Origin of the sequence: Microvirga sp. KLBC 81 (assembly GCF_003075415.1) — a bacterium.
Lineage (GTDB): Bacteria > Pseudomonadota > Alphaproteobacteria > Rhizobiales > Beijerinckiaceae > Microvirga.
The window spans coordinates 1-44,404 of record NZ_QDAH01000048.1; the positions used below are offsets into that span (position 1 = coordinate 1).

Below are 44,404 nucleotides of genomic sequence, written 5' to 3' on the forward strand. Positions count from 1 at the left end.
CTGGAACCGCGACCTCCCGCAAGAATGTAAGCCATGGCATGGCGGGCAAGAGGCGCGGAAGCAACGCTCGGGCTTGGCAAGGTAAGGTCCTCATATCAAGGGCGGTGGTGTGCCCTGTTTGTAGACTCTGAACCCGGCCGGAAGTTCTCTTTGCCTGTTCCGGATCGCAGATGGAGTTCCTGCCCCCCGCAACCTTCGCATCCCTATGGGCGAAGGCAACGCTTCTTGCGTTATATCGTCGATTTTGTGGAGCGCCTCCGTTTCGGAGCAGCGACTGTCTCGCCGACAGCCTCATTGACCTCAGCAACGGTCTCTGCTGCTTCAGCAGCGGTGCTCTTCCGCCTCCGCGTCTTGGGAGCGGCAGGACTACTCAGAACCTCGTCCAGGGTCTCGCTCGTCATCCCGAGGGGAGCCGGGTTCGTTTCGACAGGAGCTTCTTCGTCGCTGCCGATGACAGGAAACGAGATACTGCCGACTTCGTCGCCTTGCTCTCCGAGGATCTCGCGTTCTGCCTCATACCAATATTCGTCAGCGCGGCCGGGCTGGCTCCCGTGCTGCATCCACAATTCGTACGCCCGTTCCCGGATTCTTTGTTCAAGTTCCTTGTCCATGATCACCCTTTTGTCCTCACGCCTGATCTCGCCTGGAAACAGTGAGCCGGATGGCGACTCATCAAGTTATAACGCCCGCAACCTGCATAAGTTATTAGGCAGCGTTCGCGAATGACAACGGCTCAGGCTGAGCAAGCTTGAGGTTTTAAGCCTCATACAGGGATTAATTTTTTAGGCGTGGTGAAAAGGGCCCAGTGCGCCCCTGGTTACAATATTCCGAAACCTGGAACCTTGGCCTCTTACCTGAGTTGCCGATGCAGTCCCATGACTATGAGCAACGTGCATTTCTTTGATGAGACAAGTGGGCTGACCGGAAGGGCCGCTGGCTTCGAGCTGGCGCGCGCGATGTCGTGCCCGATCCTCCAGCCTGGCCGTAATTGCTGGCGTGTCGTGTGTGCGAACCGCGCCTCGGTCCTCATTGACGGGGCAGAATATTTCACCCATCTCGAAGCCGCCCTGCGCAAGGCGCAACGCTCGATCATGATCGTCGGTTGGGACTTCGACGGCAGCATTCGCCTGCGTCCCGATGTCGATCCGCAGAGCTCACCCCCGCTCGGCCCTCTCCTGCGCTCGCTTGTGGAGGAGAAGCCTGAACTTGAGATTCGCATCCTCGTCTGGAGCGTTGCCGTCTTCCATGCTCCAGGCGCACCGGGTCCGCTGATCTTCGGCGCCGAATGGCAGAATCACCCTCGCCTGAAGCTGCGCCTTGACAAGCACCATCCGCTTTATGCCGCGCATCACCAGAAGATCGTCAGCATCGATGACAGTCTTGCCTTCGCGGGCGGCATGGATTTGACCGTGAGGCGCTGGGACACGAAAGACCACACCTGCGACAACCCTCACCGTCTCAGAGACGATGGCACGATTTACGATCCGGTTCATGACATCCAGATGGTCGTGACCGGGCCTGCCGCCTATTCCCTCGCAGAACTGGCCTATGCGCGCTGGAAGATTGCGACAGGTGAGGAGGTTACACCTCTGCCCCAGCCTGCACTGGATCCTTGGCCGTCAGATCTTCCACCTCATTTCACCAACACGCCTGTTGCCATCGCCCGAACCTTTCCGGCGTGGGGCGTGCATTCCGCCGTGCAGGAGACGGCAGCTCTCAACCTGGACGCTCTCTCCGCGGCAAGACAATCCATCTACATCGAAGCGCAGTACATGACGGCGCCTTATATCGGCGACGTTCTTGAGCAGCATCTTGCCAACCCTGACGGTCCGGAGATCGTCGTTATCCAGACCCATGAATCCCATGGCTGGGCCGAGAAGAAGGTGATGGGCACCAACCGCGACCGGCTCATTCGGCGACTGCGCAAGGCGGATCGGTATGATCGCCTGCGCGCCTACTACCCAGTCGTATCGGCGGAAAACGGCTTCTGCCAAGTGCTGATCCATTCGAAGCTCATCATCGTGGACGATACGTTCCTGCGCATCGGGTCGTCGAACCTGAACAACCGCTCGATCGGTCTCGACACAGAATGCGACCTCGCCATCGAGGCGACCAATGACGAGATGCGCCAGATGATCGTGAGCCTCCGAGATCGGCTGTTGGCCGAGCACCTGGGCACTGACCCGGACGTCTTCTCCAATACGGTTTCGGAAGAACGTGGCTCGCTGATTGCCGCCATCGAGCGCCTGAACGTGAACGAACGCCGTCTTCACGCCTTCGATGCGATGTTCGATGAAGGCCCTGCAGATCCTGCCATAGGCACGAGCCTTCTCGATCCGCTGGAGCCCTTCGAGCCGCTCTGGTTCCTGAAACGGCTGAAAGGCTAAGGCTCACGCCCTCGCCGGGGCCTCGCTCCTGCTCGCGTGCGCCTGGTGTCTCCGGCGATAGAGTAGTTCCGTCAGCCCGAACACAACGATGCCAATGCAGAGCGGGATGAGGAAATAGACGAACCGGAAGACCAGAAGCGGCCCGATGAGATCCTGCCCTGGCAGAAGATACATGACCACGCTTTCAATGACGCCGAGGCCACCGGGTACATGGCTGATGAGGGCTGTGGTGTTGGCAATCACATAAACGGACGCCACGCCCATATAGGCAACATCCGTGACAGCCGCGAGCGCCTGATGAAGACATGCGGCTACGCAGGCAAAGTTGACGGGACCGATGATGATTTGTCCAACGGCAAGGCGCAGGGGCGGCATCTCCAGCGCCCAGCGGCGTATCCTGAGAGGTCTCCGCACGAAGGCGGAGAGCACCAAGTAGAGCGCCGGTATGGCCAGGCAGGCAAGCCCAAGCGCGATCACGAGAGGCTTTGAAAGGCCAGTGATCTCAACCGCGAGGCTCGAGCGCAGCAGAAGCGCTGCGCCCCCTAGGACCATCAGGCCGAGCCCGACCGTGATGCCGCAGAAGAGGATGACCTTTGCTACCTGCTCGGCACTCAGGCCCCAGCGGCTGTAGAAGCGATACCGCACTGCGCCGCTGCTCAGGAAAGCGAGGCCGATATTGTGGCCGAGCGAGAGGCTCGTGAAGGAGGCCCAGGCCGCCCTGTAGTAAGGTTGAGGGCGACCGACATAGCGTAAGGCAAGATAATCGAAACCGCTCAGACACAGGTAGCTGGCCGCTGCGAACGCGCCTGCGGCCCCCAATCGCGCCACTGGGATGGCAAGGACTGCCTCCAGCAACTGGTCCATGCTGTAGCGGCTGAGCGTCCGGTAGAGCAGGAAAGCTGCAAGGCCGATGGCGACAACCGCGATCAAAGGCTTCCAGATCTTCCCCATCTATTCTCCCGGTCTTTCTGGCTGATTTCTGGACAAGCGATCCTTGAGCGGACTGGTTCCACCTCTACTCGCGAACGTGTTCCACTCCGGCCTTGTGAACCCTGACCGGCATCACCTGAAACTCGATCATCAAGGGCAGATGATCCGATGCGACACGTGCCATGGCCGAACGGATGGATTCGACCCGGACCACGTGGATCGAGTGGCTGATGAAGGCATGGTCGATCCGCAGCATGGGCAACCGGGACGGAAAAGTCGGCTTCGTACGATGGTGAGGCACTGCTTTTTGCGCATCACGCAGGCGCGAGGCCAAGCGCTGATAGGCCCGCGAACGGGGAGACGCATTGAAGTCACCGATCAGGATCACGGGCTCGCGGCAGGCCTTATGCCCCAGCCAATGTGGCCCGAGAAGGCAATCCACCTGGGCCAGCCGCTCGTTTCGCCGCAGTCCCAGGTGGGTCGTGATCACCTGCACAGTTGTTCCACCGAGATTGACCGAGGCCCAGAGCGCTCCTCGGGGTTCCGGCGCCAAAGGGCCGTTTCTACCCGGGAGGGGCCCCGCTTTGATCAATTGCGAGGGGCGATGGGTGAGAATGGCGTTGCCATATTCCTCTTCCATCACGCGCAAGCTGGCATGAAAATGCATCTGCATGCCAAGGGCCTGTGCGATGGCATGGGCCTGATCGATGCCGCCGGTGCGTGCGCGCCTCACATCGAGCTCTTGAAGGGCTACGACATCCGGCTCATAGGATGCAATGACATCGGCGATGCGCCCTGGTGAGAGCCGCCCGTCCGTTCCGAGGCAGCGGCGCACATTATAGGTCAGGATCCGTGGCACCTCGCCCCCTTTCGTGGAAATCGTTGCATGTGCAGAGGAGCCTGCGGAACGGCAGCCTCAGCAGCACTAACCCACGAACGGCACAGAATTTCCCTGCTGCCTCCAGAATCAGAAACGTTATTCCAGGAGCGAGGGTGCGGAGCGCTCAACCGCTCAGGCCGAGCAGAGCGGATTCCTCGTCGGAGAAAAGGCGGGAGCGCGTGAGAAAGCGGACATCGCGACCGTTCTCGAGAGAGAACATCCCTCCCCGGCCCGGCACCACGTCGATGATGAGCTGAGTGTGCTTCCAGTATTCGTACTGTGAGGGGCTCATGTAGAACGGCGCGCCCCCAATGGTGCCGAGGAGAACATCGGCATCGCCGACGATATAGTCTCCCTGCGGATAGCACATGGGGGATGACCCATCGCAGCATCCGCCGGATTGGTGAAACAGGACGGGTCCATATTCGGCTTGTAACGTCGCTATCAGATCGAGCGCCGCAGGTGTTGCAGTCACACGTGGAATGCCAGCTTCCATTCGTTCTCTCTCCCTTGCGATGATGAGGCCGGGGCGCAGTGCACCCCGGCCTTTGTTGGAGCCCGATCCTTTTTCAGACGACTGCCCCTTCGTCCGCGTCGAGCTCCGAAGGTATCAGAAGAAGCCGAGAGCCTTGTCGCTGTAACTGACCAGCAGGTTCTTGGTCTGCTGGTAGTGATCGAGCATCATCTTGTGCGTCTCGCGACCGATGCCCGACTGCTTGTAGCCGCCGAAGGCCGCATGAGCCGGATAGGCGTGGTAGCAGTTGGTCCATACGCGGCCCGCATGGATGGCGCGACCGAAGCGATAGGCGCGATTGCCATTGCGCGTCCACACGCCGGCGCCAAGGCCGTAGAGGGTGTCGTTGGCGATATGCAGCGCCTCATCCTCATCCTTGAAGGTGGTGACGGAGACGACCGGCCCGAAGATTTCCTCCTGGAACACGCGCATTCGGTTGTGGCCACGGAACACGGTGGGTTTCACATAGTACCCGCCGGCGAGATCGCCCGACATCACGTTGCGTTCGCCGCCGGTCAGCACCTGAGCGCCCTCTTGCTTGCCGATATCGATGTAGCTGAGGATCTTCTCGAGCTGCTCGCTGGAGGCCTGAGCGCCGATCATCGTGGTGGGATCGAGAGGGCTTCCCTGCTTGATCGCCTCGACGCGCTTGAGCGCTCGTTCCATGAACCGGTCGTAGATGGATTCCTGGACCAGCGCACGGCTCGGGCAGGTGCAGACCTCGCCCTGGTTGAGAGCGAACATCACGAAGCCTTCGATAGCCTTGTCGAAGAAGGCATCATCTTCCGCGAGCACATCGGAGAAGAAGATATTCGGCGACTTGCCCCCGAGTTCCAGCGTGACCGGAATGAGGTTTTGGCTCGCATATTGCATGATGAGCCGGCCGGTCGTCGTCTCGCCCGTAAAGGCGATTTTGGCAATCCGCGAACTCGATGCCAGCGGCTTGCCGGCTTCGAGACCAAAGCCGTTCACGATGTTGAGCACACCTGCCGGCAGCAGATCGGCAACGAGTTCTGCCCAGACCAGTATTGAAGCAGGAGTCTGCTCGGCAGGTTTGAGAACCACACAGTTACCGGCGGCAAGAGCAGGTGCGAGTTTCCAGGCTGCCATGAGGATTGGGAAGTTCCAGGGAATGATCTGTCCAACCACGCCGAGCGGCTCATGGAAGTGATAAGCTACCGTGTCGTGATCGATCTCGGCCGCTGAGCCTTCCTGCGCTCTGATACAGCTCGCAAAATAGCGGAAATGGTCGATGGCGAGCGGAATGTCGGCAGCTGTCGTCTCACGGATCGGCTTGCCGTTGTCCCAAGTCTCGGCCGATGCGAGAAGATCGAGGTTTTCCTCCATCCGGTCGGCAATCTCATTGAGAATGCGCGCACGCTCGGCAGGTGCGGCCTTGCCCCAGGCGTCCTTCGCCGCATGCGCCGCATCGAGAGCTTTTTCGATATCGTCCTTGTCAGAGCGTGCCACTTCGCAGATCACCTTGCCATTCACAGGCGAAGTATTCTCGAAGTACTTTCCGGTGACAGGCTCCCTCCACTCACCACCGATATAATTGCCGTAACGGGCCTTGAAGGGTGCTTTTGCGGTCGAGAGAAATTCTGGCTTGTTCATTTGGTTTCCTCCCTGGATGAACATCGCCAGAATAGCAATTTCCGTGCCAAATCACTGTTTTGCAAAGCAGCAATCGTCGCCGCGGCGCGGTAAGTCACTGTCTGCATTCATGAGATCGGCAATACTTGACCATGTGCACTTTTGACCGCTTCGCTTTACCGGAAGTTCAGCTATGATGCTTTGCGTCACGTAAAGAAACGCATCTGCGACAGCTGTTGCAATTTGCGACACCGGGACAGGAGGAAGCCGTGTCGTCAGATAAGATCCAGCATGCGCGTCAATCGTTCTTTTCCAAGGGCAGCGTTCCCGGCGGGTTGATCTCGCAGCCCATTCTTCGCTCCTGGACCCGTTGTGCGGCTTTGGGTCTCAAGGGGCGTGCCAATTCCCTGCCCGAGCCCCTTACCTCCCACGAATTCGCCATCTCGGCGGAAGAAGCGGAGGCGTTCAGGCGTCTCTGCCGACCCGAGATCGAGGCGCTTTATGCGGATGCGGAAGCCACAGACAGCATCGTCATTCTCACCAACGCGCACGGGCTCGTGCTCGATACCATCGGCAGCCTCGACTTCGCGCAGCGCGCAGCACGCGTCGCGCTCATGCCTGGCGTGCCATGGAGCGAACAGACGGTTGGAACGAATGCGATTGGAACTACGCTTGCGGAAGGGTGTCCCATCGAGGTTCGGGGTGCTGAACACTATCTCGAATGCAACCGGATCCTGAGTTGCTCCGCCGCTCCCATCATCGGACCTCATGGAGAGGTGCTGGGAGTCCTCGATCTCTCAGGTCCGGCTGAAGTGCATCACGCCCATGCGCTTGGTCTCGTGCGGCTTGCTGCCGAGCAGATCGAGCATCGCCTGTTCGATCGTGGTTTCGAGCATACGGATATCGTGCGTCTCCACACGGATCCAGCCATGCTGGGAACGCCTCGTGAGGGCATTCTCATTTTCGAAGATGGTCGCCTCAAAGCCGCCAACCGGCATGGCCTGAAGCTCATCGGCCGTAACTTCGATGCGCTTGGGACAGTCACATGGGCAGACCTGTTCCAGAACGGTGTCATGGCCCTTGCCGATACGGGCAGCCTGAAGCGCACTGATGGTGCCGCCCTTCGGGGACGGCTGGAACATCGCAAACCCATTGTCTCGTCAGCGCTGCGGCGGACGCAGGCGCTCCAGCCCACAAATATCGGTCCCATCTTCAATATCGAAACACAAAAGGCGCTGGACCGCGCCGTTCGATTGCTCAATGCGGATGTTCCGGTTCTGGTGTGGGGCGAGACGGGAACGGGCAAGGAAGTCTTCGCCCGCGCCGTTCACGGCAGGAGCGCGCGTGCGGGCAAGCCATTCGTGGCCGTCAACTGTGCTGCCCTTCCCGAGACGCTGATGGAAGCGGAGCTGTTCGGCTACCAGGCGGGAGCGTTCACCGGTGCGCGCCCCGGCGGATCAAAAGGCCACTTACGTGAGGCGGATGGCGGCGTATTGTTTCTCGATGAGATCGGCGACATGCCCCTCCCCCTCCAGACCAAGCTGCTGCGCGTACTCCAGGAACGGGAAGTCGTGCCTCTCGGCGGCAGCCGCGCGGTCCCGGTTGATTTCACCCTCATCTGCGCCACGAACCGAAATCTCTCGGAGCTCGTCCAGACCGGCGGGTTCCGCTCCGACCTCTACTTCCGGATCGCGCAATACACCATCGAGCTGCAGCCTCTAAGGCTACGCTCCGACCGAGTGCAACTGATCGATGCCATCTGGGACTCCCTTGGCGCAGCCTCTCGAGGGATCGTTTTGGACCAGGAATGCCGCGAGCGTCTCTCGCTCTATGAATGGCCGGGCAATTTCCGCCAGCTGGTTGGCTGCCTAAGGGCCATGCTGGCGCTGTGCGAGCCAGGCGACCGGCTGGGGACCGATGCCCTCCCCCTGGATGTGAGGAATGCATCACCGGTGCAGAGCCCTGCCCCGGCAGAGTCTGAGCCTCTCCCGACGACGCTCGATTCAATGACCATCGCGGCTATACGTGAGGCCCTTGAGGCGACCAAAGGGAATGTTTCCCTTGCCGCCCGCAGACTCGGGGTCAGCCGCAGCACTCTCTATCGGCGCCTGCAGGGCAACGCCTGAAGCAGGGGTTTTCTGCACAAAAAGAACGGGAGCCGTGCGTACCTCCGGCACTGGCTCCCGCCCTTCTGACCGGCCGCCCGAGCGACTGGATTAGCTCAAGATACGTCCAAAGCGCACCGATGGCGGTGACGCATAGGAGGTATGAAAATGCCTCCTTCGAGGGCCCACCCTCTTGCGAAAGCCCGCCAGCCTGGGGCACTGACCGTGCCTGTCAGTCAGAACTGCCTTGGGTGAGACGGCAAAAGGGATTTTCCTGGCCGATCCAACAGGCTATGGGCATGCTGCGACAGGTGAATGGAGCCGATATGAGCGAGCAGTTCTCTCTTCAGAAAGACAAGATCCGGGTGCTTCTGCTCGAAGGCGTGAACGAGAGTGCCGTCGAGCTGATCCGATCGGCGGGCTACACGAACCTGACCTACCTGAAGACAGCTCTCGATGAGAAGGAGCTGATCGAGGCTTTGCAGGGAGTCCATATTCTCGGCATCCGCTCCCGAACCCAACTGACGCCTGAGGTCTTCGCGGCGGCCAACCGCCTCATCGCTGTCGGCTGCTTCAGCGTGGGGACGAACCAGGTCGACCTCGAAGCCGCCCGCCATGCTGGCATTCCTGTCTTCAACGCCCCCTTCTCGAATACCCGCAGCGTCGCTGAACTCGTGATCGGCGAGATCGTCATGCTGTTGCGGCGTATCTTCCCGAAATCGACCGCGGCTCATGCCGGTGCCTGGGACAAATCGGCCATCGACAGCCACGAGGTTCGAGGCAAGACACTCGGCATCGTAGGCTACGGCAATATCGGCTCGCAGCTCTCGTATCTGGCCGAGTCCATGGGCATGCGCGTAATCTTCTACGATCAGACCGACAAGCTGCGCCACGGCAATACGGAGCCGGTGGAAAATCTGCACGATCTGCTCAGCCAAAGCGACGTCGTAAGTCTGCATGTTCCCGAAACGCCGGCGACGCATGGCATGATTGGGGCTGCCGAGATCGCAGCCATGAAGAAAGGCGCTTATCTCATCAATAACAGCCGCGGCACCGTGGTGGATCTGGACGCACTGGCCGAGGCGCTGAAGAGCGGACATCTGCGCGGCGCCGCCATCGACGTGTTTCCCGTCGAGCCCGCTTCCAACAAGGAGCGTTTCGTGACACCGCTCCAGGGCCTCGACAACGTGATCCTTACGCCGCATATCGGCGGCTCAACCGAAGAAGCGCAGGAGCGCATCGGTGCCGAAGTTGCCAAGAAACTGATCGACTACTCGGATGTGGGCTCGACCATCGGCGCCGTGAATTTCCCGCAGGTGCAATTGTCGTCACGCGCTACGGGCACGCGCTACATCCATGTGCATCGCAACGTGCCCGGCATGCTGGGACGTCTCAACCAGGCTTTCTCCAAGCGTGGTCTTAACATTACAGCGCAGCACCTGCAGACCGATGGCGAAATCGGTTATGTGGTGATCGAGGTTGAGGGGCAGCCTGAACAGAGCCGGGAGACACTCCGGGAGATCCGCGCGCTGGAAGGCACGATCCGGGCCCGCCTGCTCTATGCCCTCGGCTGATCGAGCATCGCACAATCCTGCATTGGCACTTTCCTAAAGCGTGAAGCCATGCTTGGATCGCCCCATGATCGGCCGAGTTCAGGAAAGAATCCGCAGCCTTCTCCAGCAAACAGCGTCACGCCTTGCTGAAGTTGCGCGTCTGCCGGTCGGCATTGAGGACACCGAAGTGACCCGCGGTGCCGATCAGCCTTCGAATCCGCAAGCACAACATCGCCCGGGCAAACCATCCTCTCCGCCCTACATCAGTTCCAAAGAGCCGGAATCTGCAACAGACATGAGCGCCTCCGTCGACACACTCGCCGAACAGATGCTGACTCTAGTGGATATTGTTTCCGCTCAGGAGAAGGATATCAAAGCTCTCAAAGAGCAGTGCCGGAAACTCGAAGAGCACAACCAGGCCATCATGGTGGCTTTCTCAGCATTCTTCCATGTGCTCTCGGTTGGGCGGGTGGCGAAAGCGACCGACATAGCCGCTTTGCTGCAGAACATTAGCAAGATCGCCGAACAGGAAGGACGCCCCAAGGAATCCGTGGCCTTTCTCCAAGATCTCGCCAGGATGGTTCCTGGACATGCGGATAGCGAAACCGGCACATAGGGAAACTTTCCTCATCCCTGCCGATAATAGGCCTTCTTTGAGCATTCGTTAACCCTGGCCATTCATTCTCGAGATTGCTGTCGGCTGACGTGGACAGCCGTCAGGCGTGAGCACCCTGAATCTTTGCTCTACTGAGATGCGACCATTGACGGCACCTTGAGGGAAGGAAGCAGTTCATGCCAGCGGAAAGGGCTCACGTCGCGGTCGAGAACCTCATTGCAGATCATGTTGCCGCTTCCTTCAGCAAGGATCAGATCAGCAAACCAATGAACACGGCGGTACAAATCCGCAGCCGCATCACGGATCGGTTTCAGCATGCGAAGAACGCTGCCCTGCGACCCTGGCTCTGTGCAAGCGGCTGATCAAAGCCTTCGCGCCTGCTCAAACCTCTCTTTCGTCTCAGATCCGTGCCGAGCGGCTCGCTCTTCTCCAGGACACTCTTAAAGAGCTTCGCAGCCAAGCAGCGAGCGCCTCAACGCAAAGCCGCGTGGAGCCTATGCATGTAGACTTGTGGCTTGAACGGCAGCAGCTTGTTCTGAAGAACGAGGTCACCGAAGGATTCGGACGCGTTGAGATATGGATTATCTCCATTGCGGCTCTGGCGCTCGTTCTGCTCAGAGCCATTGACTTCTTATGGGCCCTGCCCATTCTCGCTCTCGGCATCGGCCGGTCTTGTTATCTCGATCAGCAATGCAAGAAGCGGCTTGCCAGGATTGCGGAGATCGACGCGATGATCGAACCCGCTGCGCAGAAATCTCACATCTGGGGCGGCAGGAGCGCATCCCGCAAAGCCTGCCAGCTGTCCTTGTCCGGCGCGCTGATCAGACCGCCTCCACGATTGACGGGCTTATAGGGAGAACCGTCGAAATGTGCCGTATAACCGCCGGCCTCGCGATGGATCAGCCAGCCTGCTGCATGATCCCAAGGCATCACGCTCGACGAGAAGGCGAAGTGGAGATAGCCGCCGGCGATCTGGCGGTAGGTGTGCGCTGCACATCGTAAATCCGCCGCCATGGCGACGCGTGGAAGATTGCCGGTCACGACAGGACGGAGTTCTTGTGGCAGATAGCGCCACGACACGTTGCCCGCCATCTGTGCGAGCGGGACGGGTGAAGCCACGTTCAAGGGAGTTGTGCTGCCGTCAGGCCGCTGCAGCCATGCTCCCTCTCCGCGCACAGCCATGGCCCAATCGTCTGAAATCGGGTCGAGGATAACCCCGCAAACCACCTCTCCCTTCATGACGGCTGATGCCATGACACCGAACAGCGGAACACCTGATGCAAAGTTCAAGGTGCCATCCACAGGATCGAGGATGAAAGCAAGATCGGAATCGCCCATTCCATCGAGAAGCCTGGGATTGCGGCTGACGCCTTCTTCACCGATCACGAGCGCATTCGGAAAGGCGCTCAGCAGATCGGCTTCGATCTTGCGCTCCGCCGCCTCGTCCGCATCCGTCACAAGATCGAGCTGCGATGTCTTCGTGCGGATTGCACCGGCGGACAGGTTCTTGAAGCGAGGCAGGATTTCCGTCTGCGCGGCGTTCCTGAGGATCTCTGCAACTTTAAGGGCCTCGGTTTTGGAAAAGATCATTGTGCTCACGTTGTGCTGAAGAAAGACTATCAGATCATCTCGAGCGGACGCTTGCGCTTAGGCGGTGGAAACTCTGCATCGATGGCATTCAACTCTTCAGGGCTCAACTGGATTTCGAGAGCACGCTGATTATCCCGCACATGAGCGGGGCTCGACGCCTTGGGAATAGCGATGATGCCTGGCTTCTGCAGAAGCCAGGCCAAAGCGATCTGATAGGGACTTGCCCCATGATGTCGCCCGATGATTGGCAGGATGCCAGCTTTCGGAAGGCGCCCCTGCTCTATGGGGCTGTAGGCCATGAGTGGCATGCGGCGCTCAATCATCCAGGGGATCAGATCGTATTCAGGCCCGCGCCGCGTCACATTGTAGAGCACCTGATTGGTGGCGCAGTTTGTGCCGCCCTCGACATCGAACAGCTCTTCCATATCGTCCGTGTCGAAATTGCTGACGCCCCAATGGCGGATCTTGCCGGAGCGGCGCAGCTCCTCGAAACCTGCCACCGTCTCTTCCAACGGCACGCTGCCGCGCCAATGCAGCAAATACAGATCGAGATGATCCGCCTTGAGCCTCTTCAGGCTTCGCTCGCATGCTTCAACGACACCCCTGCGGCTAGCATTATGCGGATAGACCTTGCTGACGAGGAACAGACGGTCGCGCTCTGGACCAAGAGCCTCAGCGATGAGTTCTTCGGAAGCGCCTTCACCATACATCTCTGCGGTATCGATCAGCGTCATGCCCAACTCGACGCCCAAGCGCAGCGCTTCGATCTCCTGAGCGCGCTTACCATGCACCTCGGCCATTTGCCAGGTTCCCTGCCCCAACGCGGGAACAGCTTCGCCTGTTGGCAACGTGACGTGTCGGCTCATAAGTGCACCTTGAAAAGAAAAGAATGGCGGAGGCTGCGCCTCTCGAGGATCGGCTCGAATCTTTTGCTGCAAGCTATTGCAGGCGTGGCGTTTTCATGAAGCGTCCTCGGTCGGCGGATCGGATCGTCACGTCGAAGGTATCGCCCTCACGTTCCAGTGTCAGCGGGACATCCACGCCCGCAGGCCCCAGAGCCCAGATGGCGCGATAGAATTCGGCAAGCGATGTGACGGCCTGGCCTGCGACGGCATGAACATTGTCTCCGGGACGCAACCCGGCACGCTGTGCCGGAGCGTCGCCAGCAAGGCCGATGATCGAGATCTGATCCTCTTCCGTTTCCGAGGCATAGAAGCCGAGCCACGGCTTCGGCGGCCGGCCGACGCAGCCCAGGGTCAGCAGATCGTCGAGGATCGGCTTCAGCAGATCGATGGGCACGCTCATGTTCAAGGGCACGATGGCACCGCCCTGAGCCTGATGCTGGAGCTGAAGCGAGCCGATGCCGACGAGATCCCCGCGCGAGCCGATCAGGGCCGTGCCGCCCCAATTGGGATGGGCCGGAACCGTGAAGATGGCATTGTCGATGAGGTATTCCCAATAGCCTGCGAATTCCTGGCAGGCGACCACCTGGGCCGCGAGCGAATGGGTGCGCCCGCCGCTGCCGCCCATGACCACCTGATCCCCCGGAGAGAGGCGCCTGGAATCGCCCAGCGCCATCACCGGCACCCCGAGCGGCGCGAGAGCCTGAACCAAGCCGAAGCCGCTGTCATAATCATAGGCGATCACGTGCGCCTCGACCGTGCGGCCCTTGTTGGTGGTGAGCCAAACCTCCTCGGCTTCCGCGATCAGGTATCCAATGGTTACCACCAAGCCATCTGACCGGATGACGACGCCTTGCCCGGCCCGTTCGGTCCCGAGGGTTTCAGCCGTGAAGGCGTCCTCAGGCACCCGGGCCCCAAGCGAGACGACGGAGTTCAGGGCCTCTGGGAGATCATATGCGAGTGCATCCTGATCAGGCTGGAACTCGGGCGGGATCTGCCATTCGTCCGGTGACTGCATCGGAACACTCCTTAACCCCGCCTGTCCCGACCTGAGAAGCCAGGCCCAGAGGAAGACGATTCCATACAATCAAGATGGCGGAAAAAACCGGACCTTCAACCCATGCGCCCCGCATGCCAAGAAAGGGAGCGCACACAAGGGCTTGACCTAAATCAAGGCTGCTTGCCTCGGAACAAAGCAAAGAGCTGGCATGACACCAGAACTCATTGCCCGCTACGATCAGCGCGTCCCACGCTATACGAGCTACCCCACCGCTCCACATTTCAAGCCGGATGTGGATTCCGCAACCTATGCGAAGTGGCTCTCGGAACTCTCACCCCAGACCGCGCTCTCGCTCTATCTGCACGTCCCATTCTGCGCCGAGCTGTGTCTCTATTGCGGCTGCCACACCACAGTTGCCCGTACCTACAGCCCGGTTGCGTCTTATGTGGAGCTTTTGGAACGCGAGATAGAACTCGTGGCCCAGCATCTGCCGAGCCGTATGGGTGTCACCCATATCCATTGGGGCGGCGGCACGCCGACGATCCTGTCTGGCGACGATCTCAGGCGCATCATGGGCCTCCTGGAGCGTTCCTTCGGCATCCGCCCGACAGCCGAGATCGCAGTCGAAATCGATCCGCGTACCCTCACCCTGGAGGGTGTGGAGGCGCTCGCCGCCTCGGGTCTGAACCGGGCGAGCTTGGGCGTCCAGGACTTTGATCCCAAGGTTCAGAAGACCATCAATCGTATCCAATCCTTCGAACAGACGGCCAAGGTGGCAACTTGGCTGCGTCATGCCGGAGTGACAGGCCTGAACCTCGACCTGATGTATGGTCTGCCCTACCAGACCACCGATAGCGTGCTCCGCACCATTCAACAGGCCCTGCGGCTCGACCCGGACCGCATCGCCCTCTTCGGTTATGCCCATGTGCCGTGGATGAAGCGCCATCAGGCGCTCCTGCCGGAGGAGGCCATGCCGGACGCCATCCAACGCGTCGAGCAGAACACTGCTGCGGCTGCAGCCCTCATTGAGGCGGGTTACGTCCAGATCGGCCTCGACCACTTCGCTAAGCCATCTGATCCCATGGTCGTGCGCCAGCGCGAAGGACGTCTGCACCGGAACTTTCAGGGCTACACGACCGATGAAGCAAGCGCCCTCATCGGCTTTGGAACCTCGGCCATCGGCTCCCTGCCGCAGGGCTACATTCAGAACGCATCGAGCACCGTCGCCTATCGCGAGGCCATCACCAAGGGGCGGCTCGCCACTGCGCGTGGCGTGGCACTGACGGACGATGACCGCCTTCGCCGGAGCATCATCGAGCGCCTGATGTGCGATTTCGCAGTCGATCTCGACCGAATCGCTTCCGATCGCAGGAAACCCGACTTCACGGCCGAGCTTGCGGTCATCGACGAGCTGGCTCGCGACGGTCTTGTAAAGCGCGATGGCCTGTCCATCGAGATCCCCGAGGACAGCCGCCTCCTGGTTCGGAACATCTGCGCGGCGTTCGACCGCTATCTCGAAAGCGGCGCCGCGCGGCATTCCCGCGCCGTCTAAGCCTTTCGTGGGGCATTGGTCGGGGCGAAGGCCCCCGTTTGATTTGCATCAATGCCCCTTCCCCACCCCACCCCTAGTGAGGAAAACTGATGGCGAAGCTCAGGGCCTCGCCAAACTTTAGAACGGTCGAGACCTATGGCTCAAACGGCAACATCTCCTAAAGGAATGACCATTGGCGAAGCAGGTTCCGCTCTTGCTTTCGCAGCTCTGGCTCTCCTGAGCATTATCATCGCGGCGAAGGCCTATACGCCTGAATACGCCTTCCACGCTTATCTCTTCGCGGCCGCGAGCGTCGCGGCTGTGTTTGCGATCGTCAATCACTACTACGAGCGGCCTGCCACTCTGCCGGCGCAGACGATCAACGGCAAGCCCAACTACAACATGGGCCCCGTGAGGTTTGCGACCATCGCCTCTGTCTTCTGGGGCATCGCGGGTTTCACCATCGGTCTTTTGATCGCGACTCAGCTGGCCTTCCCGGCACTGAACTTCGACACCTCCTGGCTGTCGTTCGGGCGCATGCGGCCTTTGCACACCTCCGCGGTGATCTTCGCCTTCGGCGGCAACGTGCTGATCGCATCCTCGCTGTACGTGGTCCAGCGCACCTGCCGCGCACGGCTTGTCGGCGAAATCGCGCCCTGGTTTGTGGTTCTCGGCTACAACTTCTTCATCGTGATCGCAGGCACGGGTTACCTGCTCGGCATCACGCAGGGCAAGGAATACGCTGAGCCGGAGTGGTATGCCGACCTGTGGCTCACCGTGGTCTGGGTTGCCTACTTCCTGGTCTTCCTCGGCACGGTGATGCGCCGCAAGGAGCCCCACATCTATGTGGCGAACTGGTTCTATCTCGCCTTCATTCTGACCATCGCCGTTCTGCACCTCGGCAACAACGCGACGGTTCCCGTCTCGATCTTCTCGCCAAAGAGCTACATCGTGTGGTCGGGCGTGCAGGATGCTCTCGTTCAGTGGTGGTATGGCCACAACGCTGTGGGCTTCTTCCTGACCGCAGGCTTCCTAGCCATCATGTACTACTTCATCCCGAAGCGGGCTGAGCGGCCGGTCTATTCCTATCGCCTCTCCATCATCCACTTCTGGGCCCTGATCTTCATGTACATCTGGGCTGGCCCGCACCACCTCCACTACACCGCTCTGCCCGACTGGGCACAAACGCTGGGCATGGTCTTCTCGGTCATGCTGTGGATGCCCTCCTGGGGCGGCATGATCAACGGTCTCATGACCCTCTCGGGTGCCTGGGACAAGCTCCGCACGGATCCCGTGCTGCGCCTGATGGTCGTGTCGGTCGCCTTCTACGGCATGTCGACCTTCGAAGGCCCACTCATGTCGGTGAAGGCCGTGAACTCCCTCTCGCACTACACTGACTGGACCATTGGCCACGTTCACTCCGGCGCTCTCGGCTGGGTGGCCTACGTATCCTTCGGCGCGATCTACTGCCTCGTTCCGTGGTTGTGGAACAAGAAAGAGCTCTACTCCATGAAGGCCGTCTCCTGGCACTTCTGGATCTCCACCTTGGGCATCGTGCTGTACATCTCGTCGATGTGGGTTGCGGGCATCCTGCAGGGCCTCATGTGGCGCGCCTACACCGGCCTCGGCTTCCTTGAGTACTCGTTCATCGAGACCGTCGAAGCGATGCATCCCTTCTACATCATCCGTGCACTCGGCGGCGCTCTCTTCGTGGCCGGCAGCGTGATCATGGCGTGGAACGTCTGGAAGACGATCACCACGGCTGAAGCTGTCGAGGAAGAAGCCCTTCCGGCCCAGCCCGCGCTCGTCGCCGCGGAGTAAAGGAAAAGATCATGTCACTCTGGTCCCGTCATAAGATCTTCGAGACCAACTCGATCATCCTCATCATCGGTGTGCTGATCGTCATCTCCATCGGTGGTCTCGTGGAAATCGTGCCGCTCTTCTACCTGAAGAGCACCATCGAGAAGGTGGAGGGCATTCGGCCCTACACCCCGCTCGAACTCGCCGGCCGCAACATCTATGTGCGTGAAGGCTGCTACAACTGCCACAGCCAGATGGTGCGTCCGCTGCGCGACGAGGTGGAACGCTACGGCCACTACTCTCTCGCTGCAGAAAGCATGTACGATCGTCCCTTCCAGTGGGGCTCCAAGCGCACCGGTCCGGACCTCGCCCGCGTCGGCAACAAGTACTCCGACGACTGGCACCGCGACCACCTGAAGGATCCCCGCGCCGTCGTGCCCGGTTCGATCATGCCGAGCTATCCCTGGCTTGAGAAGAACGAGCTCGATATGGCGGCCATTGCCGAGGACATGAAAGTCCAGGCTCTGCTTGGCGTGCCCTATGACGAGGAGATGCTGAAGAAGGCCGAAAGCGACGTTCGTATCCAGGCTAATGCCGACGATCCGAATGCTGTCGATCTCGCCAAGCGCTACCCGAACGCTCAGTCGCGCAATTTCGACGGCAACCCGCAGAAAGTCACTGAAGCGGATGCCCTGATTGCCTATCTGCAGATGCTCGGCACGCAGGTCGACTTCAAGCTCTACGACAACAAGGCCAACGTGCGCTGAGGACGAACGATCATGCCAGCCGCATACAAGTTCTTCGCAGAATTCGCCCAGACCTGGGGGTTGTTATACTTCGTCGCCGTCTTCTTGGTGGTGCTGGTCTACGCCCTCGCTCCCTCGCGGAAGGATCGCTTCGACGCGGCCGCCCGCATGCCTCTCCAGGAGGATTGATCCTATGGCCCATGAAACTCACAAACAGGTCGATGCCATCACCGGCGTGACCACAACCGGGCATAGCTGGGACAACATCCAGGAGCTCAACAATCCGCTGCCGCGCTGGTGGTTGTGGACCTTCTACTTCACCATTGTGTGGGCGATTGCTTACTGCATCGCCTATCCGGCCTGGCCGATGGTCTCATCCTACACCAAGGGCATGCTCGGCTGGCAGTCCCGCGATGCTGTCGAGGTCGAGCTCGCAGCCCTCAAGGATCAGCGTTCGGGCATGACGGCGAAGCTCGCGACTGCCTCGCTCGAGGACATCAAGAAGACGCCTGAGTTGTTCGCATTCGCTCGCGCTCAGGGCAAGGCGTCATTCGGCGACAACTGCGCACCCTGCCATGGTGCAGGCGGCGGCGGCGCCAAGGGCTACCCGAACCTGAACGACGACGATTGGCTGTGGGGTGGATCGCTGGAGCAGATCCAGCAGACGATCCTGCACGGCGCTCGCTCCACCAGCGACCAGGGTCATACCGGCAGCATGCCTGCCTTCGGCCGTGACGGCCTGCTCAAGCGCGAGGAAGTCTCGCAGGTGGCGGATTATGTGCGCTCCCTGTCGGGACTGCCTGTGGAGAAGGGCGTCGACATCGCAGCCGGAGCCAAGATCTTCGCCGACAACTGCGCATCCTGCCATGGCGACAAGGGTCAAGGCATGCAGGAGATGGGTGCCCCGAACCTCACGGATAAGATCTGGCTGTTCGGCTCCGACAAGGTCACCATTATGGAAGGCCTCAACAACGGCCGCGGCGGCGTGATGCCGACTTGGCACGGCCGCCTCGATGACACGACCATCAAGGCTCTGACCCTCTACGTCCACTCTCTTGGGGGCGATCAGAACCGTTAAGCTGCTTCAATGCGCCTCAGCTCAAGCGTAACACGGTGGCCGGGGGCCTCTCCCCGGCCGCCGGCTTGACTCAAATCAAGGCGGCTTCCCGCCTCGCAGCCTATCCCAGAGCCACTCCTGATCGAGAACCCGCGACGGATTCGATGGCTGACGCTCCTGTTTCCCCTTCCCTTGCGACCGCAGCGGCCGACGACGCCCCGCTTTATGCGCCGCGCAAGCAGATCTATCCGCAGACCGTGAAAGGCCGCTTCCGCACGATCAAATGGGTCGTGCTGCTTGTCACGCTGGGCATCTATTATCTCGTTCCCTTCATCCGCTGGGACCGCGGCCCCAACGCGCCCGATCAAGCCGTTCTGGTCGATCTCGCGAATGGCCGCTTCTATTTCTTTTTTATCGAGATCTGGCCACAGGAATTCTATTACATCACAGGCCTCCTGGTTTTGGCGGCCCTGACCCTCTTCCTCATGAACGCCGTCGCTGGCCGCGTCTGGTGCGGCTATCTCTGCCCGCAGACGGTCTGGACCGACCTGTTCTATGCCGTCGAGCGCTGGATCGAAGGCGACCGCCGCGAGCGGATGCGCAAGGACAAGGAAAAGCTCGCTCTGAAAGTGGCGGCTCAGAAGGGCCTGAAGCACTTCATCTGGTTGATGATCGCTTGGTGGACCGGCGGCGCCTGGGTGCTCTACTTCGCCGATGCGCCGACTCTCGTCTATGAGCTGGCCACGTTCCAGGCCCCGATGATCGCCTATGTCTGGATCGGCATTCTCACCTTCACCACCTACACGCTCGCTGGCTTCATGCGTGAGCAGGTCTGCACCTATATGTGCCCCTGGCCTCGCATCCAAGCCGCTCTCACCGATGAATATGCACTGAACGTCACCTATCGCTACGATCGTGGTGAGCCGCGCGGCTCGATGAAGAAGAACGAGGCCCTGAAGCTTCAAGGTCTGCCGGCAGGCGACTGCATCGACTGCAACCAGTGCGTCAATGTCTGCCCCACTGGCGTCGACATTCGCAAAGGCTTGCAGCTCGACTGCATTCAGTGCGGCCTGTGCATCGATGCTTGCAATTCCGTGATGGAGAAGATCAACCGTCCGCTGAATCTGATCACCTATGATACCGACATGAACGTGAAGGCCCGCATGGAGGGCCGTCCGGAAGTGCGTCGCATCGTGCGTCCGCGCACGCTCTTCTATGCCGGCATCATCGCTGTCGTCGGCGCGACCATGATCGGCTCGCTCGCGATGCGCCAGAGCATCTATCTGAGCGTCATGCACGACCGCAACCCGCTCTTCGTGCGCCTGTCCGACGGCTCGATCCGCAACGGCTTTACCGTCCGCGTGGCCAACAAGAACCTGGATGAGCGTACCTACGCTCTCACGGTGGATGGCTTGCTGAATGCGAAGCTCGATATCATCGGCGGCGAGATCGACCAGCAGGGCCGCGCGATCGTCAAGGTCGGCCCAGACCAGACGTTGGAAACACGCGCTCTTGTCAGCTCGCAAGGTTCGGACGTTCCCTCGTCAACCGACATTCACTTCACTCTCACCGATCTCGCGACCGGCGACACAAGCCGGATGAAAGATCACTTCAAGGCGCCTTAAGAGGATACCTCTATGTCCACAACAACAGCTGGCCGCCCTCCCCGCGTCATTACCGGACGCACGGTTCTGATCTACTTCATCACGTTCTTCGGCATCGTGTTTGCCATGAACTTCGTAATGATCCGCTTCGCCGTCTCCAGCTTCAGCGGCGTTGAGACGGAAAGCTCCTACAAGGCCGGTCTCACCTTCAAGAACGACGTGGCGGCGGCTCACTCCCAGGATGCTCTCCATTGGGCGGTGGATGCGAGCATCCAGCGCGGCGACGCGAGCCGCATCCTCATCACGGCACGAGATGCGAAGGCGCAAGCCCTCTCCGGCCTCACGGCCGAGGTGCGTCTCGCGCATCCGACAGACAAGCGTCGCGATGTTGTGATCGAATTCGTGGAAACCACCGCCGGCCAGTTCCAGAGCCTCACTTCGCTTCCAGAGGGTAGCTGGGATCTGGTGATTGGCTTGAAGCGTTCCGGCGAAACCGTCTTCCGCTCCAAGAGCCGCATTTCGCTCTAAAGGAAAAGAATAAGATCATGGCGGAAATCCTCGATCTCTCAGTCTTCGTCAAGCGTCAGGATGATGGAACGGCGCATCTCGATCTTGCCATCGAGGGCATCGATTGCGCTGCCTGCATCGACGAGATTGAGGGTGGCCTGTGCCGCCTCGACGGCATCTTGGACGCGCGCCTCAACTACACTACACACCGTCTTGCGGTGCAGTGGCAGGAGGGAGCCATTGCGCCCTCCACAGTTGTCGAAGAGCTGCAGCGCCTCGGTTATCGGGCTCATCCTTATCGATCGCATCTCGTCGAGGAAGAGGAAACGCGCCGCTCCCAATGGCTCCTGAAATGCTTGGCGGTGGCGGGCTTCGCCTCCATGAACATCATGCTGCTTGCGGTCTCCGTCTGGTCGGGCAACGTGACCGACATCACTCCGGAAACCCGCGACTTCTTCCACTGGCTTGCCGCCTTCATCGCGCTTCCTGCCGTGGCCTATGCAGGCCAGCCCTTCTTCCGCAGCGCCATGGGCGCTCTGAGGGCGAAGCGCACCAACATGGACGTCCCGATCACCATCGGCATTCTGCTGGCGCTCACCATGTCGGTGGTTGAGACGATCAATCACGCCGAGCACACCTATTTTGACTCGGTCGTGATGCTGCTCTTTTTCTTGCTCTGCGGCCGCTACCTCGATCAAGCCATGCGCCGCCGCACCCGCTCGGTGGCAGGCAATCTCGCCGCCCTCAAGGCAGAGGTCGCGCACCGCCTCGACGACAAGGGCGAGACTGTTCTCGTGCCTACGGCCGCCCTCAATCCTGGCGATCGCGTCATCATACGGCCCGGTGAACGTATCGCCGTCGACGGCGTCGTTGTTGCAGGCTGTTCTGAACTCGATGAGAGCCTCGTGACTGGTGAAACCGTGCGGCGTTCCGCTATAATCGGCGACACGGTTTATGCCGGCAGCATGAACTATGACGGCGCGCTCACCCTTCGTGTTACAGCTGCAGGCAAAGGCACACTTCTCGATGAGGTGGAGCGGCTTCTCGAAACCGCTGCCGCAGCCAAGTCCCGCTATGTGCAACTGGCGGACAAAGTGGCGCGCGCCTACGCTCCGGTGGTGCATCTGACGGCAGCCCTGACAGCTATCGTTTGGATCGCCCTCGGCGCCGCCGTACATGATGCCGTCATCACTGCCGTTGCAGTGTTGATCATCACCTGCCCCTGCGCATTGGCGCTCGCTGTGCCTGTCGTGCAGGTCGTCGCCTCGGGCGCCCTGTTCCGCTCGAACGTCTTCCTCAACTCCGGCGATGCGCTGGAGCGTCTGGCCTCCGCCGATACCATCGTGTTCGACAAGACCGGCACGCTGACCCTGCCTGAGATGCGCGTTGCCAATGCCTCTTTGATCCGCCCGGATCTTCTTGAGGAGGCGGCACGACTTGCTCTCTCGAGCCATCACCCACTCGCTGCCGCTGTCGCGCAGGAGGCGAAGGAGCGCCGTCCTTACGAGGAGGCAACGGAAGAAGCTGGCCAGGGCGTGAAGGCCATTGTGCATGGCGTGGAGCTTCGACTCGGAAGCCCCGCTTTCTGCGGTGCCGCCGATCTTGTGCCCGAGGCAGTGGGTAAAGAGGCGGATGTCTCGATGATTGCCTTCGCCCGAGGCTATGAACGCGCCATCCTGCTGGTACGTCAGGCCTTGCGTCCTGATGCCGTGACGACGGTGAAGGCTCTGCGTGATCTCGGCATCGGTTGCCGCATCCTCTCCGGTGATCGCCCAGAAGCCGTGGCTCCCATTGCAGCCGCTCTCGGCATCCGTGAATGGCGCGGCGGTGCGAAGCCCGCGGAGAAGATCGCGGCCATCGAAGCACTCAAGGCTGAAGGCCGCAGAGTGCTTATGGTCGGCGATGGCCTCAACGATGCACCTGCCCTTGCCACGGCGGACGTCTCAATCTCGCCGATCACGGCTGCCGATATCACCCAGGCCCATGCAGATGCGGTCTTCCTCGGCGACAAGCTCACGCCTGTTCTGGATGCTCTCAGCATCGCTCGCCGCGCACGCACGCTGATGCGCCAGAACCTACTGATCGCGCTCGCCTATAACGTGATCGCGGTTCCGCTGGCCTTCATGGGTTATGTGACGCCACTCATTGCCGCACTCGCCATGTCCGGCTCGTCAAGCCTCGTGACCCTGAACGCTTTGCGTGCGCGAGGCGCAAAGGCCAAGGCTTTGTCCGAGGAACTCTCGCCCGACAATTCTGCACCGGCCGCTCCGGTCCTACAGGGAGCCTGATCCATGGAAGTCCTCATCTATCTCGTGCCAACGGCGCTACTATTAGGTCTTTCAGGTCTCGCCGCCTTTCTGTGGTCGCTCAAGAACGGCCAGTATGACGATGTCGAAGGCGCGGCCATTCGCGTGCTGAAGGACGACGACATCGCACCATGAGCACATCACCTGCCATGCCGCGGGCGGGGCGGCTCGACTGCCTCTGCGAACCGATCGAAGCTGCCGACGGCACGCCCGATTACGGCGGAACGGCGCTGCTTGCGGTCGCGTTCGCACTATCCGTGCTCTCGCAGGTGCTCACCCTCACCATCCTTCCGCTCGCAGGCTTGTCGCTTGCTCCGAACGCAGCCTGGGCCACCCTGCCCTATGCCGCCTTCTATGCTGGCGCGGCGTTCGCCAGCCTGCCGGCCTCCCTTCTCCTCGATGCCTTTGGTCGTCGCGCCGCTTTTTCCCTTGGTGCCGGTCTCGGTATCGCCGGAGGCTTGCTAACGGCGTGGTCCCTGTTGCAGTGGCAGTTCACGGGCTTGGCGTTAGGCGCCTTCTGGCTTGGCATCGCCAGCGGCTTCAGCCTGTTCTATCGCCATGCGGCAGCCCCGCTCGGAGCGAAGGGAACTGGCGCCATCCTCCTGGTCTTTGGAGCAGCCACCCTTGCGGGCCTCTTTGCGCCGATGGTCGCGACCTTCGCTGAAAGCCTGGCTGTTCCGCATGCTCTCGTAGGTATGGCAGGGGCTGCAGCACTCGCTCATGTTGGATCACTTCTTGCAACGGCAGCACTGCCCTACCGTCGGGTTCGCCGAATGCACGCCGAAGCCGCCCCCCTGCAGGGATGGCAACGCATTCTGTGGCCAAGCATCGTTGGCGCGCTTGGCTGGTTCGCCATGACAGCTCTGATGGCGGCCACCCCCGTCGCGATGGTGGGTTGCGGTCTCGGCGAAGCTGTGTCTGGAGCTCTCGCCTCGCACGTCATCGCCATGTATGCTCCGTCTCTGGCTCTGGCTGGACTGCCCAAGTCGGTCCGGCCTGTCCTGATCGCCCTTGTGGGTTGCATCCTGATTACCGTGGCAGCCATGGCTTTCCTGGTCTCCGGCACGACGATGGCCTTCAACGTCACAGCCGCACTTCTCGGGATTGGCTGGTCCCTCGTGACGATGGGCACCACCCTTTGGATCCATCAAGAAGGCGAGCCGTCCCGCTGGCTCCTCGGTCTCCATGATGGGGCCCTTCTCGGGTCGGCGCTGCTCGGTGCCTTGGCAGCCGGTCTCGTGAATTAGGCGCTCTGCCGCTATTCGATCGCGACATTATACGCCTGTAGGAAGCCATCTATGCCTGTGCTAGGAACGCCATAGGAACGGTGACCGTTTTCCACCGATTGACCAGGGTCAATCGGTGGAGAGCCATCCCGACTGGAGTTTTCTGTGACTGCCTCGGCTTCTGCTCCCTCTACTCTGTCGCAACAGGATATCAGCTTTCAACTGCTGGTCGACGCCGTAACCGACTATGCGATCTGCATGCTCGACACCGAGGGGCGGATCATCAGCTGGAACACGGGCGCCGAGCACATAGGAGGATGGAGCAAGGACGACATCCTGGGGCGTCACTTCTCGATTTTTCACACGCCTGATGACCTCAAGAACGGCAAGGCTAACAGAGCACTCGAAATTGCCCGCGAAACGGGTCGGTTCGAGGAACAGGGCGTGCGCATCCGTAAGGACGGCTCGAGCTTCATCGCCCATGTCAGCCTCACAACTTTGAAGAACGAGGCCGGCGAGCTTCTTGGGTTCGCCAAGGTGACCCGCGACATCACCGAGCGCGTGGCAGCCGAAGAGGCCTTGAGAACCCGTGAGGCGCATCTGCGCTCGATTCTGGAAACGGTGCCAGACGCCATGATCGTCATCGACGAACAGGCGCGCATCCAGTTCTTCAGCGCGGCCGCCGAACGCCTGTTCGGTTACAAGGACCAGGAGATCATCGGCGAGAACATCAAGATCCTCATGCCGGAGCCCTATCGCGAACAGCATGACGGCTACATGCATCGCTATCTCACCACGGGCGAGCGGCGGATCATTGGCATTGGCCGCGTCGTGGTGGGGCAGAGCAAGGACGGCTCCACCTTCCCTATCGAGCTGGCGGTCGGCGAGATGCGCTCGGGCGGCCAGCGCTATTTCACTGGCTTCATCCGCGACCTCACCGAGCGGCAGAAGACCGAAGCTCGTCTGCAGGAGCTGCAGTCGGAGCTCGTGCACATGTCGCGCTTCACCGCGCTCGGCGAAATGGCTTCGACCCTGGCGCACGAAATCAATCAGCCCCTCACGGCCATTGCAAACTATCTCAAGGGCTGCCGCCGCATCCTCCAGCGCATGGAAGGCCAGGACGTGCCGATGCTCGAGGGAGCTGTGAACCAGGCTGCCGAGCAAGCGTTGCGTGCAGGCCAAGTTATCCGCCACCTGCGTGAGTTCGTGGCGCGCGGCGAGAGCGAACGTCACCTCGAAAGCCTTCCCAAGCTGGTCCAAGAGGCCAGCGCCCTCGCCCTTGTCGGCGCCAGGGAAAAGGGCGTGCGTGTCACATACCGCTTCGACCCTGGGGCCCCCATGGTGCTGGCAGACCGCATTCAGATCCAGCAGGTGCTTTTGAACCTCATCCGCAACGCTATAGAGGCCATGGAAGATTCTCCCCGCCGGGAACTTGTGATCGCCACCCAATCCATGCCGAAGGAGGAGTTGGTCGAGGTCAGCGTTGCCGATACGGGCACCGGCATCGAGTCCGAGGTTTTGGAGCGTCTCTTCCAGCCGTTCGTGACGACGAAGAAACATGGTATGGGCGTGGGCCTGTCGATCTGCCGAACCATCGTCGAATCCCATGGCGGGAAGATCTGGATCGAATCGGAAGTTGGTCGGGGAACCACGTTCAGGTTTACGTTGCGTGCTGTCAGTCAGGAGGAGTTAGCGAATGCCGAGTGAAGCGATCGTGCATGTGGTGGACGACGATCTGGCGGTGCGCCAGTCCCTGTCCTTCCTGCTCGCCTCGGACGGTTTGCCGGTGCGCCTCCATGAATCGGCCTCCGCCTTTCTGGACAGCGTGAAAACCGCCCCCGATGGCTGCATCGTCACGGACGTGCGAATGCCCGGCATTGACGGCATCGAGTTCCTGCGCCGTCTGAAAAGCCGAGGCTTCACGCTGCCGGTTATCGTGATGACAGGCCATGCGGATGTGCCGCTTGCGGTCCAAGCCATGAAGGAAGGCGCCCTCGATTTCATTGAGAAACCCTTCGACGACGACCTCTTCCTGGCCGCCGTCCGTGCAGCGCTGAAGCACCATGAAAAGCATGCACATCACGATGCGCAGACTGCCGAAGTAAAGGCGCGGGTTCAGGCGCTGTCGGAACGGGAGAGCCAGGTTCTCGAAGGGCTCGTCGCCGGCAAGGCTAACAAGGTGATCGCGTACGATCTCGGCATCAGCCCCCGCACAGTCGAAATCTACCGGGCCAACGTGATGACGAAGATGCAGGCCTCCAGCCTCTCAGAGCTCGTACGCATGGCCCTTCTCGTCGGTATTCGTCCGGGAGGAAGCGGAGAGACCCCTTAAGGGATATTCCTGAAGTGTCAGAAGGCAGGGGCTTGACCCATATCAAGCCCTCAGTCCCTTAGTTGGATTAGGTTCCCGTGTGACCCTAGAGCCAGGGACCTATTAGGACCTCATCATGTCCATGACACCAGGGCCGGTCATCGTCGTGGATGATGATGCCGCCGTTCGACAATCATTGAAGTTCGCCCTCGAACTCGAGGGGATGAACGTGCGCGTCTACGAAAGTGGCGCCGAACTGCTTGCGGAGCCGGAGCTGCCGGCCAATGGCTGCCTGATTGTCGATTACTACATGCCGTTCATGAATGGGGTCGAGCTGATGGACAAGCTCCGCCGGCGCTCGGTGAAGCTCCCCGCCATCTTGATCACCGCCCGGGCAACGGACGATATGCGCAGGCGCGCAGCCTATTCCGGATTCCGTCAAGTTATTGAAAAGCCACTGGAAGACAGCACTTTTCTCGACAGCATTCGCGGGGCACTGAGCACTCCAGCCTGACCATTTCAGGCCACCTCCGGGATATTCCTTAGGAGAGCATCTGAATTTCACCCTCCGCTGCGTCAGGTTAACCCTGAGCTCAAGTCAGACATTTACCAACGACGAGAGCCCCGATGCAGACCGCGCACGCTTCACTCAGCACCCAGACTGCCCCGAATGTTGCGCTCCTGCGCAACACCCCGGCACCCCGCACCACTCCTGAACTCGGCACCGCGCGCACGGTGACTAAGGACGAAGAGATCTTCGTGGAGGGCGACCGGGCCGCTTACTTCTACAAGGTAGTCTCCGGCGCCGTGCGCACCTTCAAACTCCTGAGCGATGGCCGCCGCCAGATCGATGCCTTCCATCTTCCCGGCGATATCTTCGGCCTGGAACCGGGCGATGAGCATCGCTTCAGCGCCGAAGCTCTCGGCGACGCCACCATCATCGCTTATCGACGCTGCAGCCTGGACGTTCTGGCCTCACGTGATCAGGCCTTCGCCAATCAGGTGATCGCCTCCATGATGCGCTCCCTGGAGCGGGCTCAGGATCATATGCTGCTGCTCGGCCGCAAGCATGCCCTGGAAAAGATCGCCACCTTCCTGCTCGTTCTCTCCGAGCGCCTCACGGAAAACAGCCATGTCGATCTTCCCATGTCGCGCATCGACATCGCCGATCATCTGGGCCTTACCATCGAAACCGTCTCGCGCTCGCTCACGCAGCTCGAGCGCCAGGGCATTATCGAGCTGCCGGCCCACCGTCGCTCCATCGTCCTGCGCAACAAGGCCGCTCTCGAGCGCCTCGAAGCCTGATCGACCTCATATCAATTTATCAGCGAGCCTCAGGCCTTCTGCTTGAGGCTTTTCGCGCATTCTTCAGCGCGTCTTTGCACATCACGCCACACGCGTAATTCTCGCTTGGCGTCTGCGAGAGCACGGTGAGCAGGCTCACCTTCCGCTTCGTCTTTCTGACGTGCTTGTACAAGTATTTCCTTCGCAAGCCTCGCCAGCTCGCTCTCCGGCACACTCGCTTCCTGCAAGATCCGAGTGATCGCTCTCTCATGTGCGACATCGGTATCCTGCAACCGCAAGGCATGCCGTGGCAGCCCAGCGCCTCTCAGCAGCCTGCTGAGCCATTGCCCATCCCAGGAGGGAGCCGTGGCATAAAGCGCATGGCCTGAAAGAACGTCCAGCATGCGCCTGGCCACTTGATCGTGTGGCGTTCCCTCAGTGATCAATTGCTCTCGTGTGAGATGGTGCGTCGCCTCTGATGCAGGGTCCCAATCCGTCCATGAGGGAGCTGGCTTGATCAGATGGCTCTCCTCCGCTCCGGACACGAATACCCAAGCGACTTCGATCGGGTATCCTTCCTTCCCCAGCGAGGACGCTTCAAAATCCAGGAAAACGATATCTGCGGTGTCACTCATCGCACGCCTTCTCGCGCCGATCCTTTCACAGATCCTGCACGGCTGGGGAAGGCCAAAGAACAGCAAGTCGAACTATTCACATGATCGGCTCGTAGCAAATACGCTCTCAAGCGGAAGCGGCAGCCAACATGGGGACAACATTCCTCGCTAGCGGCTTCGCCTTCTCCAGCAGAGCTTGGATCTTCTCAGCGAGATCCGTGGCGCGATAAGGTTTGTAGAGCAGCTCAACGTCCTCGATCATTTCTTCGCTATCCACATAGCCGGTCGTCAGAAGAACGTGGACGCCCGGCTTTTCGCTCTTGATAAAGCGAGCAAGGTCAATCCCGCTCAGACCGCCCGGCATGCGAACGTCAGAAAGAACAAGACGAACGTGATCATTCGTTTTCAACACCTGAGCAGCCTCATCGCCAGTTTCCGCCTCGACAACGTCGAAACCGAGCGAATGCAAGGTTGAGATTGCAACCTGACGGACCGCAGGGTTGTCCTCAACCACCAGAACGGTCTGCCCCTCGCCAAACGGCTTTGCGAAAACCGTCTGCTTCTCGTTAAGGCTCTCAGCCACTCCATCAGCTCGCGGCAGGAAGATGCGGATCGTCGTTCCCTGATTGGGCGCACTGTCGATTTCCACATGACCGTGGGATTGCTGAACAAATCCGTAAACCATGCTGAGGCCAAGACCTGTGCCTTTGCCGCTCTCCTTCGTCGTGAAGAACGGCTCGAACACTCGTTGGAGAACCTCGGGCGACATGCCGATTCCTGTGTCTCTGACCGAAATCACGACATAATCGCCAGGGTTCTCGACCTTACCATCGTCCAAGGCTTGCGTACCAACGGAGATCGATAGATCGCCCCCTTCCGGCATGGCATCGCGCGCATTGACGGCAAGGTTAAGGAGTGCTGCCTCGAGTTGCGCCCGGTCGACTTCGATCGGATATACATCGTTAGCCACATCAAGGCTGACATTGATGCGCTCGCCCAGAGTCCGACGCATCAGTTCCAACAATCCCGGCATCAAAGCGCCGACATCGATCACGGAGACCTGCAGCGGTTGACGGCGAGAGAAGGCAAGAAGCCTGTGCGTGAGATCAGCACATCGTTGAGCACCTTCCATCGCCATCCTGACGCGCGTCTCCGCCTTCGCATTGCCTTTGATGGCTTTCTGCAACAGATCGAGATTGCCGATGACGACACTCAGCATGTTGTTGAAGTCGTGCGCAATTCCACCCGTCAGGCGCCCCACGGCTTCAAGCTTGCTGGCATGGAGCAGGTTCTGCTCCATCTGTTTGCGTTCTGTGATGTCGAACCACATGCCGAAGAACTCACGCGGACGTCCTTCGTCATCACGCATGAGCATCGTCTGATCGAGGAAGAACCGCTCCGTCCCATCGGCACAGGTCCAGCGGTACTCCAGCGTGACGGCGCCTTGGTCGGTCAGTTCTTGAAGTTGCGTGAGAACTCTCTCCCGATCATCGGGATGCAGACGGGACGACCAGAAATCCGGCGATTGGAGGAACGCCTTGGGCGGGAAGCCAGTGATCCGCTCAATACTCTCGTTCGTGAAGTGGAGTTGCCGGTGATCCTCCTGCACCGATGCGGTGTAGAGCGCGATCGGCAGCGACTCCAGGACGATGGACTGATGCTCCTCACGGCGCCGTAGAGCCTGCTCGGTCTTGAGCTTCTCGCTCCGGACCCGCAGGTTCTCCATGAGAAGGCGGCGCTCCTCCTCACCCTGTCGGCGGATCTCCTCCGTCTTGCGATAAAGATCCACGAACACATCGACCTTCGACCTTAGGATCAGCGGTTCGATGGGCTTGAACACATAATCCACCGCGCCTGCCGAGTACCCGCGGAAGACATGCATGTCGTCCTTGTTGAAGGCGGTCAGGAACAGGATGGGAACACGCGACGAGCGAGACCGGTTGCGGATGAGTCCCGCAACCTCATAACCGTCGAGCCGAGGCATCTGCACGTCGAGAAGGATGACCGCAAAGTCATGCTTCAGAACATGTCGCAAGGCGGCCTCGCCACAATCCGCCGTGACGATTTCGATGCCGGGCGCCCGGAGAATTTCCTCGACAGCAACAAGATTCCGGGGGTCATCGTCGACCACCAGAATCTTTGCTGGAACCGGATTGGACGTGGCGCGCGCCAGAACCTGAGGCTTCAGGTCGAGTTCCGGCCCGCGCTGTCCGATATGTTTTATCATGTCCTCAGACCGGTCTCTGCTGCACCATTGGAGTGTGTCTTCCCCTCAGGCACATAGGTGCTTCGACTCAGTTGAACGCGCAAGACTGCGAGAAGTTGATCGATGTCCACAGGTTTCGAGACATAATCAGTGGCGCCCGCTTCCAGACACTTTTCTCTGTCGCCCTTCATGGCCTTCGCCGTGACAGCGATAAGCGGAAGATTCCGATAGCGAGGATCCTTACGGATTTCCTGCATCGTCTCGTAACCGTCCATCTCCGGCATCATGATATCGACAAGGGCAATATCCACATCCGGCGTCTCCCTCAGCTTCTCGATACCCTCAAGACCATTCTCCGCAAAGATGACGCTGAGGCCATATTGCTCGAGAGCGCTCGTCAGCGAAAAGATGTTGCGCATATCATCATCGATGATCAGCACCTTCCGGCCTTCGAGCATCGATTCTCCCTTGGGCTCTACAATAATCTGGCTCTCCTCCGGGATTGCACTAATCGAGCGATGCAGGAACAAGGCCGTATCATTGAGAAGCCGCTCGGATGAGCCCTCACCCTTGAGGATCACCGTTGCGGCGATCTGCTCCAGACGGCGCTCTTCCGCACGGCTCAGATCCTGTCCGGTATAGATGACAATCGGAAGATCCTCGCCGCCCTTGGTCTTGCGGATGCGTTCAATGAGTTCCGCACCCGGCAGATCTGGCAAGCCGAGATCCACCACCGCACAGTCGAACTTGCGTGCCTGGATGGTCTCAAGGGCCTCCTCTGCCGTAGCAACGGCAGTGACATCTACCTCCTCGCCTTTCATAAGTTCGGAGATGCTCATCCTTTGGCTATCATCGTCCTCGACGAGGATCAGCTTCTTGACCGGTCGATCAATGAAATCCTTGGTGCGGTTCAGCGCCATCATCAGGGATTCCCGGTCGACTGGCTTCTCGAGGAAGCCGAAGGCGCCTGCCTTTAGACCGCGCTTCTTTTGATCATCCACCGAAATCACGTGTATCGGCACGTGGCGCGTCCTCGGATCGTGCTTGAGAAGATCAAGCAACGCCCAGCCATCCATATCAGGCAGGCCGATGTCCAGCGTGATCGCGTGCGGCTTATATCGATGAGCTAGGGCAAGAGCCGAAGCACCATCCATAGCGATCAGTCCCTTGAAGCCCTGCTCGCGTGCAAGCTCAAGGAGCACCGATGCGAACATCGCATCGTCCTCAATGATCAGAACGACTCGGTCGCCAGATACGATGGCATGCCTGTCATCAAGGGAAGCTGAGAGCGCCATGGGTGCCGATGGCTGACGCAGGATGGCGGACGTGGTGTCTTCTGCAGTACCGGTCGCCCCGCTTCCGTTAGGACGCGGGCTCGAGGTGAACGTTTGAACGCCGTGGTTCGCAGGCGGCTCCAGCGGCAGGAACAGGGTGAACTTCGAGCCCTGTCCCGGAGCGCTCGACACCACGATCTCGCCACCAAGCAGACGTGCAATTTCGCGGCTGATCGACAGACCGAGACCCGTACCGCCGTATTTGCGGCTCGTCGTGCCATCCGCCTGCTGGAACGCCTCGAAGATGATGCGCTGCTTGTCCTCTGGAATACCGATGCCGGTATCCGTGACGGAGATCGAGATCCACTGACTGCCGGCCCGCAGAGGCGAACCTTCAGCTGAACCGATCTGCAGTTTCACGCCACCTTTTTCGGTGAACTTAAAGGCATTGGACAGAAGGTTGCGCAGGACTTGCTGCAACCGCTTCGAGTCCGTCCTGATCATAGGCGGCAGCTTCGGATCCACATCGATATGGAAGTCGAGCCTCCGCTCCTCCGCGATCTGGCGGAAGGTGCGATCCATATGATTGACGAGATCCTTGAAACCTACGTTCGTGACTTCAAGGCTCACCGTGCCAGACTCGATCTTCGACAGGTCGAGGATGTCGTTGATCAGGGCAAGCAGGTCCGAGCCCGCCGCATGGATCGTCTTGGCGAACTCCTTCTGCTTCTCACTGAGATTACCTTCAGGATTCTCAGTGAGAAGCTTCGACAGGATCAGGAGCGAGTTCAGCGGTGTACGCAGCTCATGGCTCATATTGGCTAGGAACTGGGACTTGTAGCGCGAGGTCAGCGACAGCTGCTCGGCTTTCTCTTCCAGCGCGGTCTTGGCGACGGAAACCTCACGGTTCTTGGCCTCAACCTCCTGCTTCTGCAGTTCAAGCAGGCGTGCCTTGTCCTCAAGCTCCTCATTTGACTTCTGAAGTGCTTCCTGCTGCTGGCGCAGAAGCTCCTCCGACTGACGGAGGGTCGCCGCCTGCTGCTCCAGACGGTCATTCGTGTTCTTCAACTCCTCCTGCTGGCTTTGCAGCTCAATCGTGAGAAGCTGCGATTGCTTGAGCAGGCCTTCCGTCCGCATGTTGGCGGCAATGGTGTTGAGAACGATACCGATCGACTCGGTCAACTGATCAAGGAACGACTGATGCGTCTCCGAGAAGCGGCTGAACGAAGCGAGCTCAATGACAGCCTTCACCTCCTGTTCGAACAGCACCGGCAGAACGATGATGTTGAGCGGCGGAGCCTCACCCAGTGCAGAGCTGATGGCGATGTAGTCGCCCGGCGCATTGGTGATGAGAATACGCTTCTTCTCATAGGCGACCTGCCCGACGAGGCCTTCCTTCAAGCGGAAGCGATTATTGAGATGCTTGCGCTCCGTGAAAGCATAGGAGGCAATGAGTTCGAGTATCGGCTCGCTACCATCTGTGTCGACTGTATAGAATACACCGTGCTGCGCATTCACCAGCGGAGCGATCTCTGACAGGATCATGTTGGACACGGTGGTGAGATCGCGCTCGCCTTGCAGCATGCGGGTGAACTTGGCGAGGTTGGTTTTGAGCCAATCCTGCTCCGCATTCTTGAGCGTCGTGTCGCGCAAGTTGCGGATCATCTCGTTGACGTTGTCCTTGAGCGAGGCAAGCTCGCCGGAGGCCTCCACCGAAATCGACCGGGTCAGGTCGCCCTTCGTCACGGCGGTCGCCACGTCCGCAATAGCGCGCACCTGCGTTGTGAGGTTCGCGGCGAGCTGGTTCACGTTGTCGGTGAGGTCACGCCACAATCCGGCTGCACCCGGCACTCTCGCTTGGCCGCCGAGCTTTCCTTCGACGCCCACCTCGCGGGCCACGTTCGTGACCTGGTCGGCAAATGTGGCGAGCGTGTCGATCATCTCGTTGATGGTCTCAGCGAGTGCTGCGATTTCACCCTTGGCATCCACGGTGAGCTTGCGCTTGAGATCACCCTCCGCGACCGCAGTCACGACGCTGGCGATACCGCGCACCTGACCGGTGAGGTTATTCGCCATCATGTTCACGTTGTCGGTGAGGTCCTTCCACGTGCCGGCCACACCCCGTACCTGCGCCTGTCCACCGAGCTTACCCTCGATACCCACCTCGCGCGCCACGCGGGTCACCTCGCCGGCGAAGGAGTTGAGCTGGTCGACCATGGTGTTGATGGTGTTCTTCAGCTCAAGGATCTCGCCGCGCACCTCCACAGTGATCTTCTTCGAAAGGTCACCGTTTGCAACCGCGGTGGTCACCTCAGCAATGTTACGAACCTGGCCCGTCAGGTTGGCGGCCATGAGGTTCACGTTGTCGGTGAGGTCCTTCCAGACGCCGCCGACGCCACGCACCTGCGCCTGACCGCCGAGCTTGCCCTCGGTGCCCACTTCGCGCGCCACGCGGGTCACCTCGCCTGCGAACGAATTGAGCTGGTCCACCATCGTGTTGATGGTGTTCTTCAGCTCAAGAATTTCACCTTCGACCGCTACAGTGATCTTTTTAGACAGGTCACCCATGGCGACGGCGGTGGTCACTTCAGCGATGTTACGCACCTGGCCGGTGAGGTTCGCCGCCATCATATTCACATTATCGGTGAGGTCCTTCCACGTGCCGGCAACGCCACGGACCTGGGCCTGTCCACCGAGCTTGCCTTCCGAACCCACCTCCTTCGCAACGCGCGTCACTTCCGAAGCGAAGGAGTTGAGCTGGTCCACCATCGTGTTGATGGTGTTCTTCAACTCAAGGATCTCGCCGCGCACCTCCACGGTAATCTTCTTGGAGAGATCACCCATTGCGACGGCGGTCGTCACCTCAGCGATGTTACGCACCTGGCCCGTCAGGTTCGCGGCCATGAGGTTCACGTTGTCGGTGAGGTCCTTCCACGTGCCGGCGACTCCACGGACTGGGCCTGCCCGCCGAGCTTGCCTTCCGATCCCACCTCGCGCGCCACGCGGGTCACTTCCCAGGCGAAGGAGTTGAGCTGGTCCACCATCGTGTTGATGGTGTTCTTCAGCTCGAGAATCTCGCCGCGCACCTCCACAGTGATCTTCTTCGAAAGGTCACCGTTCGCGACGGCGGTGGTGACCTCGGCAATGTTACGCACCTGACCTGTCAGATTGGCGGCCATGAGGTTCACGTTGTCGGTGAGGTCCTTCCACGTGCCGGCAACGCCACGGACCTGGGCTTGCCCACCGAGCTTGCCTTCCGAACCCACTTCGCGGGCGACGCGCGTCACTTCCGAAGCGAAGGAGTTGAGCTGGTCCACCATCGTGTTGATGGTGTTCTTCAGCTCAAGGATCTCGCCGCGCACCTCCACAGTGATCTTCTTCGAAAGGTCACCGTTCGCGACGGCGGTGGTGACCTCGGCAATGTTACGCACTTGGCCCGTCAGGTTCGCCGCCATCATGTTCACGTTCTCGGTGAGATCGCGCCAGACACCGCCGACGCCCTCCACCTGCGCCTGGCCACCGAGCTTGCCTTCCGAACCCACCTCCTTCGCAACGCGCGTCACTTCCGAAGCGAAGGAGTTGAGCTGGTCCACCATCGTGTTGATGGTGGATTTCAACGCCAGGATTTCGCCTTTCACATCGACGGTGATCTTCTTGGAGAGGTCACCTCGGGCAACTGCGGTCGTCACCTCAGCAATGTTACGCACCTGGCCCGTCAGGTTGGCGGCCATCATGTTCACGTTTTCGGTAAGGTCCTTCCAGACGCCACCGACGCCGCGCACCTGGGCTTGCCCACCGAGTTTGCCCTCGGTACCCACTTCGCGCGCCACGCGAGTCACCTCGCCGGCGAAGGAGTTGAGCTGGTCCACCATCGTGTTGATGGTGTTCTTCAGCTCAAGGATCTCGCCCTTCACATCGACGGTGATCTTTTTGGACAGATCGCCCATCGCGACGGCGGTTGTCACCTCGGCGATGTTACGCACCTGGCCGGTGAGATTTGCGGCCATGAGGTTCACGTTATCGGTGAGGTCCTTCCACGTGCCGGCAACGCCCTTCACCTTGGCCTGACCACCGAGCTTGCCTTCCGATCCCACCTCGCGGGCCACGCGGGTCACTTCGGAGGCGAAGCTGCCAAGCTGGCCCACCATGGTATTGACCACCTTGCCGATGCGCAGGAACTCGCCGCGTAGGGGGCGTCCTTCCGTTTCAAGCTCAATGGTCTGACTGAGGTCGCCCTTCGCCACGGCACCGATCACACGGGCCACTTCGATGGTCGGCTGAACGATGTCGCCGATCATGGAATTTACGGAGTTGATGCAATCGCTCCAGCAGCCGGTCGCTCCATCGAGGCGACCACGCTCGCTAATGCGGCCTTCCTTACCCACCACCTTCGCCACCCGATCAAGCTCGCTGGCGAGGCCCTGGTTCAGATCGGCAATGTCATTGAAAGCTCCCGCAATCTCGCCGTCGATTCCGGTCATGTCAGTTGGCAGCCGAACCGAAAAGTCTCCTTTCCGGAAAGCACGCAACACTTTGAGCAGCAGCCTGGGATCAAGCTGCGGTATGGCAGATTCAACTTCTGGCATGAAGCCCCCCGTAACACAATCCGGGCATAAGGCCCGGCACCCCTTGCTTTACGGCAAACCGACGGGTGCTCTCTCCACCTCTGGACGGAAGCCGACCATCCATAACGTAGGCATCTGAGAAAAGTTCCAAGGTGCCGAGGGGCTGTTGCAGACCTTCTCTCGAGGCGTAGAACAAGATTAATTCGGCAGCGCAAAGATATGAAATATCAGCGCCGTCGCTGTTTGCCGCTCAATGTCAGCCCAGCAGCTTGAGACCACGATCCCAAGGCGGGTTAGGCCCGAACCGTTGCGCCAGGAAATCCACGAAAGCTCGAACTTTGGCCGGCGGATGGCGGTTAGCCGGGTAAACCGCGAAAACCCCTGGCAATTCGAGCGGGGGGTGATCAAGGGTCAAGGACACAAGCCGACCTGCCCGCAGTTCGTCGCTGACGACGAAGGAGGGCTCATAGATAACGCCCTGTCCCGCAACAGCAGCAGCCACAAGAGCATCACCATTGTTGACGCGAAGGTTACCCTTGATCGAGATCTTTACTTTGCCCTCTACGTCAAATGCCCATTCGTCCGGTCCAAGAGTACGGGAGAGGGTGTAGCCGAGACAATTATGCTCCATGAGATCCGCGACGGTTTTCGGCGTACCCTTCTCTTTAAAGTAAGCCGGCGATCCGCAGACCACGAGCCGACAGGGGGCAATCCTGCGTGCGATCATGGTAGAATCCCGCAAGCGCCCAATCCGCACGGCCACATCCCACCCCTCCTCGATCAGATCGACGAAGCGGTCGTTCAATCCGAGATCGACCGTTACAGCGGGATGAAGACGAGAGAATTCGGCCATAAGGGGGGCGACTTCTCGAAACCCGAAGGACAGGGGAGCATTCACCCTCAGCATTCCCCTCACCTCGACCCGCTCGGCGGAAGCCGCGGCTTCCGCTTCCTCCACCTCAGCAAGGATGCGCTCGGCGCTCTCAAGATAACGCCGACCCGCTTCGGTGAGAGTGAGACGCCGGGTCGTCCGGTGAAGGAGTTTGACGCCAAGCCGGTCCTCAATGGCTCCGACATGCTTTGTCGCCATCGTCTGAGAGATACCAAGCGACCTGGCAGCAGCCGACAGGCTGCCAAGAGCGGCCACCCGCACGAAAATCTGCATTCCGGTGACTCGATCAAGCATGAATCTCACTCCCTAGGGGTGAAGTCTTATCCAGAGAGTCTGGATTATCAACTCGGAAGGTGAGGTATAGATGAGCCTGAACCACTCTCAGGAGCCCCCGTTCACAGCACGGCGGCTCTGGGCCTTCCTCGAAGGATTTTGCAATGCTCGTGAATGGAAAATGGTCGGCTGAATGGCACCCTGTTCAGGCCAAGGATGCTAAAGGCGGTTTCGTGCGGCAGACATCGAGCTTCCGCAACTGGGTCACGCCTGACGGCCACTCGGGTCCCACAGGTGAAGCCGGCTTCAAGGCCAAGGCCGGACGCTATCATCTTTATGTCGCGCTGATCTGCCCCTGGGCCTCACGCACCCTCATCGCCCGCACCCTGAAAGGTCTGGAGAACGCCATCTCCGTTTCCATTGTCGAGCCGGCGCTTACCGATCAGGGCTGGCGGTTCGGCGAAGGCCGTGGCGCAACCCGGGATGCGATCCATGGGGCAACCTACATCCACCAGACCTACACAAAGGCCGATCCTACCTTCACAGGTCGCGCGACGGTGCCGGTGCTCTGGGACAAGGAACGGCAGACCATCGTGAATAACGAATCCGCCGACATCGTCCGCATGTTCAACTCAGGCTTCGGCAGCCTCGCAAACAATACATATGATCTTTACCCGGAAGATCTGCGTGCCAGCATAGATGCGCTCAACGACATCATCTATCCAGGCCTGAACAATGGCGTTTACCGCGCAGGCTTCGCAACAACGCAGGAAGCTTACGAAGAAGCCGTCCACCAAGTCTTCACCACGCTGGACAGGCTGGAAGGCCTTCTGTCGGACCGCGCCTTTCTTTTCGGAGATCGCCTGACTGAGACGGATATCCGCCTCTTCGTCACGCTCATCCGCTTCGATGCGGCTTATCATGGCTTGTTCAAGTGCAACCTGCGCCGCATCGCGGATTATCCTCGCCTCTCCACCTATCTCGATCGCATGCTGGATGTGCCAGGCATCGCTGCCACGGTCAGCATCGACCATATCAAGAGAGGCTACTATTCCATCAACGCTCTCAACCCGAACGGCATCGTGCCTGTCGGGCCCAAGATGCCTTTTGCCGAGAAGCTTCAGATTGTCGCCGATAAAGCAGCTGCCTGATACGGTAGAAACGAGTGAAGCAATAACCTGAAGGATTGCCATGGAACTTGGTATCTACACTTTCGGCGAGAGAACACCTGACCCCAAGACAGGTCATCTCGTCAGTGCCACACAACGCTTGCGGGATTTAATTGAGGAGATCGAACTTGCTGATCAACTCGGTCTGGATGTGTTCGGTCTCGGCGAACATCACCGGGAGGACTACGTGGTGTCCGCTCCTGCCATCGTTCTGGCAGCCGCCGCCGAGCGCACGAAGAACATTCGCCTGACCAGCGCCGTGACGGTGCTGAGTTCCGATGATCCCGTGCGCATATTCCAGAGCTTCGCAACGCTCGATCTTCTGTCTGGCGGACGCGCAGAGATCATGGCGGGTCGCGGCTCGTTCATCGAGTCGTTCCCGCTCTTCGGCTATGATCTGAAAGATTACGACACTCTCTTCGCGGAAAAGTTCGATCTGCTCTTGAAGATCCGAGATCAGGAGCGCGTCACCTGGTCAGGCGAGCATCGTGCACCGCTTCACGACCAGCCTGTCTATCCGCGTCCGATCCAGAACCCTCTGCCGATCTGGATCGCAGTGGGCGGCACACCACAATCGGTGGCGCGCGCCGGTGTACTTGGGCTTCCGCTGGCGATCGCCATCATCGGCGGAGAACCGGAACGTTTTGCACCTCTCGTCTCTCTCTATCGTGAAGCGGCGCGGCGAGCCGGGCATGATCCCTCGCATCTAAAGGTCGGCATCAACACCCATGCCTATGTGGCTCCCACGTCGCAGCAGGCAGCCGATGAATTCTTCCCGCCCTATGCAGATGTCATGTCGAAGCTTGGACGAGAGCGCGGCTGGGGACCGACGACGCGAGAGCACTTCGAAGTCATGCGCTCCCCTCGTGGTGCGCTCGCCGTCGGCAGCCCACAAGAGATTATCGACAAGATCCTCTTCCAGCACGAGATCTTCGGCCATGACCGCTACCTAGCCCAGTTCAGTGTCGGCACCATGCCTCATGACCAGATCATGCGGAGCATCGAGCTGTTCGGAACGAAGGTCGCGCCTGTAATTCGGAAAGAAATTCAGGGCCGCAACAGAGCCGAATAGGTCAGAAGGGCGGATCCCGAACCCCTTCTCCAGCATTGAGAAACAACGAACAGTCCCACTTCCTGAGAATTCTCAGGGACGCCTATAGGCAGGAACATTTTTCACATCTATATAGAAACAATAATATATTCCACATAAGGATGTCGTGAAATGGCCGCGCATGGAGCCTTGGACCTGATCGGCAGGACGCCTCTCGTTGAGGTGACGCACCTGGATACCGGTCCCTGCAGGTTGTTCCTGAAGCTTGAGAGCGCTAATCCGAGCGGCTCCATCAAGGACCGCCCCGCCCGCGCCATGATCGAGGCCGCCGAAAAGAACGGCAGCCTGAAGCCCGGCGGTACGATCGTGGAGGCCACGGCCGGCAATACGGGCGTTGGACTCGCTTTGGTCGGCGCCAGCAAGGGCTATCGCACCCTCTTGGTCGTTCCGGACAAGATGTCCCGCGAGAAGGTGCTGCATGCGAAAGCCCTCGGCGCTGAGGTAGTCATCACCCGCTCGGATGTCGGCAAGGGACATCCCGATTACTATCAGGACCTCGCCCAGAAGATCACGGCCCAGACGCGTGGCGCCGTCTATATCAACCAGTTCGAGAACCCCGCGAACCCGGCAGCTCACGAAGCCAGTACCGGACCCGAGATCCTCGAAGGGATGGAAGGCGATGTCGATGCCGTCATCGTTGGCGTTGGCTCCGGCGGCACGCTGACCGGCATTGGGCGCTATCTCAGGAAGGCCTCCCCAAAGACCGCAATGGTCCTCGCCGACCCTGCCGGCTCAATTCTCGCCCCGCTCGTGGAAACGGGAGAGATGACGGAGGCAGGCTCTTGGGCCGTCGAAGGCATCGGTGAGGATTTCGTGCCCCCGAATTGCGATCTTTCTCTCGTGAAGAAAGCCTATTCCATCGGCGACAAGGAGAGCTTCTCCGCTGCTCGCGAGCTCCTTCGTAAAGAAGGTATTCTTGCCGGTTCATCGTCCGGCACCCTGCTGGCTGCTGCCTTGCGTTATTGCCGTGAGCAGAGCCACCCAAAGCGCGTGGTGACGCTCGTCTGCGACACAGGTGCCAAGTACCTATCGAAGGTGTTCAACGATGCCTTCATCGCGCAGGAAGGATGGCTCGATCGTAAGCCGACCGGCACCGCACGCGACGTGGTGATCAATCCGTTTGGCGAAGGTGCAACGATCTTCGTCTCCCCGAACGAGACTCTTCGTTCCGCCTTTGCGCGCATGCGCTCCTCCGACATCTCGCAGCTGCCGGTGATCGAGGATCGCTGCGTCGTCGGCCTCATCGACGAGAGCGATATCCTCGACGCGCTCGTCGCAAACGAGAATGCTCCGCAGAGCGTCTTCAACAAGCCTGTGCGCGAGATCATGGTGACCCGCCTGCAGACTGTTTCTGCGCAGGCGCCAGTCAAGGAGCTTCTGCCTCTCTTCGCCGCCGGTCTCGTGCCGGTCATCATGGATGGCGACAACTTCGTCGGTCTCGCCACCCGCATCGACCTCATCAACTACTTCCGGATCCAAGCCCAATGAATGCCCGCAACCAACTCTCCTTCGCCACCCGCTGCATCCACGCTGGCCAGACACCGGATCCTACGACGGGCGCGGTGATGATGCCGATCTACGCCACCTCCACGTTCGCGCAGGAGAGCCCGGGCGTTCACAAGGGCTTTGAATATGCACGCTCGCAAAATCCTACTCGCATGGCTTTCGAGCGCTGCATTGCGGATCTCGAAGGAGGCACAGCCGCTTTCGCGTTCTCATCCGGTCTTGCCGCAAGCGCGACGGTCCTCGATATGCTGGAGCAGGGCTCGCACATCGTCGCATCGGATGATCTTTACGGCGGCACGCGTCGGCTCTTCGAGAAAGTACGCAAGCAATCGGCCGGCCTCGACATCACCTATGTCGATCTCGGCAATCCGGATGCCGTGAAGGCAGCCTTGCGCCCCAACACGCGCCTTGTTTGGGTAGAGACACCGACCAATCCGCTCCTCAAGCTCGCCGACCTGGAAGCCATCGCCCAAGTCACGCGCGGCCACGGCACGTTGCTGGTCGCCGACAATACCTTCGCGAGCCCCTGGGTGCAGCGTCCGCTGGAGTTCGGCTTCGACATCGTCGTGCATTCCACGACCAAGTACCTGAACGGTCATTCCGACATGGTGGGCGGCGTCGTGATCGTAGGTCAGAACCAGGAAGTTCGCGAGAAGATCGCATTCCTTCAGAATGCCGTCGGCTCGATTTCCGGCCCCTTCGATAGTTTTTTGGCTCTCCGCGGCCTGAAAACCCTGTCGCTGCGCATGGAGCGCCACTGCACGTCGGCCCTAAAGATTGCAGAGTTTCTTGAGGCTCATCCGCAAGTGGATAGCGTGATTTATCCGGGCATTGCCTCGCATCCTCAGCATGAGCTGGCAAAGCGTCAGATGCGCGGCTTCGGCGGCATCATCACGGCTCGGATCAAAGGCGGGCTCGATGGCGCGACGCGCTTCCTGGAGCGCTGCCAGCTCTTCACCCTGGCGGAAAGCCTCGGCGGAGTGGAAAGCCTGATCGAACACCCGGCCATCATGACCCATGCCTCTGTGCCGCCGCACGTGCGAGCGGAGCTGGGAATCGACGATGGGCTCGTGCGCCTGTCGGTCGGCATCGAAGACGCCGATGACCTGATCCAGGATCTGCGTTCGGCGCTTGCGTAAAAGACCTGTTCTTGGAGGGAAGACCAATGGGACTTGAGCCTTCCCGTTCCCTCAATGCAACCTCGACGTGATCCGCTTGATTATGGCATCAAGGAGAGCCAGGACCGCATCTCTGCTGGCTACTGAGAGAGAAGCCATTCCTGTCTCTCCCCTACCCTCGCTCACGGTCTCCAGAACAGTGTAATAAGCCAGACCGTGCTTGGGACCGCGGACCTCGCTCTTGAGCGCGCTGATGGCATCGATGATGCGGGCATGCTCTCCGGCCCTACGAGATCACGAGCTCTCTTCAGGATATGTAGAACGGTTATTTGAGTGTCCATTGCGGCAAGCTTCCGTCGCAGCCCGCTTATCTTTATGTGTCGCGACCGCTCATGAAGCATGGTTGAGTTCAGACTGTCCGACAAGGGAATGCTCAGGCCATGCGACGCCGCACCACAGCCTTTGGACAGGGACGACACTCAATGAGTGATCGCTGCGGGGCCACGGACAGCGGCCCCTCTCATTCATCGCCGCTGCACAACTTAGAGGCGCGCCGCCTCTACACTCAAAGCTCGTAGGGAATGACAGTCTACAAGGAGCCAATACTCAGCAAGGCGGTGATCCGCCGGTAGCCATACCGCTCGCTGGGTCCCGCGCGGTTGGCTGACAAGGCGGCAGGCGTGCCGCTCCGAAAGGCCATACTTCTCCTGGATTCGGCTTACCGCCTGCTTGCAGGTGAATGCGATGCTCTTGCCTTGAGCGAGTTGCACCTGGATCTGGCGCAACTTCGCGATGATCTGCTCTGAACTGAACTTCTTCTTTGGCATCGAAGCTCCTTGGCTCCAGGTCGATCCTCTCAATCAACCTGGTCCACTTCCACCCAGTCAGGTTACCATCGTAAGGCGTCGAGACGGCCTAGGAAAGCGGTCCCGAACGCCAGCCTCGCGCCAGGGTGCGCCGGTGCGAAAGCGCCAGAGAATGCCATTGAGGCCCCGCCGATCGTTCACCCGCGGCACGCCGCGCGGCTTGTTGGGCAGAAAAGGCTCAATCACCTTCCACTTGAAATCAGTAGTTCATGCTTGCGCATGAGGTGCTCTCACGCCCGGAAGGTGAATCATCAACTAACCGCAAATCAAAGATTTTTGCGGATTGACGACCTAGGCTGTAGTGACGATTTAAGGCAGGGGATTCCCAAGAGGACGCAAATCAGATTCAAGGCTGACTTTTTGGAGGT

At 60.0% G+C, this 44,404-nt stretch carries 36 protein-coding genes and 2 pseudogenes; 22 read left to right on the top strand and 16 right to left on the bottom strand.

The genetic code is table 11. From position 1 onward, the window contains the following. Positions 1-230: 230 nt before the first annotated feature. On the bottom strand, positions 231-611 hold the full coding sequence (locus DC522_RS37370) for a DUF2934 domain-containing protein (RefSeq protein ID WP_116530960.1): 381 nt from the start codon (positions 609-611) through the stop codon (positions 231-233). A 264-nt stretch (positions 612-875) separates the two neighbouring features. On the opposite strand from DC522_RS37370, the gene DC522_RS22895 reads away from it, so the two are divergent. Further along, the gene (locus DC522_RS22895; protein ID WP_245444436.1) at positions 876-2,387 is read left to right on the top strand and encodes a phospholipase D-like domain-containing protein; all 1,512 of its coding nucleotides are present in this window, start codon (positions 876-878) and stop codon (positions 2,385-2,387) included. Positions 2,388-2,390: 3 nt separating this feature from the next. Here DC522_RS22895 and DC522_RS22900 read toward each other — a convergent pair whose 3' ends face one another. The 4 genes from DC522_RS22900 to adh form a co-directional block, all read right to left on the bottom strand. After that, positions 2,391-3,338 carry a lysylphosphatidylglycerol synthase domain-containing protein gene (locus tag DC522_RS22900; protein ID WP_116530930.1) on the bottom strand — a complete coding sequence of 316 codons (948 nt, stop codon included), beginning with the start codon at positions 3,336-3,338 and terminating at the stop codon, positions 2,391-2,393. A gap of 64 nt (positions 3,339-3,402) precedes the next feature. Then, positions 3,403-4,176, bottom strand: a complete 774-nt coding sequence (locus tag DC522_RS22905) for an endonuclease/exonuclease/phosphatase family protein (protein ID WP_116530931.1) — start codon at positions 4,174-4,176, stop codon at positions 3,403-3,405. 145 nt (positions 4,177-4,321) lie between these two features. Continuing rightward, complete coding sequence (locus DC522_RS22910) at positions 4,322-4,693, bottom strand: DUF779 domain-containing protein (RefSeq protein WP_116530932.1); 372 nt, start codon at positions 4,691-4,693, stop codon at positions 4,322-4,324. A gap of 114 nt (positions 4,694-4,807) precedes the next feature. After that, positions 4,808-6,325, bottom strand: coding sequence for an aldehyde dehydrogenase (gene adh / locus DC522_RS22915; RefSeq protein WP_116530933.1), 1,518 nt, complete (start codon positions 6,323-6,325; stop codon positions 4,808-4,810). A 248-nt stretch (positions 6,326-6,573) separates the two neighbouring features. Between adh and DC522_RS22920 the strand changes: the two genes are divergently transcribed. The 3 genes from DC522_RS22920 (at position 6,574) to DC522_RS22930 (ending at position 10,578) form a co-directional block, all read left to right on the top strand. Further along, positions 6,574-8,430 carry a sigma-54-dependent Fis family transcriptional regulator gene (locus tag DC522_RS22920; protein ID WP_116530934.1) on the top strand — a complete coding sequence of 619 codons (1,857 nt, stop codon included), beginning with the start codon at positions 6,574-6,576 and terminating at the stop codon, positions 8,428-8,430. 305 nt (positions 8,431-8,735) lie between these two features. After that, on the top strand, positions 8,736-9,983 hold the full coding sequence (serA, locus tag DC522_RS22925) for a phosphoglycerate dehydrogenase (protein ID WP_116530962.1): 1,248 nt from the start codon (positions 8,736-8,738) through the stop codon (positions 9,981-9,983). A 64-nt stretch (positions 9,984-10,047) separates the two neighbouring features. Next, a complete protein-coding gene (locus DC522_RS22930; RefSeq protein ID WP_116530935.1) occupies positions 10,048-10,578 on the top strand; it encodes a hypothetical protein in 531 nt (176 codons plus the stop codon). Between the two features lie 128 nt (positions 10,579-10,706). Here DC522_RS22930 and DC522_RS34355 read toward each other — a convergent pair whose 3' ends face one another. The 4 genes from DC522_RS34355 to DC522_RS22950 all read right to left on the bottom strand — a co-directional run bounded on the left by DC522_RS34355 (position 10,707) and on the right by DC522_RS22950 (position 14,088). Then, a complete protein-coding gene (locus DC522_RS34355; protein WP_133239348.1) occupies positions 10,707-10,895 on the bottom strand; it encodes a hypothetical protein in 189 nt (62 codons plus the stop codon). Positions 10,896-11,334: 439 nt separating this feature from the next. After that, on the bottom strand, positions 11,335-12,168 hold the full coding sequence (locus DC522_RS22940; RefSeq protein WP_116530937.1) for an inositol monophosphatase family protein: 834 nt from the start codon (positions 12,166-12,168) through the stop codon (positions 11,335-11,337). A 29-nt stretch (positions 12,169-12,197) separates the two neighbouring features. Continuing rightward, positions 12,198-13,034, bottom strand: a complete 837-nt coding sequence (locus tag DC522_RS22945) for an aldo/keto reductase (RefSeq protein ID WP_116530938.1) — start codon at positions 13,032-13,034, stop codon at positions 12,198-12,200. 73 nt (positions 13,035-13,107) lie between these two features. Continuing rightward, positions 13,108-14,088, bottom strand: a complete 981-nt coding sequence (locus DC522_RS22950; RefSeq protein ID WP_116530939.1) for a S1C family serine protease — start codon at positions 14,086-14,088, stop codon at positions 13,108-13,110. Positions 14,089-14,278: 190 nt separating this feature from the next. Here DC522_RS22950 and hemN point away from each other — a divergent pair, with 190 nt between their 5' ends. The 14 genes from hemN (at position 14,279) to DC522_RS23020 (ending at position 28,463) form a co-directional block, all read left to right on the top strand. After that, a complete protein-coding gene (gene hemN, locus DC522_RS22955; RefSeq protein WP_116530940.1) occupies positions 14,279-15,622 on the top strand; it encodes an oxygen-independent coproporphyrinogen III oxidase in 1,344 nt (447 codons plus the stop codon). 135 nt (positions 15,623-15,757) lie between these two features. Then, positions 15,758-17,422: a cytochrome-c oxidase, cbb3-type subunit I gene (gene ccoN / locus DC522_RS22960; RefSeq protein WP_116530941.1), complete on the top strand. Its 1,665-nt coding sequence runs from the start codon at positions 15,758-15,760 to the stop codon at positions 17,420-17,422. A gap of 11 nt (positions 17,423-17,433) precedes the next feature. Next, complete coding sequence (gene ccoO, locus DC522_RS22965; protein WP_116530942.1) at positions 17,434-18,168, top strand: cytochrome-c oxidase, cbb3-type subunit II; 735 nt, start codon at positions 17,434-17,436, stop codon at positions 18,166-18,168. 12 nt (positions 18,169-18,180) lie between these two features. Next, positions 18,181-18,336 carry a cbb3-type cytochrome c oxidase subunit 3 gene (locus tag DC522_RS22970; RefSeq protein WP_047190402.1) on the top strand — a complete coding sequence of 52 codons (156 nt, stop codon included), beginning with the start codon at positions 18,181-18,183 and terminating at the stop codon, positions 18,334-18,336. 4 nt (positions 18,337-18,340) lie between these two features. Beyond that, entirely contained in the window at positions 18,341-19,225 is an 885-nt protein-coding gene (ccoP, locus tag DC522_RS22975) for a cytochrome-c oxidase, cbb3-type subunit III (protein WP_116530943.1), read from the top strand. 143 nt (positions 19,226-19,368) lie between these two features. Then, positions 19,369-20,829: a cytochrome c oxidase accessory protein CcoG gene (gene ccoG / locus DC522_RS22980; protein ID WP_116530944.1), complete on the top strand. Its 1,461-nt coding sequence runs from the start codon at positions 19,369-19,371 to the stop codon at positions 20,827-20,829. Between the two features lie 12 nt (positions 20,830-20,841). Next, positions 20,842-21,336, top strand: coding sequence for a FixH family protein (locus DC522_RS22985; RefSeq protein ID WP_116530945.1), 495 nt, complete (start codon positions 20,842-20,844; stop codon positions 21,334-21,336). A 17-nt stretch (positions 21,337-21,353) separates the two neighbouring features. Further along, positions 21,354-23,603 (top strand): heavy metal translocating P-type ATPase, encoded by a 2,250-nt coding sequence (locus DC522_RS22990; protein WP_116530946.1) that lies wholly within the window; start codon positions 21,354-21,356, stop codon positions 23,601-23,603. Positions 23,604-23,606: 3 nt separating this feature from the next. Then, a complete protein-coding gene (gene ccoS, locus DC522_RS22995; RefSeq protein ID WP_116530947.1) occupies positions 23,607-23,756 on the top strand; it encodes a cbb3-type cytochrome oxidase assembly protein CcoS in 150 nt (49 codons plus the stop codon). Continuing rightward, a complete protein-coding gene (locus DC522_RS23000; protein WP_133239349.1) occupies positions 23,753-24,868 on the top strand; it encodes an MFS transporter in 1,116 nt (371 codons plus the stop codon). The genes ccoS and DC522_RS23000 overlap by 4 nt, the downstream gene beginning before the upstream one ends. 144 nt (positions 24,869-25,012) lie before the next feature. After that, on the top strand, positions 25,013-26,554 hold the full coding sequence (locus tag DC522_RS23005; protein WP_256369897.1) for a PAS domain S-box protein: 1,542 nt from the start codon (positions 25,013-25,015) through the stop codon (positions 26,552-26,554). Then, on the top strand, positions 26,544-27,179 hold the full coding sequence (fixJ, locus tag DC522_RS23010) for a response regulator FixJ (RefSeq protein ID WP_116530949.1): 636 nt from the start codon (positions 26,544-26,546) through the stop codon (positions 27,177-27,179). Before DC522_RS23005 ends, fixJ begins: the two co-directional genes overlap by 11 nt. Before the next feature lie 115 nt (positions 27,180-27,294). Beyond that, on the top strand, positions 27,295-27,672 hold the full coding sequence (locus DC522_RS23015; RefSeq protein WP_116530950.1) for a response regulator transcription factor: 378 nt from the start codon (positions 27,295-27,297) through the stop codon (positions 27,670-27,672). 113 nt (positions 27,673-27,785) lie between these two features. Further along, positions 27,786-28,463 (top strand): helix-turn-helix domain-containing protein, encoded by a 678-nt coding sequence (locus tag DC522_RS23020; RefSeq protein WP_116530951.1) that lies wholly within the window; start codon positions 27,786-27,788, stop codon positions 28,461-28,463. Positions 28,464-28,492: 29 nt separating this feature from the next. On the opposite strand, the gene DC522_RS23025 is transcribed toward DC522_RS23020, so the two are convergent. From DC522_RS23025 to DC522_RS23040, 5 genes are all read right to left on the bottom strand, one after another. Beyond that, positions 28,493-29,077 carry a transcriptional regulator gene (locus DC522_RS23025; protein ID WP_116530952.1) on the bottom strand — a complete coding sequence of 195 codons (585 nt, stop codon included), beginning with the start codon at positions 29,075-29,077 and terminating at the stop codon, positions 28,493-28,495. A gap of 106 nt (positions 29,078-29,183) precedes the next feature. Next, a complete protein-coding gene (locus DC522_RS23030; protein WP_116530953.1) occupies positions 29,184-31,283 on the bottom strand; it encodes a response regulator in 2,100 nt (699 codons plus the stop codon). Further along, the gene (locus tag DC522_RS23035) at positions 31,280-35,440 is read right to left on the bottom strand and encodes a response regulator (protein ID WP_371680282.1); all 4,161 of its coding nucleotides are present in this window, start codon (positions 35,438-35,440) and stop codon (positions 31,280-31,282) included. The genes DC522_RS23030 and DC522_RS23035 overlap by 4 nt, the downstream gene beginning before the upstream one ends. A 5-nt stretch (positions 35,441-35,445) precedes the next feature. Beyond that, complete coding sequence (locus DC522_RS37375; protein WP_371680283.1) at positions 35,446-37,017, bottom strand: HAMP domain-containing protein; 1,572 nt, start codon at positions 37,015-37,017, stop codon at positions 35,446-35,448. A gap of 340 nt (positions 37,018-37,357) precedes the next feature. Further along, positions 37,358-38,287, bottom strand: a complete 930-nt coding sequence (locus DC522_RS23040) for a LysR family transcriptional regulator (protein WP_116530954.1) — start codon at positions 38,285-38,287, stop codon at positions 37,358-37,360. 143 nt (positions 38,288-38,430) lie between these two features. Between DC522_RS23040 and DC522_RS23045 the strand changes: the two genes are divergently transcribed. The 4 genes from DC522_RS23045 to DC522_RS23060 all read left to right on the top strand — a co-directional run bounded on the left by DC522_RS23045 (position 38,431) and on the right by DC522_RS23060 (position 43,191). Further along, positions 38,431-39,417 (top strand): glutathione S-transferase family protein, encoded by a 987-nt coding sequence (locus DC522_RS23045; protein ID WP_116530955.1) that lies wholly within the window; start codon positions 38,431-38,433, stop codon positions 39,415-39,417. A gap of 40 nt (positions 39,418-39,457) precedes the next feature. After that, positions 39,458-40,507, top strand: coding sequence for an LLM class flavin-dependent oxidoreductase (locus DC522_RS23050; RefSeq protein ID WP_116530956.1), 1,050 nt, complete (start codon positions 39,458-39,460; stop codon positions 40,505-40,507). A 150-nt stretch (positions 40,508-40,657) separates the two neighbouring features. After that, positions 40,658-42,034: a pyridoxal-phosphate dependent enzyme gene (locus DC522_RS23055; protein ID WP_116530957.1), complete on the top strand. Its 1,377-nt coding sequence runs from the start codon at positions 40,658-40,660 to the stop codon at positions 42,032-42,034. Beyond that, positions 42,031-43,191, top strand: a complete 1,161-nt coding sequence (locus DC522_RS23060) for a cystathionine gamma-synthase (protein WP_116530958.1) — start codon at positions 42,031-42,033, stop codon at positions 43,189-43,191. Before DC522_RS23055 ends, DC522_RS23060 begins: the two co-directional genes overlap by 4 nt. 614 nt (positions 43,192-43,805) lie before the next feature. Here DC522_RS23060 and DC522_RS23065 read toward each other — a convergent pair. Next, positions 43,806-43,997: pseudogene (locus DC522_RS23065) on the bottom strand (hypothetical protein); the annotation flags it as partial. Between the two features lie 93 nt (positions 43,998-44,090). Further along, a pseudogene (locus DC522_RS23070) lies at positions 44,091-44,240 on the bottom strand (transposase); the annotation flags it as partial. Positions 44,241-44,404: the final 164 nt, after the last annotated feature.

Bases quoted from the DNA above. Each gene is read 5' to 3' on its own strand.
- DC522_RS37370 (WP_116530960.1), bottom strand. From the start codon at position 611: ATGGACAAGGAACTTGAACAAAGAATCCGGGAACGGGCGTACGAATTG.
- DC522_RS22895 (WP_245444436.1), top strand. From the start codon at position 876: ATGACTATGAGCAACGTGCATTTCTTTGATGAGACAAGTGGGCTGACC.
- DC522_RS22900 (WP_116530930.1), bottom strand. From the start codon at position 3,338: ATGGGGAAGATCTGGAAGCCTTTGATCGCGGTTGTCGCCATCGGCCTT.
- DC522_RS22910 (WP_116530932.1), bottom strand. From the start codon at position 4,693: ATGGAAGCTGGCATTCCACGTGTGACTGCAACACCTGCGGCGCTCGAT.
- adh (WP_116530933.1), bottom strand. From the start codon at position 6,325: ATGAACAAGCCAGAATTTCTCTCGACCGCAAAAGCACCCTTCAAGGCC.
- serA (WP_116530962.1), top strand. From the start codon at position 8,736: ATGAGCGAGCAGTTCTCTCTTCAGAAAGACAAGATCCGGGTGCTTCTG.
- DC522_RS22930 (WP_116530935.1), top strand. From the start codon at position 10,048: ATGATCGGCCGAGTTCAGGAAAGAATCCGCAGCCTTCTCCAGCAAACA.
- DC522_RS34355 (WP_133239348.1), bottom strand. From the start codon at position 10,895: ATGCTGAAACCGATCCGTGATGCGGCTGCGGATTTGTACCGCCGTGTT.
- DC522_RS22940 (WP_116530937.1), bottom strand. From the start codon at position 12,168: ATGATCTTTTCCAAAACCGAGGCCCTTAAAGTTGCAGAGATCCTCAGG.
- DC522_RS22945 (WP_116530938.1), bottom strand. From the start codon at position 13,034: ATGAGCCGACACGTCACGTTGCCAACAGGCGAAGCTGTTCCCGCGTTG.
- DC522_RS22950 (WP_116530939.1), bottom strand. From the start codon at position 14,088: ATGCAGTCACCGGACGAATGGCAGATCCCGCCCGAGTTCCAGCCTGAT.
- hemN (WP_116530940.1), top strand. From the start codon at position 14,279: ATGACACCAGAACTCATTGCCCGCTACGATCAGCGCGTCCCACGCTAT.
- ccoN (WP_116530941.1), top strand. From the start codon at position 15,758: ATGGCTCAAACGGCAACATCTCCTAAAGGAATGACCATTGGCGAAGCA.
- ccoO (WP_116530942.1), top strand. From the start codon at position 17,434: ATGTCACTCTGGTCCCGTCATAAGATCTTCGAGACCAACTCGATCATC.
- DC522_RS22970 (WP_047190402.1), top strand. From the start codon at position 18,181: ATGCCAGCCGCATACAAGTTCTTCGCAGAATTCGCCCAGACCTGGGGG.
- ccoP (WP_116530943.1), top strand. From the start codon at position 18,341: ATGGCCCATGAAACTCACAAACAGGTCGATGCCATCACCGGCGTGACC.
- ccoG (WP_116530944.1), top strand. From the start codon at position 19,369: ATGGCTGACGCTCCTGTTTCCCCTTCCCTTGCGACCGCAGCGGCCGAC.
- DC522_RS22985 (WP_116530945.1), top strand. From the start codon at position 20,842: ATGTCCACAACAACAGCTGGCCGCCCTCCCCGCGTCATTACCGGACGC.
- DC522_RS22990 (WP_116530946.1), top strand. From the start codon at position 21,354: ATGGCGGAAATCCTCGATCTCTCAGTCTTCGTCAAGCGTCAGGATGAT.
- ccoS (WP_116530947.1), top strand. From the start codon at position 23,607: ATGGAAGTCCTCATCTATCTCGTGCCAACGGCGCTACTATTAGGTCTT.
- DC522_RS23000 (WP_133239349.1), top strand. From the start codon at position 23,753: ATGAGCACATCACCTGCCATGCCGCGGGCGGGGCGGCTCGACTGCCTC.
- fixJ (WP_116530949.1), top strand. From the start codon at position 26,544: ATGCCGAGTGAAGCGATCGTGCATGTGGTGGACGACGATCTGGCGGTG.
- DC522_RS23015 (WP_116530950.1), top strand. From the start codon at position 27,295: ATGTCCATGACACCAGGGCCGGTCATCGTCGTGGATGATGATGCCGCC.
- DC522_RS23020 (WP_116530951.1), top strand. From the start codon at position 27,786: ATGCAGACCGCGCACGCTTCACTCAGCACCCAGACTGCCCCGAATGTT.
- DC522_RS23025 (WP_116530952.1), bottom strand. From the start codon at position 29,077: ATGAGTGACACCGCAGATATCGTTTTCCTGGATTTTGAAGCGTCCTCG.
- DC522_RS23030 (WP_116530953.1), bottom strand. From the start codon at position 31,283: ATGATAAAACATATCGGACAGCGCGGGCCGGAACTCGACCTGAAGCCT.
- DC522_RS23035 (WP_371680282.1), bottom strand. From the start codon at position 35,440: ATGGCCGCGAACCTGACGGGCCAGGTGCGTAACATCGCTGAGGTGACG.
- DC522_RS37375 (WP_371680283.1), bottom strand. From the start codon at position 37,017: ATGACCGGAATCGACGGCGAGATTGCGGGAGCTTTCAATGACATTGCC.
- DC522_RS23040 (WP_116530954.1), bottom strand. From the start codon at position 38,287: ATGCTTGATCGAGTCACCGGAATGCAGATTTTCGTGCGGGTGGCCGCT.
- DC522_RS23045 (WP_116530955.1), top strand. From the start codon at position 38,431: ATGCTCGTGAATGGAAAATGGTCGGCTGAATGGCACCCTGTTCAGGCC.
- DC522_RS23050 (WP_116530956.1), top strand. From the start codon at position 39,458: ATGGAACTTGGTATCTACACTTTCGGCGAGAGAACACCTGACCCCAAG.
- DC522_RS23055 (WP_116530957.1), top strand. From the start codon at position 40,658: ATGGCCGCGCATGGAGCCTTGGACCTGATCGGCAGGACGCCTCTCGTT.
- DC522_RS23060 (WP_116530958.1), top strand. From the start codon at position 42,031: ATGAATGCCCGCAACCAACTCTCCTTCGCCACCCGCTGCATCCACGCT.